The following is a 50012-nucleotide window of genomic DNA, read 5'->3' as shown; positions in this document are numbered from 1 at the left end:
ACCTTCATCACCTCCAACACAAGCGCAATCAACAGCGACAATTTCGACGTTCTCCAGCAACTTACTTAGCTACTCTGGAGCAGAAATTTCTCCAGCTATCTTTGCCACTCTAGAAAAAAAGATCGCTCTCAATTTAGGGAGAGCGATCGCAGACAAAATATTAACTCTGAAGAATCAGTCTGAAGTTTGCTTAAGCGTGATCCCACATTTGGCGAATTTTGCCAGGCAAGAACTCGGCGATCTCTTTGATCCGATCTTCCGAAAGCTCATCTTTGGCTGCGGAAAAGACTGCTTTAAGAACGGTGTCTACATCAGTTTCCTGCGGGATGCCTGCTTCTTGGCGAATCCGGAACAGGAAGGTATCTTCTTTGATGATCAGGGGAGGACGAACTCGGCTGAGGAAGCGCACCAAAGGATTTGTGTCGATCCACAAGTCAGCTACTTCATTTTGCAGTGCTTTCTCGTCTGTTGGCTCCATCGGTTCATGCAGTTCTTCAGCCACGCGATCGACCGCTTCATTGGTCATCATGTCGCGCATGGTGCGGAACACGACTTCAGTAATGTCTCTGGCGTCGTATAGGTCAGTCAAATTGGCCTTGACCATGACCCGCTCTAGGAAAGGCGAGTCTTTGTCAGCGATCGGAACTGCCGGACCACTCTCCAGTGCTTTCGGTGGGTCTGCGTTCATTTCGTCCAACATTTGCCGACCTTTTTCGGTCAACTCTGCTTTCTTGAAGGAAATGAGATGAGGTAGAGGACCGTCAGCAGCCCCAAAGCTGTTAGCAATTCTGAAATCGAACTCTTTAGGAGCAACTGCATCAGGAACATCTTCCTGGTTGCCGTAGGCATTGCCTGTAAACTCAGCGTTAATGTACTGCCGTTGGTTTAAATAATCTAAGTGACCGAGCACATCTTTAGGGGTGATTTTCAAACCCGCAAAGTCCGTCTCGGAGAAATTTACCTCGTCGGGACCAGGACCGCGATCGCACTCATCAATTTTTTTCAACATGATGTAAACTACATCATCTCGGATGTCAATTGGCATAAAATTCTTCCATACTTCAATAGGGTTCAACGGCTGAAGCATTGATCTCTATTGATTTAGGCTTGTTAAACCCAGTTTTTATCAAAGCAGACTCAGAAAAAGCTCTGAACGACCCTGCCAAGAATTTCATCAGATTGAATTGCTACAGCCATCGCTATTGAAATTAGTAGGAGAAGGACAACTCTTTCATCTGCCACAGGAAACATTCACTAGGAGGAAATCTGCTAACCTGACGCAGAGCCGCTCCTAAAACAATTAATGTTAATTGATGTCTATAATTCGTTTCTTTCTCAAGAGAGAGGAAGATCCTCCAAAAAGAGGAAGCTTTGGAGTTAAAGGTTATGTAGGACTATCGTTTAAGTCATGAATAGCTTATTGCAGGGGTTGCAGTTAAGATTCGGTTCAGGTTAGTCCTTTGTGATTTTGACTTGTGCAACATGTTACTGAAGGGCAGCCTAAGCTCTAAATTATCGGGTCACTCTTTGAGCCTAGGGAAATTATTCTAACGATATTATTGCGATCGCTACCCATAAGCCGTAGTAGTCTACGCTACTTTTGTAGGCTAGCACTATCTTTATTGGGTCTTTAAGAAGGTATGAAAGACAGCCAATCGCTCTAAGTAACTACACAGAACTTAATAAAGCTGGACCTTGTTTAACTTTGATTAATTCCGACCTAAATCGTAGTTATGGATACATACCCCTATGGATATCTTTGCTGCAAGTGTAATTCTTTAAACAATTGATTAAGTATTAGTGTTTGTACGGATGGCTAATTCCTTTGTAAGAGTAAAAATCGACCCAGGATATGAGTAATAGCGGTGGTAAGTTACTACGGCTGACAAAGCTTAAATTCCATCATCTCTAGGCAACTAGCTAAGTCCACCAGAGATAAAAAGAGGGCTAAAACTCTCAAACAACATCATTAGGTTTGAATCTAATGTTGTTGTTTTGTAGGTTGCAAAATTATCCAATATCTACTCAAGGTTTACTGAGGAATTAATGATCACACTAGACGATTTTCAGCCTTGGCTCGATATTGATAGCCTGAATCACGTAATGGCAGAGGCTTGTAGAGAAGCAACAGCAAGTCCTAAAGCTCTCTACCTGTTTATGCAAAGATATGTCCGTTATGGCAGAAATTTTAGTTTTGCTGTTCCTATCCTTTCGGGAATCATTGGTTCCAGCCATCTTTTTCAAGATCCCACTCATCCTATCCCAGCTCATGCTGAGCGATCGATGGATCTAGGTGCCAAAATCTTTACTGCTGCTGTTGAAGAGTTCATTGACCCGAGAACCAATGTATCTCATCGCACATTATCCTATGGTTTGCTGGACAAGCTAGCTGAGTATGCCAATCTGCCTAATGCAGAAATTCAAGAGATTTCTCAGTCAGGCGCTTGGTTAAGCAGCCTCCTAAAGCAAGTTCAAATCGCTTATCAGGGACAACCCGATGATTTAGAGAGCTTGGTACGAGCGATCGGTTTTCATGTCGCCACAGAAACAGTGGGAGACAACGAATTTAGCATTATTAATTCTGTGATCTTCTCGCAACAGCGCGATCGCAGCTTTGGGCAGTTTATTCGCAACAGCAAGCTCAATTTCCCCCAAGGCACGGTCAGCCCTTGGTATTGGATTGTAGTTCATGGCACCTTGGATACTAAAGGTGTGGAACAAAGACATTCAGCAGATGCTTTTTCAGCGCTGAATGATGTTGTCCAATATTCTTCTGCTTCGGAAACGCAAGTCATTGAGTGGGCAGGGCAAGGATTTGCTGAATTTGCCCACATTCAAACTACATTTTTTGAACAAGTGCAGAGAGAAGTTCGCAACTCCATGACTGCTTTGGCAGCTTGAACTTTCTCGGGTGAAAACTCCACCAAAATCAGTCTCTCAGCCCTACCTAACCGTAGAAGGGTTGATCTGGCTACATGCAAGCAGTTTATCTGCCAATGTTCTGACAAGCCTTGCCCCGGCTGTCTTTCAGCACTTGCCTTTCAACAGTTATCTTTCATTGTCGGTCATGCTGTCTTCCTACATCACAGCCAAGGATACAGCACCGAAGCGACAAGGAATTTGTGTCTGCTATCTTTCATTATTTCTCATCTCTATTCCTAACTCCTTGAAACTTTAATTTCAGGGATGTAGATGAGACTGCCGACAAGAATTTGAGACAACCCAGCTCCCAGGAACTCATCAGGAATGAGCCGATTGCTCCTGGCTGGGTATCAGGATTAGACCGAGACTCCTAAAAATTAAGCTATCCGACTAAGGAAAAGGAGAGAAGGAAATCATGCAGGAAATCCAGACTAGGCCAGAGATTAACTTCTTTGATCAACGAGCTACTTTTGTGGTTAAGTTAGCAATTTTCGCTATCTTGACAACCAGCTTGGGAATTTCGATCGCGGCTCTACACCCACCGTTCAAGCTTCTACCCCAGCTCCTTTTGGGCATGATGTTTGCTCATGCTGTGGAGCTACAACACGAACTCACCCATCACATCATCTTTGCGAATGAGCGGCTAAATCGGCTGGTAGGCATTGTGTTAGGATTACCGATGCTGGTCTCCTTTTCTCTCTATAAAGCACTCCACGGTCATCATCACCGGGCTCTGGGCACACCTGAGGATCAAGAATCCTTCAGCTACAGTTACGAGAAGCTGACCTCACTAACAGGATTTATCTCACACCTGTCGATGTTTAGTCATTATGTTGCTGCTCTAGCAAACATTCGATCAGCAATCCTCAATCAACTCAGAAAAGATGTCCCTCCAAAAGTAGCTTGCCGAGTTCGGAATGAGTTTCGCTTCCTAGGTGGCTTGATCCTACTACTGCTCATCAGCTCAGCTTTAGGGCATACATTAGTGGTTTGGGATATTTGGCTGGTGCCTTTAATTCTGAGCGCGGGGCCTGTTCATGCACTAATCGAATTGCCAGAACATCTAGGTTGTGACCAACAAACCACAGACTCTTTCCGTAACACTCGCAGTATTCGCGCCAGTAAGTTAGTGACTTGGTATGTCAATGGTAATAATTACCATGTTGAACATCATGTGAATGCAGCACTACCGATTAATCAACTAGCTAACTTTCACACTCAACTCGCCCCCAAGATCGAGCATGTAGAGCCTTCGTACTGGGCTTTCTACAGAAAATTCTTTCAGCAGTTCTTCCGTTAGCTTGGGCGTTGGTACTGGAAAAAGTATCCAGAAACTAGGTAATTAGGCAACATTACTGTCTCATTGACTCATTTGTACATCTGAATTTTGGAGGTTAACCAATGACTACACTGCAAACACAAACCGTATCAGGTCTAGAACTGTGGCAATGGCGGCATCAAGCAAGACAAACCGCGATCGCGGCAGATGTTTCTGTTACAGAGCTAGACTGGCTACTCCAACAGATGATTGGTCTTGACGATATAACTCTGAAATTAGAATCCTTTAAAGACCGAGGTGAGATTTCTTTACCGTTGCCGCTGGCTAATTTGTCTGAGCTTTGGCAAAGGCGGCTGAACGATCGCGTACCTGTGCAATATTTGGCGGGTGTCGCACAATGGCGCAACTTCTCCCTCCAAGTGTCTCCAGATGTGCTAATTCCTCGCCTCGAGACGGAAGGTTTAATTGATATGGCGATCGCGGCTGTAGCTCAGAGTTCACTGCCTCTAGATCAAGGGCATTGGGCTGATTTAGGGACAGGAAGTGGGGCGATCGCGATCGCGCTGGCTGATGCTTTCCCTAATATCTCAATTCATGCAGTTGATTATGATGCAGCGGCTCTAGCAGTAGCTCAAGTTAACGCGGAACGATATGGCATGAGCGATCGGATTCACTTCTATCTAGGCTCTTGGTTTGAACCTTTAGCTCATCTCAAAGGGCAATTTAGTGGCATGATCGCCAATCCGCCTTATGTGCCTAGTACCCGACTCACTGAAATGGATCCTGAAGTAGCTCATGAACCCCAACATGCCGTCTATGGCAATGGTCAAGATGGGTTAGATCATGTGCGTCACTTGATCAAGCTTGCGCCTGACTACCTCATGCCTGGAGGAACTTGGCTCATGGAGATGATGGTGGGGCAGTCGGAAGCAGTCAATCACTTATTCCAAACTCAAGGTCAGTATCGCGATATTCAGATTCATCCCGATTATGCAGACCGTAATCGCTTAGCGCTTACCTATCGGGCGTAGAGTCGATTAGATCTGTGAGGGTTGTGTTGGGGCAGGCAAACCTACTCAACACAACCCTCACCAGCGAAATTAATGTCGTGCAGTTGCATGGTAGGTAGTGCGATTGTCGTCAAGATGCAAGAGTACCCTGAGGGGTACTGCGGTGCCTTAACTAACTTTCCAGAATAGGAGGTAGTTCAGTCAATATTCTCGTACGTGAAGCAGGAATTTACTATGACTAGAAGAGTTGCAGGCGTTGTTGTGATTGACGGCACTGATGATGAGAGCTGGCCATTCAGTGATGAACGTGGACATCTAGAGCAGGGGGTTGATGTCATTTTGGATGAGGGCCAGCCAGCAGGAATCGTTCAGGTGCCTCACTTACGCTGGGGTGGTGAGTGCCGAGTTGAAGTCGAGCTACGGGCTCAGGTCGTTCAAAAAAATGCGGTTCAAGTCACGGGAACCGCCAAATTATTTGAAGGAACTTCCGAGAATACAGATGACTTGGAAGACCAGCAGCAAGTGAATTTCACTGTTCCTAAGGGTGGCACTCCCACACGTCGCCAGATTAACTTGAGGAGTAGTGGGATTGGAGGCGGCGATCACGCAGAGATCTACCTAACTCTCACTAACTCAATTTATGAAACTCCCGACTAAAAACGAAGAAAAAGGACAAATTTTCGAAGAGTCTGCACTTTTAGAATACCTGCGTGAAAGTGCCAATTGAGACCTTCAGTAGCTGAGCATCATTTAATCCGAACGAATCGTGACGTAAAGTTTGAGAAACGATCGCTCTTCTGAATTAGCGGAGGAGCGATCGTTTTTATTTGGATCGCTTTTATTTGAACGGAGGTTAAATCCTATGAGCAAGTGAGCTACTTTGCCTGTTGCAATTTCGCAGCACGAGTTTAAGCTATGACCGCTGTTTCTAAAGGAGTAGGAGCAGCCGTAGGCAGATTTCTTAAGCCAACCCAAACCTTGTATTCACTTCTCATGCAGGTAATACAAACTTGAGCACCGTGTTCCGACAAACCTAATGCTAAGCCAAAAGCTTTTTGCCTATCTTCAGCCTTATAGGTCGTGCAGAGACGGTACAGCTCGTTGCCAGAGAACATCCCCTCACGAATCTCATTGTGATGCCAAAACTTAAAGGGATGTACTAGCTCATGGGACAAGACTAAAGGCAACATGAAACCCTAACCAAGCTTCAAACTATCATCTTCTTTGATAGAGCAAGACTGGTGAGTATACATCTATACAAAGAGGGAGTTACTGAGAAGCCCTCGTATGCTCTTGTCTAAAATAGCACTAGCCACAGGGAATACTCGGTACTACCTTAGCGGCGATCGCAGCCTAGGGAATTGGAGCGACAGAATACGAAATCTGCTGATTCTGGCTTGTTTTAGTAGGAGGTAAAGTTGGCTAGATAGAGCTTGCAGTAGTTTGCCTTCCCCTTAACTAAATCCGTGTGCTTGACTCATGATCTTTTTCAACTTAGTTCTTTGGATACCAGCGATCGCACTGTTAGGGCTGAGTTTAGTAACTGCTTGGTGGTACAAATTTTGGCTACTTGAGATTTTAGGGACGGGGTACTTGTGGTTTGCTGGGGCCACTCTGTTGCTATGGATCAGTCTGCTGCTGATCAAACCCTTACGACCCAAGCGGGGGCTACAAATTGTGCTAGCGATCGCGCTGATCTTTTATGCTCAATTTACACTAAGCTGGTATATTCCTAGACTCCGGGACATGAAGTCAGGCGGGGCACCTGTGACTGTCATGACTTATAACGTTAACTATCAGTTATGGAATACCACAGCTACCGAAAAATTGATCAGAGCTTATCCTGCGGATATTTTTAGCTTAGTTGAGCCGACTAAAGAGCAAGCGACCGAGCTATGGAGTGAAGTTAAAGATCTATATCCTCACTACTACCGCGCCACAGGTGGCAACCTTAGCTTGTTTAGCCGCTATCCCATTCAGGCTGCAAAGACAGACAACCTCCAATCAGCTCATCAAAGTCTTTTTGCTACTCTAGAAATTTCGGGTAAAACCATTCAAGTCGTTGCAGTTCGACCACCTGCGCCTCAAAATAAAAACTATTTTAATCGTCGTAACCAAGTTCTACGGAGCTTAGCAGCTTATACGCGACAACAGAAAACACCATTGATTGTGATGGGAGATTTCAACACAACGGCGTGGTCATTTTATTTGCATGAGTTTAGCCAGCGATCGGGACTGCGTAATGCTTCTGTGGGGCATGGTCTGCATCCCACCTGGTATTATGCCACCTCTGGAAAGGCGACTCCCTCAACCCACAAGTTTTTCCAATTCATCAAGATTCCCCTCGATCATATCTTTGTCAGTCCTAGCATACGAGTTGATCAGGTGATGACAGCACCTCCCGGCGTTTCGGATCACCGTCCCCTGATTGCTAAACTCAGGGTTTGATGTGCAATGGCTGGGAGGGCTGTCAGGAATAGAAGGTATGCTACTTTCCAGGCCACCAGTGATATCGCACGGGTGATTGCCCGATTAAAGGTTCGCAGCCAATCTGATTGTTGTTTGGATCAAGTCCATAGGGATCAGGCGACAGTACCCGGAAATTGCGATGCGGTATGTCATTACAAGTCAAGCTTGATAATTTTAGTGAAAGACAGATATCAGGATATGCAGGACTGCAATCAGCTTGTGATTGGCTCTGAGCACACAATTGAGTCAGATTAACAATCTGCCCCGCTTCTGTCTGGGCGTAGCAAGTTAAAGAAGCCAAGTTTGCAGGTTCTAGAGGATATTCGGTATTCTCAAAGAGAGAGCGACCAGAGGCAGCTTCAGGGCAGGCTAGGAGCGCGATCGCAGATAAGCTAGTAGCTAAGTTTAAACATTTCAGCATTGTATCTACCTAGTTTTAAGGCAGTGTCACATAGTTTTTCAAGAAGTTACGAGCTGATTCTGTATCAAGTCGGTAGGTAACATTCGTGGCTCGGCAGACGGAGTCTCCAGAGACGGTTATCGCAGCGACAACATTTGTAGTACCTAAGAAATTAGGTCCACCGGAGTCGCCAAAACAAGCACCACCATCCCCTGTAGCGGGATTTTGTGACATGCGGAGTACCGTAGGGTTAATGGCACTAAAGCTGGAAGTGGAAACCATGCGCAAATTGCTGCCACCAAAGCTTGGTTGCCCACCACCTACTTGCCGTTCTAAAGATCCATAGCCTACTGCCGTAAATTTTTTGTCCTTTAAACCATTTTTAGCAGCCTCTTGGTCAAAGAAACCTGCTGTCGGTAATTGAGCAGGGGTGATTCCAGTGACTGGTTGATCTAGCTCAATGACGGCGATATCCCCTGTATCCGATTGGCTTTTGTTGTAACCCGGATTCATACGCATTTTTCCTGGAAAGCGAGTGGCACCTTCCGTCAGATCGGAGTCAAAGGAGACAAATGCTTGAGTGATGCCACGAGACTCAGCTGCTTCAATACAGTGCGCTGCGGTTAAAAAAATCTTGGGAGAAATGAGCGTTCCTGAGCAAATTGCACGGAGTCCCTTTCCTGCATCTACCACCATGGCACCTACATTCGGATGTCCGTTGCCATCTGGTTCACCGTAGGTGATTGCTTGGGCTGGGGCGATCGCAAACAATAGAATTCCTAAAGTCTTGGCACAGGCAAGCATGTTTTTCTGCACAGGATTTCCTCAAAATCTATTAATTGAAAAATGCTCTTTGGCTTTGTAGCCATAGGATGCTGGGCTTGTTGATGGCATCCGTCTCATTGCGTTTATTATCAAGGTGCTAGTTGAGCGATCGCCTCCTCCAACTGCATGAGGGATTTTTCATCCTGTAAGGTTAATTACTTCTGGGTTACATGACGCTTTAGAGTAATAGAGGGAAACAGGCTAATTTCTCTTTCCTCAGGAGGCAGTAGCTTTAGCACCAGATATGGCGGTTTTGCATAGACTCTCGGATTTTATTGACAACAATGTTGTGATCGGTGATGTCATTCCCAGCTATTGGTATGAGGGGCGTTGCCCTCAAAGTGCTACTTGGTTGAGATTACCTCGTACCTCCTTGACAGAGGCGATCGCTCGTCGTCTGATGCAACAGCTAGCCAAGAATACGGTTTACTCGCATGAGGGCAAAATGTATGGGGTGCTATTGGTAGAACTGCCATCTAGAGAACAGCGAGTTCTGAAAGCTTTTTCTGGGTTGTTGAACGGTCAAGCTCAAGTTGAAGGATGGGTGCCTCCGATTTCTGGGCGTGATCAAGTAGCAATGGTAAAAGTTCAGACAGTGAAGGAGCTAGATATCCTGAAACAGGAGATCATCACTCTGCAAGAATTGCCAGAACGGAGACAGTACCAACAGTTATGTCAGGAGTGGCAACGACGCTTCGAGAGGATGAGCGATCGCCATCAAAAACGCAAACAACAACGGAAGGAGAAACGCCAAATTCTCTCGGAGACGCTGATTGGCAAAGATCTCGCGATCGCGCTGCAACAACTCGATGAAGCCAGCCGCCAAGATGGGATAGAGCGACGACAACTTAAACGGGAAAGAGATGTGGCGTTGCGATCGCTGCAACAGGTAGTGTCAACAGCAGACAGCAAAATAGAAGAACTGAAACAACAGCGTAAAGCTCTATCTCGTCAACTGCAAACCCAAATGCAGCAGGCTTATTATTTGACCAATTTTGCTGGGCAATCTCTCTCGTTAGAACAGTTGGTGTTGGGGTCTGCTCCGATGGGAACCGGAGACTGCTGTGCGCCTAAGTTACTGCATTATGCAGCCACTCACAATCTCAAGCCTCTAGCGATGGCGGAGTTTTGGTGGGGGCCGGCGTCGGTTGGCGGAGATAAAGTTCAGGGAGAGTTCTATGGTGCTTGTGCAGAGCGATGTCAGCCATTAATGGGATTTCTTCTTGCCGGATCTACTATAAGCCCGCCCGCCCCCCCAATAGTAGAGGGAACAAAACAGCTAATTTTCTCCAGTGTGGAAAGGTCAGGGGAACCGAATGCAGAGAGTTTAACTATTCTCTACGAAGATCAGTGGCTAATTGTTGTTGATAAACCTGCGGGACTGCTCTCCGTACCCGGACGCTATCGCGATCGCCAGGATAGTGTGCTCAGTCGCTTACGGTATCTCCTGCCAGATGGTGCGGCCCTTTTGCCTGTGCATCGGTTGGATCAAGACACTTCAGGCATTTTGGTGTTGGCTCGCGATCCAGAAACGCATCGACAACTAAGCCAACAGTTTCAAGCGCAGCAAGTGCAGAAGGTTTATGAGGCAGTCTTGGCGGGTCTCGTTGCCAGGGAGCAGGGTGTGATTGAGCTGCCGTTGTGGGGAGATCCTAGCGATCGCCCTTATCAAAAAGTAGATTGGCAGCAGGGTAAACTGAGCATCACCCGCTTTCGCGTTATAGCGAGAGAAGGAGATCATACTCGTCTAGAGTTTTTTCCAGTGACAGGACGAACCCATCAGCTGAGAGTCCATGCGGCTGATTTGCAAGGATTGGGGATACCAATATTGGGCGATCGCCTGTATGGATGTAACGCAGATTCTATTCGGTTACATCTCCACGCCAGAAAGCTCCGCTTCCAGCATCCCCAATCTGGTAAAACGCTACATCTAAAATCTGAAACTCCTTTTTAGAGGGTTTGCCGTTGTTCGCAGAGTCGCTGATGAGCCGCAGTGAAATCGTCGGTTGTGATTTGAATGCGAGTGGGGTCAGTAAGACCTTGCTTGCGATAGCGACGGATGGCTTCTAAAGCGGCTTGGTTGCTCAATAAAGTTAGATCAGCACCGTTCCAGCCTTCGGTTTGAGCTGCCCAGTGGACTAGATCGACTGCGGCTAGAGGGCGATCGCTATTGTGAACTTGCAAGATAGCGAGACGGCTGGCTTGATCGGGTAAATCAACTTTCAGTTGCAAGTCTAGGCGGCCCGATCGTAATAAAGCAGGGTCTAGAGCTTCTGGACGATTCGTGGCTCCGATCAGCAGAACATTGGGGCATTCGTGCAGACCGTCTAATTCTGTGAGGAGTTGACCAACGACGCGATCGCTGACGCCTGAATCTCCAGAACTGCCTCTGGCTGGGGCTAATGTGTCAATCTCATCAATAAAGACCACACAGGGAGCGGCTTGGCGAGCTTTAGTGAATAGTTCCCGCACTGCTTGCTCGGAAGCACCCACCCACTTGCTCAGTAGTTCTGGGCCGTTAACTGCAATAAAATTGGCACGGGCTTGAGAGGCCACTGCTTTAGCCAGCATGGTCTTGCCCGTGCCTGGAGGACCCCAGAGCAGGATACCGCGTGGCGCTTTGGCTTTGGTGCGTTGATAGAGTTCAGGATAGAGCAGCGCTCCTTCAACCGATTCTTGTAGAGTTTGCTTCAGGCTCTCCAACCCACCGATCGCATCCCAGGAGACGTTGGGTGCTTCTACCTCCACCGATCGCAAGACTGCTGGCTTGATCTCCTTAATCGCATGGAGAAAATCTGCTTGGGATACCGTCAAGTTATTAGAAATAGGACCATCCAAAGCAGGCGCATGTCGCCGCAGAGCCGTATAAGCAGCTTTTTGGCATAACGCTTTCAGGTCTGCGCCCACCATGCCTACAGAGAGATCCGCGATCGCCACCAAATCTACGGAACGCTCTAGCGGCATAGTCTGACTCAAAATCTTGAGAATCTCTAACCGTCCCACTCGGTTGGGCACACGGAATTGCACTTCTCGGTCAAAGCGTCCCGGACGGCGTAGGGCAGGATCAAGATGATCGGGGCGATTGGTAGCAGCGAGAACAATCACGCCCTTACTCTTGGCAAAACCATCCATCAAGCTCAGCAGTTGGGCAACTACCCGCTTTTCCACCTCTCCTTCTACCTTGGCGCGATCGGGAGCGAGGGTGTCAATCTCGTCAATGAAGACAATGCAGGGAGCCGATCGAGCGGCTTTCAAGAAAATGCTTCGCAGGCGCGCCTCGGCTTCCCCGTAGTACTTGCCCATCACTTCCGGGCCGACGATCGCAATGTAGTTCACCTCTAGCTCTTGGGCCAGGGCACGGGCTGTCAGCGTTTTGCCTGTACCGGGAGGTCCAGCTAGCAGCACTCCCTTAGGTGGCTCCAATCCCAACGAAGTCAGCAAATCTGGACGTTTCAGCGGTAGCTCAACTAACTCTCGCAGTTCTCTAATCACCTCAGACAAACCGCCCACACCTGCCAAAGAGACAGGGGCAACGCTACCAGCTGGGGGAGGTGTAATAATGACTTCGTCCGTCGTCGAGGATGGCGTAGGTGAAGTAGGTCTGGACTGGACTCGACTCGCAGAAGTAGAGTTTTGACGCTCAGCCGGGGCTTCTCTGCTACTTTCGGAGGTGGAGCTTTTGGTAGAGCTACGCCGCACCTCTGCCTGGAACTCTTCCGGCTCAGCTCTGCCTTCCAGCGTTCTGACAATCTCTAATAGACCCTCAAATCCTTGATCTAAGAGGTCTTCAAATTCTTTGAGTAGGTCATCCATAAATTTTTGTCCGCATCGCGGGCGGGGGCTGGCTGGAAAGTGGCTGGAGAAAGTGGGCAATTGCTTCCCACGGGCTCGGTGTTCTCAGGGGTGCTTCCAGTATAGACATCCCAGTTCGGAGCAGATTGGTGAGTGTGTAGGGGTCGTTACACTCAAGCGTGGTGCCCTAAACTCAGCGACCTGAACACTTGATAAAGCAGGGTGAGAACAATGGGAATGAGGATGGGGATGGCGACCAGCAACCCTTGTTTGCCAAAGCGGATTTCTTGCCCATCGGCTTTGAGCACAGCCACAACAGCCACAATGCCCATGATTACCCAGACAAAACCAAACACAATAAAGAAGGTGAATGGAATATCCTGCATACTCTGCTCCTATGTTTTTTGGCTCACTTCTCTAGCGATTTACTTCTAGGCTAGCTTTGAGACCAAGGTTTGCCCTCCTCCCGTCGATACGCTAGCTTCGCTCATAGATTTTCTGGCCTAGAGGGGCGATCGCCTGAGCTCAAATTTGAGAAAGAACTAGTAGAAAATCCGTCGAATGGTGATTCAGGATTAATCTAAATCAGCAGAAAATTTTCAAAGGCATCATTCAACAAAAGCTGCCTGAAGCAATAGTCAAGGAGTTCTATTGGCGCGCTCACCAGACTTTCGAGAACCCTCATTGCCGCACCCGCTCCAGCGAGTCTTGGGCAGTTTAAGTGCTTACCGCTGGACTGCGATCGGTGCTTTGTTCAGCACCCTACTCCTGACCGCTGCCTATACGGTGACGCCTCAACTATTTCGTTGGGGCATTGATGCGGGGATTGCTCAAAAAGATTTGCGGGTAGTTCTCTACAGTGCGGGCTGGATGGTGGGGGCCGCGATCGCCAGAGGTTTATTTAACTTTGGTCAAAGCTTTTGGGCAGAGGCAGCATCTCAAGGAGTGGCCTATGATTTGCGGAATAAAATTTTTAGTAAGATTCAAAACCTCAGTTTTAGCTACCACGACCAATCGCAAACTTCGCAACTATTGACTCGCGTCACCAGCGATATCGAGCAAATTCGCACGTTTTTAAGCACCAGCTTGATGCAGGTCATTAGTGCGATCGTGACATTGGTGAGCGTCGCTGTAATTTTGCTGCTGATGAATTGGCGACTAGCACTGATTACGCTGACTGTGGTGCCGATGGCGGGATGGCTGATGGCCCAATTCCTCAGCAAAACGAGTAGCTTATTTGGGCAAGTGCAACAGCAACTCGGTGATTTGAACGCAGTATTGCAGGAGAACTTGTTTGGCGTGCGAGTGGTGAAAGCGTTTGTGCGCGAGTCTACCGAAACAGCACGCTACACAACGCTGAATGACGCTTTGGTCAAGACCAACATGAAGACCATTCGCGCCATTCACGACACGTTTCCTTTTATCTTTTTGCTGAGTAATTTAGTCACCGTAGTTGTTGTGGGCTACGGCGGTGCAGCGGTGATTGGTGGGCGCTTCTCGATTGGGGAACTAGTCGCGTTCAACTCCTACTTGCTCCTAATTCTGCAACCGATTCTGTTGATTGGTTTTGCCGCTCCTGCGATCGCTCAGGCTGCTGCCTCGGCAGAACGAGTATATGAGGTGGTGGATGCCAAAATTGAGATTCGCGATCGCCCCCATGCCATTCTATTTGACAGTTGCGTGGGCAGAATCACCTTTGAGCATGTTTTCTTCCGTTATCCCGGAGCTACAACCGAGGCCTTAAAAGGCGTTTCCTTTGAAACCAAACCCAAAGAACTGATTGCAATTTTGGGTATGACGGGTTCTGGCAAAAGCACCATCATGAACCTGTTACCGCGCTTCTATGATGTTACCTCTGGCTCAATCCGGATTGATGGTCGAGATGTGCGAGACTTCACCCTGGAGAGTTTGCGATCGCACATTGGCATTGTCTTCCAAGAAACCACACTATTCTCTGGCACTCTCTACAAAAACATTGCCTACGCCAAACCAGATGCAACTCTAGAAGAAGTGATTGAGGTAGCAAAGACCGCCCAAATGCACGACTTTATCACCAGCCTGCCGGATGGTTACGAAACCATTGTGGGAGAACGTGGCGTAGGCTTATCGGGAGGCCAAAAACAACGGATTGCGATCGCCCGAACTCTCCTGACTGACTACAAAATCCTCATCCTAGATGACAGCACCTCTGCCGTCGATGCCAAAACTGCCGCCCAGATCCAAACGGAACTCGACAACTTGATGCGCCAAAAAGCTTGCACAACTTTTGTGATCGCCCAACGCATTAGTACGGTTCAGAATGCCGATCGAATTTTGCTCATGGATAAAGGCAGATTAGTCGCCCAAGGAACTCATGAGGAGCTGATGTTCAATAGTCCACTCTATGGAGCAATTTTAGAGTCTCAGGTTAAACAAAAGGAGAGAGTATGACAAGTGCAGGGCCAATTGTCGCAGCAGAGCAAAAGGCGAGCCGTCAGCTCTCAACCTTGCAGCGCTTTCTGCAATATCTTCGACCTTATAAAAAAGAGGTTCCGATCGCTCTCCTTTTAGTGGCGATCGGCGCTGCAACTCAGTCTATTGGCCCGTTCCTCATTGGTTGGTCGATCGACAACCTCATCATCCAAGGAGATCTATCAGGATTGCTGTTGATGCTAGCATTGCTAGCGTTAATTTATATCCTGGGCATCACAGCGATCCGAGGCCAGATCTTACGGGTGGGCTGGATTATGCAGCGATTGCTGGGTCAACTGCGGCAAGATATTTTCACCAAAATCCAAAGTCTCCCGATTAGCTTTTTCGATCGCAGTGAAGCGGGCGATTTGATGAGCCGTCTGCTGAATGATGTGAACACCGTGAATCAAGCCTTTGGCCAGACGATCGCGCAAATGCTGGGCAACACATTCAGCTTGTTCGGCATCATTATTGCCATGTTCTCGATCAACTTCAAGCTAGGGTTATTGAGTAATTTGGCAGTGCCCCTGATGATCTTTACCACTAGCTTTTTTGCGCGCTGGGCCAGAGCTAGATTCCGCGTCACCCGTCAGACCATTGGCGATCTCTCTGCCAAGTTAGAAGAAGGCATCACCAGTGTCCGAGAAGCCCAAGCGTTTAACCGTGTAGAGCTGAATATTGCAGAGTTTGATTTGGTAAATGCGGCTAACCGGGATGCCAATGTCCAGGCGGTCGCGATTACTGCGGCGTTTCTCCCCTCCATCGATTTTCTCAATACATTGGCGACGGCTGCGGTATTGGCCTATGGCGGTTACTTAGCAGTAACGGGAGCTGCCACCGTGGGAGTCGTTACAGCTTTCTTGCTGTATGTGCAACAGTTCTTTCGCCCTATTCAAATTCTCAGCCAGTTTTATACCCAAGCACAATCAGCCCTAGCAGGTTTGGAGCGGATCTTTTTGCTACTCGATGAACCCTCCCAACTCCAGGACGCTCCTGACGCTACAGAAATGCCACCGATTCAGGGAGAAGTGGCTTTTGAAAATGTCACTTTTGGCTATAGCCCCAATCAATTAGTGCTAAAGGAAGTCAATCTCTGTGCCAAACCAGGCCAAATGATTGCTTTGGTGGGGCCAACGGGAGCCGGGAAGAGTACAATTATTAACTTGATTCTGCGCTTCTATGATGTGACGGGTGGGGCAGTCAAAATTGATGGAATAGATATCCGCAGTGTTACCCAAGACAGCCTGCGCCGCCAGATTGGCATCGTTTTGCAAGACAATATTCTCTTCAGCGGCACTGTGGCAGAGAACATTGCTTTTGGTTCTCCTCATGCGACTCAAGCAGATATTGAAGCTGCTGCTCAACTCGCGAATGTGCATGAGTTTGTCATCTCCCTACCCCAGGGATACTCAACCCAATTAGGAGAGCGAGGAGCACCGCTCAGCCAAGGACAACGGCAACTAGTCAGTATTGCTCGCGCTGTCTTGATCAACCCTCGAATTTTGATTCTTGATGAAGCCACCAGCAGCATCGACACTCGCACCGAAGCTTTAGTCCAAGACGCGATCGCCCGTCTCCTAAAGGGTCGTACCAGTTTCGTGATCGCCCATCGCCTCAGCACTGTCACCCAAGCTGATCAAGTGTTAGTAATTCAGCAGGGACAAATTGTAGAATCTGGCACTCATGCCGAACTAATCGCTCAACAAGGTATCTACGCTAACCTCTACGCCCTCCAACTTGGTGCACCCGCAGCAGCCTGATTAATGCTGATCAATGTATTGAGCTAAGCTGCATAATTTAAGTAGCGATCAGGAACGGTGCTGCCATGACGATTGATCTCAACCGCATTGATGCCATTCAAGACTACGACGAGGCGATCGCTGTCTTAGAAGCATTTGTTGCAGAGCTGACCAGAGAATTTGCTAGGTCTAGGGTGTGGTAACAAACCAATCAATCAGCTTACGAGCAATGCTTGGCTTGGACGGAACTGGAGGCAAGTTGCGTTTATGAAACCACGCAGCATCGGTTAACTCTTCTGGTTGCACGACGATCTCGCCACTGACGTAGATAGCCGTGAAGCCAATCATCAAGGAGTTGGGGAAGGGCCAAGGCTGCGATCCAAAATAACGGATATCCTTGATCTCAATGCCCACTTCTTCTCGTACTTCACGCGCTACAGTCTCTTCCAATGACTCTCCTGGTTCTACAAATCCAGCTAGCACACTGTACATGTTGGATGGAAAGCGAGGAGCCCGCGCAAGGAGTACTTTATCGCCACGCGAGATCAGGACAATCACGGCGGGAGAGAGACGCGGGTAATTCGTTAAACTGCATTTAGGGCAACGCTTTACTCGTTCGGTAGGTAGTTGAGTCGTGGGAGTACCACAGCAACCACAATACTGATGGGTCCGATCCCACTCCATGATCTGGATTGCCCGACTGCTCACGCCATATAGCTCTTCGCCTAAAGCACCATATAGCTCGCGGAGCCCTCGCACAGCCATATTCTCTGGAATTGCTGTCTCTTCGGGAAGTTCTGCGGAGTAGCAAGGTTGACCGTCTAGCGTGCCGAGAAACTGAGTTCGCACAGGCACTAAGCCGATCGCTGCCAAGTTGATCAGGTGGGGGATTAAGGTGTGAGTACCATTGATCTGAACCAGTAATTTGTTACCCAGAAACGCAAACCACCAAGCAGGGCTAGATTGAACTTCGGGGGCAGCAGTGCCAGGAATAAACGTTCGATGCATAACAGGAGCACATCACGGCCTCTATCCTATCACTGCGATCGCGATGACCTCGCACTCTGAACTAACACGCTACTATGAACTACTATGAATTGGATGAATTAGGCTGTCGTTGCACCACCGCAGTCACAATGCCAATCCCGAACGCTGCGAGGAGAGCAAAACCTAAAAGTAATTGGCTATCCTCAAAGATGCCTGCGCCCGCTGCCACCCAAAGCGGTTTAGCGACGAGAATGCTGACGAATAAAGCCAGCAAATAGCTGTGCCAGCGCACTTGAGTCAGGCCAACGCCATAGGCAGCAAAATCAAATAAGCCAGTCATAAGAAAACCCGTCATCAGGAAAAAGTTGCGCTCTAAATGGCGTTGAGCCAGACGATCGACTTTCTCCATAAATTGCTGCCCGACAAATCGCTCCACCAAGCTGCGTCCATAACGACGGGCAATGTAGAAATTGAAGGTACAAGAAGCCAAATCTGCTAAGGCTACAATCAGCAGCCCTTCAGCAAAGCCAAACAGGCCGCCTGCCAAAATGGCGTAGGCCGTTCCCGGTAGCACTGGCAGGATGATGCTAGTAAAGCGCAGTGCAAATACGATCGCAGGTGCCCAAACTCCAAATTGATCCACCTGCTGACGAATTCGCTCAATTCCCACTTGGTTGAGTAGGCCGATCGCTAAAACAATCAGAACTCCAATTAGCACCCAGCGCAGTAGGTTGATCCATTTGTTCTTCATACAGCGTTCCCTTCTCAGACTTTACATAGTGGCATAAAAGCACCCTAGATCGGACTGAAAGCGCGATCGCCAAGATGGGCCGCTCGGAGGATTTATGAGAAGGGGTAAGCCGCCTATGTTGATTTGTGACATCTGCAACAGAAAGTTGATGCGACATCGGAAATCATGTTAATTATAAAGAAAATCTTAAGGGGTGGAGGATGAAATGATGACTCCTAAAATGATGCGTCAGCTCTGGAGCTTAGTGGACACGACACAAGTCAGCACTCTGCTGCAATTTGATGATTCTGCCTTGGCGCAGTTACTCCTCAAGCAGCTCACCGCAGAGCAGCCCATTGATGCTCAAACAGCCCGCAGCCTCAATACTTACATCCAAGCGAAGTTGCCTTTAATTCGTGATACCGCTGAAAGCCGCCTCTGTGCTCGGTAAAGTCATTCATTGGCGTTTGCGACAACAGCATTGACTATCCAGCCTTTTTGCGGACTTCATTTAAATAAATATATTTATGCATTCCTGGTTCGGCGTCGCTTTGGTAGCGTATTTGATCGGAGCCGCGATCGAAGGAATTACTACTGCCAACCAGCTCTCCCATTTGGTTCCAGAACTCTTAAAAGGCACACAAGAGAAGCCCGCAGAGTGTCCTGAAACACCTGTAGAAGTTTTACAAGTTTTTTTAGTCATTACCGCTGTCAGTGTGGGTGGAGCCTTTTTCTGGCCCTGTCGCTTGTTGCATCGCTCTATCAAAGAACAACATCACAGCTAGGCCCGCCCATACTGGGTTGGAGTAGAAACATGCTGGGATAGAAACAGTAAGGCTCAACTCATGATTTACCCAAAACATAGGGCAGAAAAGCCCGCCGAACTTCCGAAGCTCCCCGTAAACTTGGCTCGATCGTGGCGGTGAACCATGAGGGGTCACCCGTCAAAAAGTGAGCATGGATGTCTACTAACTGCCCATAGCGCGTCGCAATTTCTTGGATAGCTGTGTTAATGCGTCGAAGATTTGTGCGGGCGATCGCCGGATCAACTCCTGAAAAGTTGCGCTGATCATCTCCTAGAGTGGGGTCGTACACATTACCTAACAAAATCGGACGAATCGGCAACTGTTGCACAAAGGTGTCAAGGTCATTAGCAAATGTGGTGATCCCTGGACCTGAATCACGAATTAGTCCTCCTAACAAATCATTGCCACCAATGGTAATCAACGCGATCGCTTCACCTTCAGCCTGTAATCCCTGCACCTGAGATGGTAGCCATCTGACGGTTGCCCCATCCTGCGCCCGATGCTCTAGGCGAGCTGTTCCTTGTGACTGCAAATCCTGACCTTGGAATTCGGGAAACAGGCGATCGTCATTACGCACCAGCAGCTGCCCCGGATGCACTCCGTACTCGTTGTACCGCCCACAATCTAAAATCGAATCGCCAAAGGTGTAGAGAGTTACCATTGCTTGCTCACGCTGAACACAACCAAGAAGAGCCAGAACTCCTGCCTCTCCAGCGATCGCTTGGATAAACTGTCGTCGCGTCGAGCGAAATGGAGCCATCATACTCTCCTCCAGATTGACCGTAACATGGGAGGTAAAAGAGGAGATTGATCAGAAGATAGATTTATCCGCGTCACGCCCAGTTATCACTACACCGGATGCTTAGAGAAGCAAGCATCTATTTACGAAGATCACACTATTGCAATCACAACGGCGATCGCAGACTATGGCAAGTTTTTGTTAGAACAGAGTAGCAGGCTCATTTTTAGGTTCCATGACTGCCACAGGCATCAACCCTTATCTAGCTGGCAACTTTGCCCCAATCCGTAGCGAAATTACTGTCGAAGACCTCCCAGTGCTAGGAGAACTTCCCGCTGACCTCAACGGCATGTTTGTCCGTAATGGTCCCAACCCGCAATTTCCGCCCCTCGGTTGCTACCATTGGTTCGATGGAGATGGGATGTTGCATGGGGTACAGATTCAAAATGGTAAAGCTAGTTACCGCAACCGCTACATCCGCACAATGGGATACAACGCCGAGCAAGAATCGGGTCGAGCCTTGTGGGGCGGCATGTTGGAACCCACACCTCCGAATAATCCCTACGGACCTGTCAAAAACGTTGCGAATACTGCCTTGGTTTGGCATCGCGATCGCCTACTCGCCACTTGGGAAGGGGGCGCACCCCACGCCGTTACGGTACCTGAGCTAGACACCATTGGCCCCCATACCTACCAGGGTAAGCTTACTTCTGCCTTCACCGCTCACCCCAAAGTAGACCCCGTAACGGGTGAGATGTTGTTCTTTGGCTACTCTCTATTCCAACCGCCCTACTTGAAATACAGCGTTGTTTCTCCTGAAGGAGAACTGGTTCGGACCGTTCCGATTGACTTGCCTGTAGGCGTGATGATGCATGACTTTGCCATCACTGAGCACTACACGATTTTTCTTGATCTACCAATGGAGTTCCGTGCGGAACGGATGCAAGAGGGACAACCTCCCTTGGTATTTCGACGCGATCGCCCTAGTCGCTTTGGCATTTTGCCGCGTCATGGAGACAACGGTTCCATTCGTTGGTTTGAAGCTCCCAGCTGCTATATCTTCCACACGCTCAACGCTTATGAATCCGGCGATGAAGTGATTTTACTGGCCTGTCGGATGAGCGAGGTAGATGTCCTCGGTGCTGCTGATTCACCTATGCATGACGAGAGCGACCTTTCTCAAGATGATTCTGGTGCTCCTTTTCTGTATCGTTGGCGCTTCAACCTGAAAACAGGTGACGTTCATGAGGAGAAAGTGAGCGAGCTCCCTGGCGAATTTCCTCGGATTAACGAGCAGTATACAGGCCGTCCAAACCGCTATGGTTACTTAGCGAAAAGCGCTCAGGGTTCTATGCCCCGGTTCGATGGTTTCATTAAATATGACTTCACGACTGGAGCGACCCGAGTTCATGAATTTGGCAGAGGACGTTATGGCGGTGAAGGTGTCTTTGTACCCCGACCTAACGCTACGGCTGAGGATGACGGCTGGCTGATGACCTATGTGCATGACCAGACCACGGATACCTCTGAATTAGTGATGATCAACGCTCAGGATTTCGCTGGAGAACCTGTTGCCCGTATCCCTCTACCGCAGCGAGTCCCCTACGGGTTTCATGGCATTTGGGTTCCATAAACTTGTCAGATCTGGCTTTATTCAGGCTGCGATCGCCATGAGGATGACATTGACTGAAAGTTAGACCTAAAATGAGGTATCACTTCAATCAAAGTTGATTTAACAGGATTTAATGCAAAAAGTATCATCTCCGCCCTCCACTTTAATCGCTGCTGGTTTTCATGCCCTTTCCGATCCGCTGCGTCTCCAGGTTTTGGATTTGCTCAGAAGTCAAGAGCTTTGCGTTTGCGATCTCTGTGAGGCTTTGGCAGTCAGCCAATCCAAGCTATCTTTTCATTTGAAAACGTTGAAGGAGGCGCAGCTTGTCCAAGCACGGCAGGAGGGACGCTGGATTTATTACAGTCTCAACTTGCCTCAGTTCGTAGTTTTAGAACAATACCTATCCGAGTTTCGTCGTTTCAGCCCGATCTTACCTGCTCGCAGTTGTCGAGATAACGCTTAACTCCTATCGAACTTACTTTGAGCCATATCGTTGCAAGTCTATCAGTAACAAAACCTGCTTGACATATCAATTTTTATTGAAATAATGGATGTAGTCTCGGTATTAAGTTGGGCATGCGGGCAGCAAAGACTTTGTCAAAGCCAAGGCAAGGGAAAACGAAGCACTTGACGTTTCTGGCCTGTCGGCGGGAAGCGATCGCGGAAGCGGTGGGGACATTTATCCTGGTGTTTGCGGGCACCGGAGCTGTTATGGTGAACCAGATCAGTGATGGTGCTGTGACTCACCTGGGTATTAGCTTTGTCTTTGGTGCGGTTGTCGCTGCCTTGATCTATACGCTGGGACACATTAGTGGAGCGCACTTTAACCCCGCCGTCACCCTAGCATTCTGGGCCAGTGGCTTCTTCCCCCGCAAGCATGTCATAGCTTATATCTTGGCTCAGTCTTTCGGTGCCGTAGTTGCTTCTACCACGCTACTAGCTTCCTTGGGACCAGCGGCTAACTTAGGGGCAACACTCCCCTTAAACGACAATTGGCTGCAATCGTTGGTGCTGGAAACGATTTTGACCTTTATTCTCATGTTCGTGATTCTGGGGTCTGGTCTCGATCGCCGCGCTCCTATTGGTTTTGCGGGAGTAGCTATTGGACTAACGGTGGGACTAGAAGCCGCCTTTATGGGGCCAATTACGGGAGCTAGCATGAACCCAGTGCGATCGCTTGGCCCCGCTTTGGTCGCAGGTCTATGGCAACATCATTGGTTGTATTGGGTGGCTCCTATTTTGGGCGCACAATTGGCTGTCTTGATTTACCGCCAGTTGTCTAACAACTTTCAAGACATCATTCGAGACATTACCTAGTGCTTCACTCCATTAGATTTGTGGTGTTGGGCGGGCGAAGCCCGCCCAACACCAACCAGCAAAATTAATGTGGTGACTTCCGAAAAACACTATTGAATTGGAGCAACTTGCGATGAAACGTGTGATGTTTGTGTGCAAAAAGAACTCTGCCCGTTCCCAAATGGCTGAAGGCTTTGCCAAAAATTTAGGTCAGGGAGTCTTAGAAGTGACGAGTTCAGGGTTAGAGGCCAGCCAAGTACGGCCAGAGGCGATCGCGACCATGAAAGAGATTGGGATTGATATTAGCAAGCAAACTTCTGATGCTTTAAGTGACTTCAATCCAAATAATTTTGATGTCGTGATCTCCCTCTGTGGCTGTGGGGTGAACTTGCCGCCTGACTGGGTGACACGGGAAGTCTTCGAAGATTGGCAATTGGATGACCCGGCAGAACAGCCCGAAATCTTTCCGAGAGTCCGAGATGAAATTAAAGTACGGGTGACTCAGCTAGTCGCATCCCTGAAGGAAGCAACTGCACCTCTTGGATAGTGATTTACATAACTATTTCGTCTTTATTTAGAACAGCCACATCTCTATGACATCCTTCGATCATCCCCCTAGAATCTTGTTCTTGTATGGTTCCTTGCGCGATCGCTCCTATAGCCGCTTGTTAGCAGAAGAGGCGGCTCGGATTATTCAAGAATTTGGGGCTGAGGTTAAGTTCTTCGATCCGCGAGAACTCCCGATTTACGGCAGCGTGCCGGATACTCACCCCAAAGTGCAGGAATTGCGAGCATTGAGCCAGTGGTCAGAAGGCCAAGTCTGGTCTAGCCCAGAGATGCATGGTCAGATTACGGGCATTCTGAAAAACCAAATTGACTGGATTCCCCTCAGCATTGGAGCGGTTCGACCCACCCAAGGGAGAACTTTGGCGGTGATGCAGGTGAGTGGGGGTTCTCAGTCTTTCAACGCCGTCAACACGATGCGGCTGCTCGGTCGCTGGATGCGAATGTTTACCATTCCCAATCAGTCTTCGGTTGCCAAAGCCTACCAAGAATTCAATGAAGATGGCACGATGAAAGATTCGCCCTACCGCGATCGCGTGGTGGATGTGATGGAAGAACTTTATAAGTTCACTCTACTACTACGACATCAAGTAGATTACCTCACCGATCGCTACAGTGAGCGCAAGGAAAAAGCTGCTAAGCAAGTCGCTGAAGTGGCGAACCAAGCCTTAGAAGCGACTCGTTAGGATAAGTTGCGTCGGTATAGCCACCGCGATCTCTCAGCAAATTTCTAGTTGCATCAAACTCTATAAATCTCGTAAAGCCTTCTGCTATCTTGCTTGGGCAGACTTAGGCGGTCTCGAGGCTCTCGTTAAATTTCTGAGAGCCTCATTTTGTTGTGTAACAACTTAGATTCTTCATTAATAAATGTTGCAGCTCTTTGATCCCATTGCTAGCTTGTGAAAGTTCTGTTTCTCACCGAGGTTCCTCTCGTATTTCAAGACTTGCCGAGAAGATAACTTTAGGGAGTTATTTGGTTCGGTATCAGCTCACAACAAGACCTCAATTTTGGAGGCTTTGGTTATGGATATTCAAGGAAAAACAGCCCTTGTGACTGGGGCTTCTCGCGGGATTGGCCGTGCGATCGCTTTGGAACTCGCTCAGCAAGGGATCAAACGATTGCTCTTAGTGGCCCGCGATCAACAACGGTTAGCAGCGATCGCCACAGAGATTGCAGCGCTGGATGTGGAAGTTGTGACTTTGGCTTTAGATCTGTCTCAGCCTGTGGCAGTCAGTATTGCGATCGCTCAAGCTTGGCGAGATCATGGCCCGATTCATCTATTGGTCAACTGTGCTGGCATTGCCCATCAAGTGCCTTTTTTGCAGTCGAAGCTAGCAAATGTCCAGGACGAGATCGCTGTCAATCTAGTGGGGATGTATACCATTACTCGTCTGATTGCCCGACGCATGGCCGCCCAGCGACAAGGACAAATTGTGAATGTTTCTAGCTTGATGGGCAAGGTCGCAGCCCCCACAATGGCCACCTATTCCGCCACTAAGTTTGCAATTTTAGGATTCACTCAAGCCTTAAGAGGTGAGTTAATGGCTTATAACGTTCAGGTTGCAGCCTTGTTACCTTCTCTGACCGACACAGATATGGTCCGAGATCTCCACTGGTTCCGCTGGGCCGTCCCCATGACTCCCCAGCAAGTAGCCCAGTCATTGGTGACTGGGCTGCGCAAGGAATCTGCTGAGATTTTAGTCGGATGGCAAGGTCATTTAGCCGCCTGGTGCCAACGGATTGCGCCTGGGTTATTAGAGAGGATTCTCCTGATCTCGGCTCCCATGCCGCGCCAGAGATATCCCATGCAACATATCCCTGCTACGGATAGTTCAGCAGAACTTTAATCTCCAAGCTAGCCCCAAGTGCTAGGAAATGTATCCTAATGCTTGGGGCTAGCCATGTTCTAGACAGAAGCTTCGTACAAGGCAAAGGTCTTGGCTGGAATCTCGGCTGACTCATGGGCTGCTAGCTTTTCTGGCAGAGTCGAACTAGATCCTAACCATTTTGGTTCAGAGCTATCAAGAATTTTTTGCCAGTTTTGGCTATGTGGATCTGCCTCAAAGGTAGTGGCGCGATCGCCAAAGTTGATTACATAAAAAACTTGGCTCCTCTCTGCATAGCGACGCATCAGGATCAACTTATCGGTTTCGCGGCTAGAAACTTCTAAGCAATGTTTATCAAGCTGCTTCAGCGCAGGATGGCTACGGCGTAAGGTGATTAGATGCTGATGGAACTCCCACAGCACCTGATGTTTTCCGCCATATTGCTGTTCCCAGTTCAGCTTGCTTTTTTGAAAGGGTTCTGGAGACTGAGGGTCGTAAGGATCTCCAGTCATTCCTACTTTCTCAAACTCTTCTTCCTTCGATCGCTGCACCATTTCAATCAGTTCTGGATCAGAGTGACTAATGAAATAGAAGAAGGGTGCCTCCTCGCCATATTCTTCGCCCATAAATAACATTGGCAGATAGGGAGAGAGCAAAATTGTCCCTGCCGCTAACTTCAAACCCTCGAAGGAAGTGAGTTTTGGCAGCCTTTCAGCCAATATGCGATTGCCTACCTGATCGTGACTTTGGATATAGACAATAAACTTCTCAGCAGGTTCAGCCGCAGATGAGTTGCCGTGGCGACGCTTGCGATGGGGTGCGTACTGCCCAGAATAGACAAAGCCTTCCCGTAAAGATTTCTCTAAATCCTGGCATTGCCCAAAATCTTGGTAATAGTGCTGCTGCTCCCCCGTTAACAGGGTATGTAGGGAATGGTGAAAGTCATCACACCACTGAGCATCGATCGCGTAACCGCCTTGTGATTTAGGACGAATAGTCCGTACATCATTCAGATCACTCTCGGCAATCAAAAAGAGGTTTCTTCCCTGCTGTTGAGAGAGAACTTCCACGCGATCGCTCAACTCATCCAGGAAGTGTTTAGCACCGAGATCAAAAATGCCTTGAACAGCATCTAAGCGCAAGCCATCAATGTGAAATGTCTCCAACCAATACAAAGCATTGTCGAGGAAGTAATCAGTAACTCCATCACTGTAAGCACCATCAAAATTAAGAGCTTCACCCCAGTCTCCACCGTATTTTTTCGTGAAGTAAGGGCCGAAGTCGCCCAAGTAGTTCCCCTCTGGCCCCACATGGTTGTAGACAACATCCAAGATTACGGCTAATCCTGCTTGATGGCAGGCATCCACCAAGCGCTTAAAGCCCTCTGGACCCCCATAAGAATTTTGCACTGCGTAAGGATATACCCCGTCATAGCCCCAATTCCGCTCACCGGGGAATTGCGCCACAGGCATGATCTCGATCGCGGTAATTCCTAGTTCCTTTAACCGAGGGAGAGACGCGATCGCGGCTTTAAAAGTACCTTCAGGCGTGAAGCTGCCGATATGTAGCTCATAGATGATCAAGTCTTCCTGAGCGATATCTGTCCAAGCTCCATCCGTCCAATCAAAGCCAGACTGATCAACCACTGCTGAAGGACCATGCACTCCTTCGGGTTGGAAATGAGAAGCTGGATCAGGGCGATCGCTCTCACCATCCAATTGATAGACATAGCGTGTTCCTGGTGTGACTCCTTCAGCCACTACCTGCCAGTAACCGTATTCCAGCGGCTGCATGGGTAGCACTTGCTCGTTAGGAGACCAAATCTTTACAGCAACTTTTTCGCGCAACGGTGCCCAAACGGTAAACTGACACCGAGCGTCATTTAGGTAATGAGCGCCTACTTTCACAATGTATGACTTCCTGTATTGATGTTTCTGCTTATGATTCGCGTCCAGAGGACCAAGTATCGCGCCACTTCACGGTGCCTTCGCTGGCAATGACCCAACGGCGTGAGACAATGTTTTCCCGGATGGGGGATTGACCTTCGCGTAGCAAAACATATTTGTAATTAATCAGCTTGCCAGCACTTTCATCAAACGGAATTTCTCCAAACCAAGTGTTGGTGTTGATGTAATCCAAGGGATAGGCTTTCGCAATATCCCAGTTACCCAGTTCTGGGCAGTCACCAATTACGGCAATTCTTTCACCCAGCTTGGTTTGTACCCCGTTGAGTTGCGCCCGTACGATGGTCTGGCCCTTCACTCGTTCGCCCACATGACTCAATACGATGACATCACGAGGTTCTAGTTCTAAGTTGATCAGTTTGCCATCTACCACTTCAAACTTGCGTCGGGTCAGAATGCAGGTATGTTCACCATCGGGTAAATCAGTGATGACCTCGGGCACTTGGCTGGCTTCGCCGCGATTCATCGCCACGAAACAAACAGAGTCACGGTAACGCCGGATATAACAATAAACATTAGGTGTGAGATATCTTTGCCACTGGCCCCCCATTGACACCGCAGGGTTAAGGCGACGCAAACCAGACAGCAAACGGATATCCCGATATAGCGGTGTATCGGTATCCCACTGGCTCATCATAGGACGGTTGTAAGGGTCATCACCACCATTGGTATCATCATGTAGATACTGCTCAGTGCCGTAGTAGATGCAAGGAATTCCCCGACAAGTCATGATTAAGGCGATCGCCAGCCTCACCAGATCTGGATCTGAATTCAGGCTTTGAAAGCGTGGCATGTCGTGATTATCAATAAAGGTAATCAGTTCATTTGCACCCTTATAGCGATGATCAAGGTCAAAAATAGTTTGAATCTCTTGAAACCCTAGATCTGATCCCTGTGCCAAGGTGGAGCGAATGGCTAGACAGAGGCCAAAGTCCAGCATGGTCATGCCAGATTCGTTGGCAAACTCAACCGAGCGATCGCTGAATGGACTGCTAAAAATCCACTCGCCAAAGATAAACACATCCGGTTTGTGGCTCAGAATATCGGCGTTGAATTCCTGCCAAAACCAAATGGGCATGTGCTTAACTGTGTCTACCCGTAAAGCATCCACACCTCGATCGAGCCACTGCTTAATCGCTGATTTGATGTAGTTACGGTATTGGATATTGTTTTCATTAAAGGTAGCCAAACCAGATAACTCACAGTTTTGCACCTGCCATTCATCTTCCCAATTGGTCACCTCGCCATAGTGGTGATACCAATTGTCTTTATCATCATTGAAGTCGGCAATCTTGACTCCGTCGTCATACAGTTCTCCTTTCTTGCCGCTGAAGTCAGGATTGCTGTGGTTACAGACAATATCGAGCACTAACTTCATTCGGCGCTTGTGCATCTCCTCAATCAAGCGATCGAAGGTAGTATTTCTCGTCTCCTGCGTGTTGTTTAGGGAAGGGTCTTCGCCCTCCGCAATAAAACGAGGGTTGATGCGCTTAAAGTCTTTAGTCCAGTAACCGTGAATTGCTGCTTGTGCTACAAACAGTTCTTCTACCTGCTCAAATAACGGTGTGAGCCAAATTGCCGTCACACCTAGATTTTTCAGATAATCGAGTTTATCAATTACACCCTGAAGATCTCCGCCCCAGTACTTGCCCCAATCTTGCCTTTCTGGATCGTATAGTTCGGCATTGGGACCCTCGCTGTTGTCAGGATCGCCATCATGAAAGCGATCGACCACGATGAAGTAAATCGTTTCTTGGCGGAACTCAATATCCCTGGTGTAAAGAAACTCTAAATCAATTTCACTATCGGGTTTAGGAGCCGCTACTACCAGCGATTCAACTTTCTCCTGAGCATCTGTAACCTCATACTGTTCGGTAGAGAGTTGAGAGGGAGGCGTTGTGACCATAAGATTTTTTATACTTTTATAGATTTTTAATGGATTTTAGCGTCACTAGTCTGTAGAGAATGTAACGAATCAAGTCTCTATTTGTATATCTACCTATGGGTAGGCGATAGACAGAGCTTCTATTAGTAGCTATCGCCGCTAAGCAATTTTTGGCTCCTTTATTCTTAGTAGCTCTTAAGGTGGACGTTCACCTAAATCAGAGACAGCTATCCTTCTGAGCATGGCTTGACAAGATCTCTTTTTTGAATGACCAAGGACAGTTATGGTTACGGTAAATCCCATTCAACTACAAAAGCATCTGAAAGGAGTTGACTATTCTGTTACTAAGGAAGACCTATTAGGCGATCTTGAGTAGGCAACCTCGCATGAACGATATTCAGCGAGTTGGTGACTTGGAGATTGTCCAAGACTTGGAGTTTCAGCGCCGCGCTTGGGCGATACAACGTCTTAGCTGGATTGGGTGGGGGCTAATTGCGGTAGGAGCACTAGCGGGCTTATTCGGCTCAGGTCCCCTTAGTCGAGGTAATGTTAGCAGTCCAAGCGATTCGCTACAGTTGGAGTACGACCGTTTCGGACGCTTCCACGCCCCAGCCAAGCTGAAAATCATCTTGGGAGCAGGCAGTGAGCAGAACGGTAAGGTGAAGGTCTGGTTGAGCCGCTCTTACCTGGAGTCAGCCGAAGTGCAACAGGTGACTCCGCAGCCAGAGTGGGTGGAAGCAAGCCCCGATCGCCTGACTTATGTTTTTCGCACGACTGCTCTCGATCGCCCTACAGCCGTGACATTTTACTTACAGCCAGATCAAGTAGGTCGGCAAACTGGTCAGGTTGGAGTCACTACAGGACCAACCCTTAGATTTAATCAATTAATATATCCCTAAATAATGAACTCGGTGCTACGGGCTGTTGTGCTCTACGTTATTTTGATGCTGCTCTTTCGCCTCAGTGGGAAGCGTTCTCTGGCCCAGATTACAACTTTTGATTTTGTGCTGGTATTAATTGTAGGAGAGGCCACGCAGCAAGCACTCTTGGGTGAAGATTTCTCTCTCACCAACGCCTTTTTAGTAATCTTGACTTTGGTTGGTCTGGATACCGTTATGTCTTTCTGGAAGCAGCGATCGCCTCAAGTTGAGAAGTGGATTGATGGGGTTCCTGTCATCATCGTTGCGGAAGGAAAGCTATTACAGGACCGGATGAAGCAGGCACGAGTAGATACCGATGACATCCTAGCAGCCGCGCGAGAATTGCATGGATTAGAGCGCATGGATCAAATTAAATATGCCGTTTTAGAACGGAGTGGGGGAATTTCAATTATTCCTAAACCCTAATTTTATAGACTCGGAGATGCTACCGAACTTGAGGCAGAGAGAGGTTTGGGGGTCATGCCTAGACGCTGCAACATCTGCTCATCATGGTTATGGTCTGGGTTGGGGGTTGTCAGCAAAACTGGTCCCGTAAAGATGGAGTTGGCACCCGCAAAGAAGCAAAGTGCTTGCAACTCATCGCTCATTTGTAAGCGACCCGCAGATAGACGTACCATTGCTTGAGGAAACAGAATCCGAGTCGTGGCGATCGTTCTAACTAACTCGATTGAATCTATAGGTGCGGTGTCTTCAAGCGGAGTCCCAGACACCGGAACTAAACAGTTAATCGGGATAGATTCTGGAGTGGGTTCTAGGCCACAAAGCGCCTCTAATAATTCCATGCGATCGCTCACAGATTCGCCCATACCCAGGATGCCGCCGCAGCACACAGAAATCCCCGCTTCACTCACCGCCCGAATCGTCTCTAATCGGTCCTGATAAGTACGGGTGGTAATTACTTGCGAATAATAGGAAGGGGAAGTATCCAAATTGTGATTGTACGCAGTCAAGCCTGCTGCCTTAAGTTGTTGCGCTTGGTGTAGCTTCAGCATGCCTAAAGTGCAACAAACTTCCATATCCAAGTCAGCAACTTGCCGCACCATCTCTAATACGCGATCGAATAAGGGGCCATCTTTCACTTCTCGCCAAGCAGCCCCCATGCAAAATCGAGTAGCACCATTTGCCTTAGCTACGCGAGCTTCGGCTAATACTTCCTCAACATTCATCAGGGCTTGAGGTTTGAGATCAGTTTGGTTGTGGACGCTCTGGGAGCAGTAAGCACAATCTTCTGGGCACAAACCAGTTTTGATATTGCTGAGCGTGCATAGCTGAACTGCATGCGGATCGTGATGCTCTCGGTGGACCCGTTGGGCCTCAAAGAGGAGATCTGGTAACGGCTGTTGGTAAATCTGGGTAATCCGAGCAAGAGTTGCAGACATGGCACACGTCGTAGCGAGATAGTTTCAGAGAGTTGAAGTAATTCACACCCCTAGTAGAGATTATCAGTCTCGATCCAATTTGAGCTACTGAGTGTTGGAGCAGGTTAAATCAGTTCGCCGTAGGAGTAGCCACTCAAAATTAAATTTAGTTAAAAATATTAGTCTCGATCTGCATGATATTACGCAGAAGAAAGGTAGTCAGCTAAAATACAGTCACGTTATTTTTGTGTGGACACAGAAAATATACTGAGGCGCAACCGCTCACTAGGGAAAGATGGGAGAAATCACAAACTGACGTTGACCTCGATTCAACTGCTATTGGCAAGCAGTGCTTAAAAACCACAGATCAACCCTCAATTCAGGTTGACAGGATACTTTTTACTGTGAACAAACCCAATAAATTGAGATTAAGGATTGGAACTTAGCTAGAAATTTTACTCTGACAGAGCAGTATGGGGTTTAGCCAGAGGCATGAGTTAACTTTCAGGTTTTCAATAACTTGATTTAAGTAGGTCGCCGTGAAAACTAAGGTTTTGACAGTTTTAAGCGCAACAGTAGCATCAATCAAATCAGGTCCAGGCTGGAACTTAGTTGATTGCCCAGAGCCTAGCTCCAACCCTCACTCGCCAGCAAATCTAGCTGCTAGCAGTTCTACAGGTTCAACGCTACTCGTGCGATCGCATAAAACAGCACAGCCTACTTGCTATGAACTTGAGAAACAATGGTTGTTAGTCCAGAAATATAACGTCTGGCAACCGCGCTGCGTCAGTGGGACCTTTCCTAATCAGCAAGAGTTAGGGATGCATCTGGCGGCTGAACAGAACTTACGAGTGGAGACAACTAGCCCTCTAACTTACCATCCCGCCTTTGACTGGCAGCTAACAGCATGGCCGACCGATAGCCATACCAGCTTGTCGGATACAGATAGCCTAACGCCTTGTTTAGTTTTAGATCAGGCTGGACAGTACAAAATTCGGTTTGTCGTTGCCGCTCCTGATAACCATCCCCAGCCCGCCCCTACTACTGAAAGAGCCGATCCAGTCATTGTGGGTGATTTCACGATCACAGCTTGCGACGAAGGGATTACCGCAAGTGCGATCGCGCTTGCCAACTTTACAGTCAATGGCACTCCTACACAAACGGCTCAGGAACCATATTTATTTCTGGTAGCCGTCTATGCGGGGTTAGCTTGTTTATGAGTGATAGGTGGCGTTACCGCTCTTGGCCGAGCTTGGGGGCTTCGTTCTGAGCATCTAGAGGAGTATTGCTGCGAGCAAGCCGCCACTTGGAACCATAGTGCTTGGAATAAACCTGGGTAAACTCCGCCCCAAACAACAGAATTTGGGCTGAGTAATAAACCCAAACTAAAACCACTACGAAAGAACCTGCTGCCCCGTAGGGAGAGGCAACACCACTATTGCCTAGATAAAGGCCGAGCAGCCACTTACCTACAGTAAACAGTAAAGAAGTGACAATGGCACCATGCCACACATCACCCCAAGGTACTCTGACATCTGGTAGCACTCGGTAAATCAAGCCAAAGAGGAGAGTGATAACCCCGAAGGAAATCACAAAGTTGACGAGCTGCCAGAGGATGGCGAGGCCAGGGATTAAATGGCCGAAGAAGTTGCCAATTCCCGCCAGCGCCGCACTCGCCACCAAAGAAACTAATAGTAAAAAGCCAATTACTAGCACCATAGCAAAAGAAGTGGCACGGGCTTTCACCATACCTTTAACACCTTCCTTAGAAGGTGGAATTTCCCAAATTGTATTCAGCGCATCTTGTAGCTGGGCAAAAACGCCGGAAGCCCCCAAAAGCAGTGTCACTACACTGATTACCGTGGCAACGATGCCAGAGGAAGGGTGGGAGGCACTCTGGATCATGGTTTGAATGGCCTCAGCACCTTGTCGGCCAACTAGACCTTGAATTTGTTCGTCTAGTTGGTTACGAGCCGCCTCAGGGCCGAAAACGAACCCTGCGATCGCAATCACAATGACGAGTAGGGGCGCGAGAGAAAACACCGTGTAATAGGCCAACGCTGCTGCTAGCAAGGGCACTTTATCTGCTTGCCATTCAGTTACCGTATCTTTTAGCAGCGTCCAAACTGCCTTGAGGTTCATCGATGTAACTCCTAAAATTTATTCGCTTTGGTTTCTACTTAGATTTCTTAGATTTCTAAATATTTAACTGCGATCGCAGTTAATAATAGTTATTGGTAAGCAATTAAATAAGGCAAGGGCGCAACGTTGCGCCCCTGGGAAAGTTATCTGATGCTTAGTCAGGCTTGCGATGCCAATTGCCGTCATCACCCTTCTCGTAGTCTCGCTTCACAGCTGCCCAAGCCACCCGGAAAGCCCGTTCTTCCTCGCCTTCGTATTCGTCAAAAGCGTGGTTAAACGCTGCTAGAAAGATTTCCTGGGCATGGTGAGGTAGGTGATGCTTAACTGCATCGGGTAACTCCTTCACTTCGGTGTAGGGCATAAAATCCCTCCTACATTTCACAAAGTAGATTAAAGTGAGCGCCTCATGTCCCTACGAAAGGAACCCTACCGCCAAATCCGTTCGCCGTTTTCGTCTACCCGCGCTTGGCGAATCACATCAGAAATTTCTTCAGCATCCTTCACATGATGCAGGGGCTTTTGCGTCCCATCGGGTTCATCCACCACAAAGTAGGTAGGAACGACAATGTGATCCCCAGTGATGTCTGGCGCATCCACTGCAACTTGCTGCGCTTTTTCTTGCAGACTCTTAGAATCATCAATGCGATCGCCAGGGTTAGCCGTTAGATTACCCTTACCTACGCGATCCATTTCCTCTTTCTGCTCTCGCTTTTGCTGCGGATCGACTTCCTCAGGAGTCATCGGTTGATTGATACCTGAAGGATCGGGATAAGATGCAGAATCTTTATTCATATTAAAAATTCCAAAATTTCAAAACTGCAATTAAATGCCTATCCGTAGATTAAAAAAATAGCAGCGCGATCGCCTCCAACCAACGGGATAGCTTATCTGAGTAACAGGGAAGAGATTAGAGAAAGCAGGAGGGATGAAGGAGCAGGAGGGATGAAGGAGCAGGAATGAGGAGGTAGAAGCCAGAGAATAAAAGAGAACGTAGGCCATAGACGAGTCGAAGATATCGAAACACTGACAACAAAACTCGTTTGGGGGGGGCTGGGGGACGCAACCGTCCCTCAGCGGGGGTTTGGGGGCGAGTGCCCCCAAGTCTCGGATTTAGTTAAACCAAAGCATCATCCAAACATCTCAACTACAAATCCCGCCCTAAGCTTGTCGCAAAATCCCAAACACAGACGTATAACCGTGTAGAAACGTGCTGCCACCAATCGGCCCAATTTCCCCATTACAAAAGAAACCACTCAAAGGTATATTGCCAAAATAGCGGCTGAATAAATGCGAGTCGAAATTGGCTTCTCCATAAAGCCCCTCACCTCGACCCAAACAAGAAAACATTAAAGCCGCCTCAGAAGTTGGGCTGTCGGAATTTTGTTGGCAATAACGCTCCAGCAAATTGCGGAGATCGTCCGCCGAAGCTTCAGCATCGCGTAAATGAAACCGAACCCGTTGACCTGGCCGAACCCGATCGCCGATCGCGATCGCTCCTACCCTTGGATCAACCCCTAGCACCTGCCGGATCAAAAAATCCCCCTGCTCCAGCGTTTGCTTAAAGGCATTGCGAGCCACCCCCACAAACAACGAATGCTGTGCCAGCGATCGGTCCTCTTCGCTCATCTCTTGGATCAGCTCCTGCAGCACCGTTAGAGGAGTACGACCTTGACCATTGCTTGCTCCTAAGTCCTCCTCGGTTTGAACTTCCAGCCCTAGTAAGATATTGCGCTCCCCTTCCGTCACCCGGTAGGTAGGGCCGATGGGCCGACAGCCTTGAGCTACAATCGTTTCCACCACAATTTTGCCGCTGAGAGCGACCCCCACAATGCCCTCTCGTAGGAGTTCGTAATTGCAAAACAGACCATTGTTACCGCCCATCGCGTTGGCACTGGCAAGACCGCCAACCTTGATCGAGCCAGGGTAAGCAAAATCTAGCCCCTGCAACAAATCATTGAGCTTAGAAGACATCGGGTCAACCAACAGAATGAAATGAGGCTGATCCTCTGGCGAGACCCCAATCACTTTTACCCAAGCATCCGGCGAACTATCTAGATCCGGCAATTCCTCCGCCGTCACATGAAAAGCCTGGATTTTCACCTCTGGCAGATAAGCCAGACTCAAGCTCAGAGCAGGCTCCATCTCCACCTCTTGAGCCTCGCCACTGGAATCAACCCCAATAATGCCACCCCCACTACAGCCGATGAGGGTAGGCACCGACAAACGTTCCTTCAGAAGAGGCATCAGGCGGGAATACTCACTGGCAAAGGCGGCTGAGATGAACAAAATGCCAAAATTCGCTGCAACGCCTAACCTCTCCTGCGCCCGTTCCACCACTTCCTCAATTGCCGCCTCCAAAGAAGAACGAGTTGACAAGGCATTTGCCCATTTCATCCGATCGGCTGTGGGTGCTTCTACCATGACAATTTCCCCTTCTCCAGTGCAGCATCCTTTCCAAAGTTTAGACCGCCACGATTAGAGGCGATCGCACCCATTTAGCAGGTGTTGGCATCAGGACTTCACCTAATCCCTGTCAACTAGGATACAGGTCTAAGAACGACGAATATTCAGACAACACCAATCCTGCCGCCGCCACAACGTTGCCACAATCCAATCATTTTGCTCCAGCGTATCGGCGATCGGCTTCACTTGATCCAGCAAAATACCGCTGAGAATCCCCCAAGTAGTCGCTTTAGCCAAAGCCGCCATATCAGGGATCATATCCAAGATAACCTCAGCCAAAATATTACACGTAAAGCCATCCACAGGCCCCTGAGTCATTTGAATCAGGCGATCGAGACTGCCCGTTTCCACCAACAGTCGGTCCGGATCAACCTGATTTAGCTCCACATTTTCGTGAACCGAGCGAACCGCTAGCGGATCAATGTCAACCGCGTAAGCTTTCCGCGCTCCCAACAACACTGCCCCGACCGAAAGAATGCCAGAGCCACAACCAATATCCGCCACAACCACATCTGTCGCCCCTGGCCCCATCCGCATCTCTAATGCTTCCAGGCAAAGCTGAGTCGTTGGGTGCGCCCCTGTTCCAAAGGCCACTCCAGGATCTAAACGTAGAAGCAAACGATCCTCTAGAGTTGCCTCATCCGGTAGTGGCAGCCAGGCTGGATAGATTAAGAAGCGATCGCCAATCTTCTGTGGTTGCCAGTGCTGCTTCCAGCTACTAGACCAATCCTCCTCATCAATAATTTCCCATTGCACCGCTGGAACAGGCATCCCCACAGCCAGCGCATCTTGACGCAGCAACAAAGCCAACGCTGCCAAATCCAATAGATGCGCCTGTTCCTGGGGCAAATACGCCTTCACCAAACAAGCATGGCCTCTAATTTCACTAGACGTACCTTTACAGCCAAAATCCTCTAGCCGCCAAAAAGCTAAATCGTCCAGCGCCGGATCGCAAAGAACCTGAATTTCCCACCAGCTATTTGCCAAGATTGCCGCCCCAGATCAAAGTTATGCTCAATCAACCCATCCACTCGAAAGTATTGTACGCGCCAAAGCAACTGTAACAATCTCCGTCAACTATCTTCTCAAAAGATCGAGATTGACGCAGAAAGAATCTCTACAGCCACAAATTTCTCAGAGCCATATTTCAGATCTATAACTGATATCATCCACACCACCGACTTCAAATTCCACTATCTCGAAACACCTACAACCAGACTCATCTGGAGGGGGTCTAGGGGACGCAGCCGTCCCTCAGCGGGAGTTTGAGAGCAGGTGCCCTCAAGGCTCGGATTCTAATCAGGTTCAAACATAAAGAAGGCAGTGAGAACCAAAATTGATCCCCACTGCCCCATCTAAATCACCAAGCGTCTAAGCGATCGCCTTACAGCGTAACGAAACCTACAACGTCACCGTATAAGCATCCCGAATCCCCGGCACTTTCAGGATCTCAGCCAAAATCCCATCCGGTAGCGGATCATCAATACTCAGCACCATCACCGCATCACCGCGCACAATCTTGCGACCTACCTGCATACTCGCGATGTTGACATTGAAGCTGCCCAAGAGAGAGCCAATCTTGCCAATAATCCCTGGCATATCGCGGTGCAACGTAAACAGCATGTAACGGTTGGGTGGCACGTTGACTGGAAACTCGTCTACGTTCGTAATCCGAATTTCATCACCACCTAACAATGCACCTGTTACTGAATGCTCACCGAGCGATCCCTTAGCAGAGACCACCAAAGAGCCTGTATAGTCCTTCACCGACGCATCACGAGTTTCCACCACCCGAATGCCGCGTTCCTTGGCCTCAATGCTGGCGTTCACATAGTTAACCCGCTCTTGCAACGCATGGGAGAGTAAACCCTTCAGCGCCGCAATCACAATGGGTTGCGTATCACTGCTAGCAACCTCGCCTTGTAAACGGATATTCAGGCTTTCCACCCGACCGCCAGCCAACTGAGCCACCAAATTGCCTAGGGTTTCAGCTAGTTGCAAATAAGGACGCAGTTTTTCCAACACTTCGGGGCGCAAACCAGGGATGTTGACCGCAGAACGAGCGGGCAGACCTAAAAGCACATCGCGGATTTGCTCAGCCACATCGATCGCCACGTTGACCTGAGCTTCTTCAGTCGAAGCGCCCAAGTGAGGCGTCAAGATCAGATCCTTACCTGCCGATCGCAGAGAGGATTCTCCCAAAGGCTCAGCTTCGAATACGTCTATGGCTGCACCCGCAATTTTGCCAGTTTTAACGGCCTCCACTAAAGCGTCTTCATCAATGATGCCGCCACGGGCACAGTTGACGATTCGCGCCGTGGGCTTCATTTTTGCCAACGACTCTGCATTGATCAAGTGAGTCGTTTCTGGGGTTTTAGGTAAATGCAGCGTAATGTAGTCGGCCTCGCGTAGTAGCAAATCGAGTTCTACCAGGCGGCAACCTAGCTGTTCCGCCCGTTCTGTCGAAACGAAAGGATCGTAAGCGAGCAGTTTCATGCCCATCGCTCTGGCAACAGTGGCAACATGCGCCCCAATTTTGCCTAAGCCCACAATCCCCAAGGTTTTCTTGTAGACTTCTACGCCTACATAGGTCTTACGGTCCCATTGACCGCTTTTGATCGATTGATTAGCGTCAGGAATATAGCGAGACAGAGACAGCATCATTGCTAGCGTGTGCTCTGCCGCTGCGATCGTGTTGCCTTCGGGCGAGTTTACCACCAAAATCCCGCGACGGGTGGCAGCAGGCACATCCACGTTGTCTACACCAACGCCAGCTCGACCAATAATCTTGAGTTGCGTGCCAGCCTCAATAATTTCTTGAGTTACCCGCGTACCAGAGCGGATCATTAAGGCATCGTACTCCGGGATAATCCGGATTAGTTCTTCGGGGGGTAAGCCAGTTTTGACATCAACTTGGGCCACCTGGGAGAGAATATCAATTCCAACTTGGTCGATGGGATCGGAGACGAGAACCTTTGACATGGTAGGCAGATTTAACGCGAAAGGGAGAACTTGCCCCACTGAACAAGTCAGCAGCAATTGAGCGGCAGCGTTGTAACGGCTTACTATAAAGACGATTTGCCACAATAGGCCATTGTAGAACTAAAGCGTCTCACCGCTGCTGATCCCCCAAAAGTTTTTTGATCTTGATCAATACTCCCGGGAGAGATTTTCCCAGAACTAGGGTGATAGAACTCTTCGGGCTTCCGACTTCCGGCTCCTGACTTCTCTACGTTCTGCTATTACTAGATCCGGTGATGAAATTCTCAACCAAGTTATGAACTACCTTGTTGCTGTACTGAGCGATCGCATTCAAGCTGAAGCAGCTTACTCAGCTTTAGAAAAAGAAGGACTCAAGCCTAATCAAGTGGCGATTTTGGGCAAAGGGTATCAGAGTGCCGACGAGTACGGCTTGTTAGACCCCAACGCAGACGCTCGCAAGCAAGCCATGCTAATGATTCTGTGGTTGGCTCCCTTTGGGTTTGCAGCAGGTTATGTCTTTAACTTCATTACAGGCATCGAATTATTTAGTTGGGCTGGGAGCTTGGGTAACCATCTGATCGGTGGCGTCCTCGGTGCTATTTCTGGGGCAATGGGCGGGGCGGTGATCGGAGGCGGAGGAGGTTTGCTGATCGGGGGTGGCGATACCTTGCCTTACCGCGATCGCCTCGATGCTGGAAAGTATTTAGTGGTCGTGCGCGGCTCTAGCGCTTTACTCAACCGGGCCACTCGCACTCTCCGCAACTTCCCCACTGAGAATCTGCAAGCTTATACAGAGCCAGGCGTGGAATGAGGAGCATCGAATCCAGCTTTTTATAGATTGCTTCCGTCCTATGAGCGCGTTAGCCTACCACTAGACTGCTGAGATTGATTTGCAAGCTGAAAGCTGGATCAGCTTGTTGTCAAAGCTTGTCGTCAAAAAGAAGCTGGTAAAAGCGAGGCTAAAAGTACATGAGCTTTGACTATGACTTGTTGATCATGGGCGGTGGGTCAGCGGGACTTGCAGCCTCAAAACGAGCCGCAGCTTATGGAGCGCGGGTGGCGATCGCAGAGCAAAGCGCAATGGGAGGAACCTGCGTCAATCGGGGTTGCGTGCCCAAAAAGCTAATGGTCTACGCGGCTGATTTTCCACAGTTGTTCCAGGATGCGGTCGGGTACGGCTGGCAAGCAGTCCAACCCCAGTTTGATTGGTCGAAGCTGATGCAAGCGATCCGGCAAGAACTGCAACACATCCAGCAGTCACACCAACAAGCGCTAGCCAAGGCAGGAGTAGAGGTACTTACAGGTCGCGCCACCTTTGTAGACCCCCACACGTTGGCAGTTGGCGATCGCCAAGTTACGGCAGACAAAATTTTGATTGCGGTGGGGGGCAGACCTACCAAGCCCAACTTTCCGGGAGCCGAGCACGCCCTCAGTTCTGACGAGATGTTTCAACTGTCCCAGTTGCCTCAGCAGATTGCCATTATTGGGGGTGGCTACATTGGCGTAGAGTTTGCCAGCATGCTGCGAAATTTCGGCTCAGAAGTCACCTTAGTCGATAATGCTGAGCAAGTCTTGTCTGGGTTTGACTCAGATCTGCGTAACGAAGTGCAAGCAGGATTGATTCATCGTGGCATTAAGTTTTGCGGCAATAGCACCGCCAAAGAAATTACATCGGAAGCCGCAGGGTTGTGTCTGCAACTTGCAGGCGATTGTTCGGAGTCGCTGACGGTAGATACAGTGCTGTGTGCTGTAGGACGCACGCCAAACACGAAAGACTTAGGTTTAGAACAAGTAGGAATTACCACTGACCCTAAGGGCGCGATCGCGGTGGATGAATATAGCCGCACGCATCAACCTAATATTTTTGCCGTGGGGGATTGCACTAATCGCCTAGCTCTCACGCCTGTTGCCAAGATGGAAGCGATCGCCTTTGTGGAGACTGAATTTGGCGGGCAACCCCAACCAGTTAACTATGATTGTGTGCCGACAGCCGTATTTGCACGTCCAGAGGCAGCATCGGTGGGATTAACTGAAACGAAAGCCCGTGAGCAGTTTGGGGATGCGGTGCGCTGTGAGTCCAGCCGATTTCCACCCTTATATGTCAGCTTGACGGGGCGACCGGAAAAAAGCTTGGTGAAACTAGTTCTAGATAGTCGCTCCGATCGCGTCTTAGGAGCGCATATGGTTGGTGAGGCGGCTGCCGAAATTATTCAAACTTTGGCGATCGCGATCAGAATGGGAGCAACCAAACAAGATTTCGACCAGGCGATCGGTATCCATCCGTCCAGCGCGGAAGAATTTCTCACCCTTTGATTTTTCCCTTTAATTTTTGAACTGGTCAAAAAAAGTCCCCAGATTAGAAACTAGGGACTCATAGGAGTACGGAGCACTGAGTTACACTTGCCCTCGGACATCAAGCCCTTAAGACTTCAAGCCAGGAGGGAACTGTTGTTACTTAACTTAACGTTGCCATCTTGTTTCCCCCTCTATCAAGGGAAAGGGTCTGCTGTTAAAGCGTTATGTGGGTAAGAACACAAGTTGCTAGACCTAGCTAAAGGAGAGATGCTAGGCCATCAGACGATTCAACCGTAGAGGGAGTGCAGATCGAGTTGTGACTTGCATTATCCAATGTAAGTCATCAATAGGAGGCGACCATGACAGGAATAGAATACGGTCTGGTCATCGTACTGCTACTAGCCGTATTTCCGTTTTCAATGGCTCAGATGGGCGTTGCTTTAGACCAGGAAGATATTGAGAGCTTCTTTGCCTGGACTTGCATTGCATCCTCGATCGCGGGCTTACCTGCTGTAGCAATGTTATTGGCTTGAAGGAGGCAGCGATGCTGACTTGCCTCTATTTACTAAGTTGGTTTCTCTTTTTGGGCGTTGCTTCTTGGTGGAGCCAACAATCTCGCGCGAACGGTTCCAACCGCTAGGCACAAGAGTTGCGACCTATCGTTTGCTGTACAGCGATCGCTCTGGATCGTTCTGCCATTTTGCCAAGGTCGAGATTGTTTTGCTCGTCAATCAGATTCTCACGCTGCAACAGCTCAAAGATAATGTGCGAGAGCATCGTCTCCACTTGTGCGGCTTGCGCGCTCAGCCAGTCATGGGTTGAGGCGTCCTGAGGCGAGGTCTGAATGCACTCGTGCGTGTAGCGATGAAATTCTTTCACTTCTTTTAATAAATGAACTAAGTAGCTGGGGCATTGGCAAGCAATGACATCGGCTGCTTCACAAATAGCGAGTAACTGCTCATCAGAAAACTGCTGTGACACTTGGATGGTTTGGCTAGGCTGAGTCATGGTGGCAAGTAACAGGGATGGTGTTTCAGGAACGAGCCGAATTGTGGCGAAATCTATCGATGAGGAATCATCGGGCTTGCCAAAGCTGAATGAGACGTGAAGCTGAGACAAAAAGCTTGGCTGTGGAGCTACGGCAGCTAGTAAGTCTAATTAAAAGACTGAAAAAATTAAATAGGCCAGTCTTAAATAATTGATGAAATTGGCGCGTTGTTCAGATGTATAGCGCTCAAATGGTTCTTTCACATATCAATTGAATTTGATATTAGAAACCAACAGAAGCTAAATATGCAGTTGGTAAATTTTAAGATTTAAATAAAGGAAAATTAAATGTAGGCTAGTAGCTCAAATATACCCAAATACCCAAAGAGCTAGAGGATTTATTAATGAGCTTGCATCAATACTTGCTACTAGATTTAAGTTTTGCTAAAGATTTCACTCAGGTCAAAACCTAACCTAATATATCAGTTTTCAAGCTTGATTTACACGAGCTGCACCATCAACTTTCTAGTAATTTAAGCTACTAGGGAAGCTAGCGATTCTAGCTTTTACCTTACTTCTACCCTTAGGTAGACTTTCATGTAACGTAACTATGTAGCTATCTATACAAGCATGTATTTAAGCCATATTTTGCAGGGGTTTTGGCGTTTTCTGCGCTTTAGCGATGTCCTAAATTTAAAGTTTTTTGTAACTTATGCGACATAAAATTCCTCTTAGCTTACGGTAAAGCCCAAATATTTAAAGATTTTGCAAAACAACTTATTGCTACACCGTAAACTTTTGAATAATTCATCTTCTATTCTTAAGGTAACTAACGTAGATTTAAGTACTTTTGCAGTAGCTTTTGCCTGCAGTTGCACTTCTTTATAATTTAGCCCTAGTCCTGACTCAATTCGCCTTCATGACAGCCCAACCGCCCTCTCTCGGTAAAAACTTTGACGTCAATAACGCGACGTTAGAAAAGTTGCTGCGCCACATGACCGGAATGAACGGGCGGCTGAGTCGTCTTTATGAAGCCGCTAATGTCTCTCCTGCCATCCCCATAGAGCTAGTGCCTACTGCTTTCAAGGAGGTAGGCATGGCTTCAGAGGAATTACAAGTTGCCATTGAAGAGTTGCAGCGGCAAAACAGTGAGTTGGTAGGCCTACAACAGCAGCTCGTTCAAGAGCGCGATCGCTACCGAGAACTGTTTGAGCTAGCTCCCGATGCTTACTTAATCACCACAGCAGACGGCGTCATTCGCGAAGCCAATCGGGCAGCAGCTTCCTTACTCAACGTGGCCCAACGTTTTCTCGTTAGCAAACCATTTCTGAGTTTTGTTCCCCTAGAACATCGGCTTCTGTGGCAGCGAAAAATTTTGCAATTGCAGTCAATGGAGCGATCGCAGGACTGGGAATTACCCCTCCAGCCCCGCGAGGATAGCTGTGTCACAGTCAAAGCCACTGTTTCTGTTGTGCCCAATACTGGACCCAGCCCAGAGGCCGAACCTTATTGCCTGCAATGGCTAATTCGTAGCCTACCGGCAGAACGCAATCCCGTTAAATCTCTCTTGGCAGGGCAAAGCCGTGGCTCCGTCGGGGATGGCTCCGTGTATAAGTACGTCAAAGGGGAAATTATTCCTTGTAAGGCAGATGCCATTTGGCAAGTTCAAGAAGGATTGGTGAAGTTAAGCACCTTCTCAGAAAATGGTGAAGAAGTGCTACTTGGCATAGCAGGCCCTTCAATGGCTTTTGGCTCTGGCTTAACCTCGCTTCATGTTTACCAAGTAACAGCGCTTACAGATGAAGTGCAGTTAGGAGCAATTACTTGGCAGGAGATTGCCACCAAGCCAGAACTCGCCCAATCTTTGGTCTCTGACATCAGCCAACGCCTACAACAAAGCGAAGCGTTTTTAGCCGTAGCAGGACGGCGGCGAGTCCAAGATCGCTTGCATAGTTTTCTGTTTTTGTTGAAACAAGAAGTGGGTCAGCCTGTGTCTAATGGGGTGCGGATTCCAGTTCGGTTAACCCATGAAGACTTAGCCAATGCTTGCTGCACCACCCGAGTTACGGTAACGCGATTGCTAGGAAAACTGCAACAACAAGGCAAAGTCACTCTAGATCCAAAGCACTACATTATTTTGCACGACTAAAACTTCTAAGCTTCATTAGCTGACTTGATATACAGCTCATGTTTGGTGGCTGTTTCAGGCGGTTTTGAGGTAGGTTGCCTAGCGATGTAAATTTTGTCACTCCAGTAAATTATCTCTGTAGATATAAACCCCCAAGGGTTTAATCAGACCTCTTGGAGGAACACACCGAGTATCAGTTGCGGCTACAAACAAAGTATGCTCCTTTTCGTTACAGGATGTCAGGAGCAAATTGCCCAGGTTGGCGCTCAGTGGTTCTCTTCTACATAGCTAATTTGCAAGGAGAAGTTTATGCCAGGTCAAATATGTTGGTTGTCCCTCACAGGTGGAGATGGGGAGAAAGTACTGCATTTACGCACCCATCCCAGCCAACCTTGGAAGCCTTATACCGCTTGTCCAGGTCTTGCAGTTAGTGACTACAACATTCCTGGTGGCTCTAAGGGCTGGGCGACTTACCAAAAACTGTTACGGGCAGGCTGGACTTTAGTCCCAACGGCACAAGCAACGCAACAACTAGTACCAGCTCAGTAAGATTTCAGCTTCAGACTAAGTTTTAGCTCATGCCTGATGTGCTGAAGATAACTTAGACAAATTGATCGAGCTATATGCGATCGCCCTATATTCACCCTATCACTCACACTCCTATCATCCACACTCAATAGTGATTGTGGCTGCTGAATAATACGAACCTCAACCATAAAAAAACGGAGACGTTTATGACTGGCCGTCACTCCTCAATTTCGGGACGAGCGGAAGAGTCCGCAGGGGATTCTAGCCAAAAGCCAGTAGGGGCTTATACGAAGGAGCAGTACTTACGGAATTGCTCAGTGTTTGATCGCACTTGGGAGCAGGCGATCGCTAATTCGGTTGGTTTGCCTGATGCAGGAGTCGGCTCAGCAGTCACGCAACCTCAATTTCACCTTAGTCAGCAAGTCTACTTTGTGGGTGGGCAAGGAACGGTGAAATATTGCCAACCTTATGCCCAGACTTGGGCCTACTTAGTAGAGATGGAACTTGGCCCCGAACCAGAGATGGGTCGGATTGGCAGCGAAGCGACGATTTTGCTGAATGAGGCAGAAATTTATGCTTCGGTGGATCTGTGTCTGGTCGTAAGTTAGATTATGCCTCCTTTTGTCTCTCTGTCGTGGTGTAGATACATGCACCGGAGACAATGGCCTAGAGTGAGGGCGAACAGTTGGAATTTTTTAAAGCAGCACTTAATATGCCAGATCTCGGAGAACAAGCCATCAGCAAGGTGGCAGAAGTAGGAATTTCTAGCCAGCTTGATGAAGTAGAAGAGATTAATGTTGATATCCGCACTGACCCCCTTAAGATGATGCAGGGGCAGGTGGATTCAGTGGCGATCGACGGCAAAGGGATGGTAATGCAGGAAGATCTGCGCATGGAAGAAATGCAGATCACCACTGGTAGCATTTCTATCAATCCTTTGAGTGCTGCTTTTGGCAAAATTGAATTACAGCGACCGACGGAAGCAGATGTTCATGTCGTTCTCACCGCAGAAGACATGAACCGCGCTTTTAACTCAGACTTTATTCGAGAGAAGCTGCAAAACTTGCCAGTGACCATTGATGGTCAGCAAACGACCGTAAATGCTGAGCAAGTAGGATTTTGCATGCCGAGTGCTGGTAAATTTGCCATCAGTGCCAACGTGAAAGTAGCAAGCTCTGGTGAGAGCAAGCAAGTTGCTTTTACGGCCACTCCTAAGGTTGCGGATGGAGGCCAACGAATTGCTCTAGAAGATGTGGAGTACTCGGAAGGGGAAGGTTTATCTCCAGAACTCACCACTGCCTTGTTAGAGCAAGCAACCTCTTTATTAGATTTACGCAATTTTGCGTTAGAAGGCATGTCCCTGCGGTTAAAGCAGTTGAATGTGCAAGAGGGACGCTTAACACTAGAAGCTAATGCTCTTGTAGAGCAGTTTCCCTCCGGAGAGAGTTAAATAACTGAACTTGGCTAAACATCGCATCGTCTTCACTTTGGAGTCATGGGATGTTTAGCTGTTTTTACTGGTTGGATCATGTCCAAATTAGTAAAAACAGTAAGATTTGAGTTATTACGTAGTTGAAACCTAAGGAGACCAATTATGGTACAGACCCCCAATATTCCACCTATTATTGAAAGCGAAGAAAGCGACTATCGTGATAATGGCATCGTCAGTACTGTGGCGATCGCGGGCCATCCTTTGCATCCATTAATCGTAACTTTTCCGATCGCAGTTTTGGTTTTAGCCGCAGGTACAGATTTCGCCTACTGGCTGACCCAGGATGCTTTTTGGGCTAGAGCTTCTTTTTGGTTATTAGCCGTTGGGTTAATCTCAGGTGTGGTAGCTGCAATCACCGGGATGATGGACTTCCTGAAGATCGAGCGCGTTCGCAAGCGTACAGCAGGTTGGGCGCATATGTCTTTGAATGTGGCAGTGCTGTTACTCTCGATCGCTAACTTTGCATTGCGCTGGGGCAATACCACAGGTGCAATTTTACCAACAGGGATCATTATTTCAACAATTGTTGCAGCGCTCTTAGGTCTTTCTGGTTGGTATGGAGCTGAACTCGTTTACCGCCATAAAATTGCTGTCATTGGTTATACTGATAGACAAAGCAGCACTTAGGATTGATTGGAGCTTTTTAAGAACCTTAAAATTTTCGTGGTAGGTAATATCGTAAGACGAGGGATAGGTTTTTACCTGTCCCTTTTTTGTGTTTTCTAATCATGTTTTACGTGGCTTTTCAGGTTATCTTTAAATGTTTTGCAAAGGAAATTTGAGATAATCGCTTCTATTTCCAACGATTTGAAAGTCTCTGCTTTAAGACTGAAAATCAAATTTCGGGATCTTATTATGATTGGGTGTATTAAATAATTTAGAAGCTAGTTGGCGTTTTGCTTGATTAATCCTTGTGGCTTCAGTAAACTACATGGCACTTGGATTAAGTATTCTTCTTTACTGGCCACTAGTTCTTTAAACTCAACTCTCTTTAAACAAACCCATTTTTTACCAAGGATCACATGAATGCCAAGTGCAACGAGAGCATGTTGGCTCAGCGACTTGAAGTAGTAACCCAACACGCTGAGAAACTAGTTGATAAGGCTCAGAACCTACTCGAGCAGCATCCAGAGATCCTGATCGAGTGTTTAACAGAACTCCAACTGGCTCTAGAAGAACTGCGCGTGGCCGAGGAGGAGTTGTGCCAGCAAAATGAAGAACTTCAGATAGCTCGGGCAGTCATAGAAATTGAGCGGCAGCGCTATCTAGACCTGTTTGAGTCTGCGCCCGATGGCTACTTGGTGACTGATCTCTATGGAGTTGTGCAAGAAGCCAATCAAGCCGCAGCTCGCTTACTCAATATTGACCCGATGTATCTGGTTGGTAAGCCGATTGCAACTTTTGTGCCAGAAGAGGCCCGGCGTGGGTTTCGCTCTGTGGTTAATCAGCTACCCCAAATTAGCCGGGTGCAGGAGTGGGAAGTACAGTTGCAGGGCTGGAGGAGCGATCGCTTTGATGCAGCCTTGACCGTGGAAGCAGCTCGTTGCCCCTCTGATGGCAAAGCGATCGCCCTACGGTGGCTGGTGCGGGACATTACCAGCCGCAAGCAAGCTGAATCAAAAATTCAGCAGTTACAAATGCAAAATCTCCACCTCGTCGAGGCCGATCGCCTAAAATCGCAGTTTATGGCGACGATGTCTCACGAACTCCGCACTCCGATGAATGCGATTCTGGGGTTTTCCGATTTGCTCTTGCGTCAGTTTGACCCAGGGCAACAGCGACAGCAACGAGCCATGCTGGAGTGCATTTTTAGAAATGGCAAACATCTGTTGGACATGATTGAGGAAATCTTGGACTTCTCCAAGCTCGAAGAAAACCATTTAACACTCAAGCTAGAAGTCCTAGATTTAGCTCAACTCGTACAGGCTATCGCAGCAGAAATGTCTGCCCTGGCGGAGGAAAAGCATCTGAAGTTCAAAGTGCATGTGGCCCAACCCAATATTGCGATCGTCAACGACTCAGGCCGACTGCGGCAGATTTTGATCAATTTGGTTTCAAACGCAATTAAGTTTACTGACAGCGGCAGCGTCTATTTAGAAGTGCACGAGTTGTCGAGAGAGCAAATCGTGATTACCGTCAGTGATACGGGCATGGGTATTGATCCCGTCAACCAGGCGCATATTTTTGAAGCTTTTCGCCAATTAGATCAGTCGATCGCTCGACGACATAACGGCACAGGTTTGGGCCTCTCGATCACCAATGCTCTAGTGCAACTAATGCAAGGCCAAATTACAGTCGAGAGTCAGATCGGACGAGGCTCAACCTTTCGCGTAGAACTGCCGCGCCGCCTCAGCCTAGGCTAAAGCTGCCTGTAGGGGGACGAGCTTCTAGATATATTTTGATACTTTCGAAGTACCCCCTCATTTCAACTTACTTTGACTCAGGCTGCTAACCACAATGCTGATAGTAATAAAGATCTAGATGTACCGTTTGCGATTGTGATCGGTGCCTCGGCGGGCGGGGTGGAAGCGCTTGTGCGACTGGTCAAAAAACTACCTGCAAATCTCTCAGCGGCAGTTTTTATAGTGGTGCACTTCCCGCCTTACGGTAAGAGTGTTTTACCTCAAATTCTCAACCGTTCTGGATCTTTGCTGGCTAAACATGCCGAAGATGGAGATGGCATTTTGCCAGGGCACATTTACGTTGCGCCCCCAGGCTACCATTTGCTACTCAGGCAAAATTCTATGTTTCTGAGTCATGGCCCCCGCGAAAACGGCCACCGACCTGCCATTGATCTGTTATTTCGTTCAGCCGCTAGAGCTTACCAATCGCGTGCCATTGGCGTAGTGCTATCTGGAGCTTTGGACGATGGCACCGTAGGTTTGGAGCTGATTAAATCCAAAGGTGGCATTGCGATCGCTCAAGACCCAAATGAAGCAGTATTCGATAGCATGCCTCGTAGTGCGATCGCGAATGTAGAGATAGATTATGTGTTGCCTGCTACCGACATCGCCTCCATTTTAACTAAGTTAGTGTCTAGCCCTCTGACGGAGAAACCTATGCCCCCCGATGAAACTCAGATCGAACAAGAAGCGGAGGTGGTTGCCGCAGATAAAGCTGCTTCAGAGCAGGGGGAGAATGCTAACAGAGCTTCCGCAGTTACTTGCCCGGAGTGTGGAGGTGTGCTTTGGGAAATCCGCAACGATAATTTGGTGCGCTTCCGCTGCCACGTGGGGCATGCTTACTCCCTGGATAGCTTAATCTCCGAGCAAGCCGATATGGTAGAGCAAGCTCTCTGGGCCGCAGTTCGAGCCTTAGAAGAAAAAGCAGCCTTGGCGCGGCGGATGTCCTCTCATGCTCGCCAACAAAATTATGCTCACACCGAAAATCAGTTTCAGG

The 50012-nt window shown here is 48.4% G+C and carries 48 protein-coding genes (1 of these 48 only partly in view); 29 read left to right on the top strand and 19 right to left on the bottom strand.

Translation table 11 applies throughout. The features are described from left to right. Nucleotides 1-190 precede the first annotated feature (190 nt). Nucleotides 191-1045: a DUF2267 domain-containing protein gene (locus H6F68_RS05690; RefSeq protein ID WP_190441733.1), complete on the bottom strand. Its 855-nt coding sequence runs from the start codon at nucleotides 1043-1045 to the stop codon at nucleotides 191-193. A 1001-nt stretch (nucleotides 1046-2046) separates the two neighbouring features. Here H6F68_RS05690 and H6F68_RS05685 point away from each other — a divergent pair. The 4 genes from H6F68_RS05685 to H6F68_RS05670 all read left to right on the top strand — a co-directional run bounded on the left by H6F68_RS05685 (nucleotide 2047) and on the right by H6F68_RS05670 (nucleotide 5868). Then, complete coding sequence (locus H6F68_RS05685) at nucleotides 2047-2901, top strand: hypothetical protein (protein WP_190557173.1); 855 nt, start codon at nucleotides 2047-2049, stop codon at nucleotides 2899-2901. Between the two features lie 436 nt (nucleotides 2902-3337). Further along, nucleotides 3338-4222 (top strand): fatty acid desaturase, encoded by an 885-nt coding sequence (locus H6F68_RS05680; RefSeq protein WP_190557170.1) that lies wholly within the window; start codon nucleotides 3338-3340, stop codon nucleotides 4220-4222. Between the two features lie 101 nt (nucleotides 4223-4323). After that, on the top strand, nucleotides 4324-5232 hold the full coding sequence (gene prmC, locus H6F68_RS05675) for a peptide chain release factor N(5)-glutamine methyltransferase (RefSeq protein WP_190557168.1): 909 nt from the start codon (nucleotides 4324-4326) through the stop codon (nucleotides 5230-5232). Between the two features lie 213 nt (nucleotides 5233-5445). Continuing rightward, on the top strand, nucleotides 5446-5868 hold the full coding sequence (locus H6F68_RS05670; RefSeq protein ID WP_190441734.1) for a hypothetical protein: 423 nt from the start codon (nucleotides 5446-5448) through the stop codon (nucleotides 5866-5868). 251 nt (nucleotides 5869-6119) lie between these two features. Here H6F68_RS05670 and H6F68_RS05665 read toward each other — a convergent pair whose 3' ends face one another. Then, a complete protein-coding gene (locus H6F68_RS05665) occupies nucleotides 6120-6401 on the bottom strand; it encodes a hypothetical protein (RefSeq protein WP_190557166.1) in 282 nt (93 codons plus the stop codon). A gap of 289 nt (nucleotides 6402-6690) precedes the next feature. On the opposite strand from H6F68_RS05665, the gene H6F68_RS05660 reads away from it, so the two are divergent. Then, nucleotides 6691-7659: an endonuclease/exonuclease/phosphatase family protein gene (locus H6F68_RS05660; RefSeq protein WP_190557164.1), complete on the top strand. Its 969-nt coding sequence runs from the start codon at nucleotides 6691-6693 to the stop codon at nucleotides 7657-7659. A gap of 40 nt (nucleotides 7660-7699) precedes the next feature. Here the strand turns inward: H6F68_RS05660 and H6F68_RS05655 are convergent, their stop codons facing one another. Together H6F68_RS05655 and H6F68_RS05650 are read right to left on the bottom strand one after the other, a co-directional pair. After that, on the bottom strand, nucleotides 7700-8101 hold the full coding sequence (locus H6F68_RS05655) for a hypothetical protein (RefSeq protein ID WP_190557163.1): 402 nt from the start codon (nucleotides 8099-8101) through the stop codon (nucleotides 7700-7702). A gap of 15 nt (nucleotides 8102-8116) precedes the next feature. After that, a complete protein-coding gene (locus H6F68_RS05650) occupies nucleotides 8117-8896 on the bottom strand; it encodes a trypsin-like serine protease (protein ID WP_199299924.1) in 780 nt (259 codons plus the stop codon). A 253-nt stretch (nucleotides 8897-9149) separates the two neighbouring features. Between H6F68_RS05650 and H6F68_RS05645 the strand changes: the two genes are divergently transcribed. Beyond that, a complete protein-coding gene (locus H6F68_RS05645; protein WP_190557160.1) occupies nucleotides 9150-10859 on the top strand; it encodes a pseudouridine synthase in 1710 nt (569 codons plus the stop codon). Here H6F68_RS05645 and H6F68_RS05640 read toward each other — a convergent pair. Then, the gene (locus H6F68_RS05640) at nucleotides 10856-12718 is read right to left on the bottom strand and encodes an AAA family ATPase (protein ID WP_190557158.1); all 1863 of its coding nucleotides are present in this window, start codon (nucleotides 12716-12718) and stop codon (nucleotides 10856-10858) included. The genes H6F68_RS05645 and H6F68_RS05640 overlap by 4 nt on opposite strands. A gap of 152 nt (nucleotides 12719-12870) precedes the next feature. After that, entirely contained in the window at nucleotides 12871-13083 is a 213-nt protein-coding gene (locus H6F68_RS05635) for a hypothetical protein (RefSeq protein ID WP_190553979.1), read from the bottom strand. Nucleotides 13084-13348: 265 nt separating this feature from the next. Here H6F68_RS05635 and H6F68_RS05630 point away from each other — a divergent pair, with 265 nt between their 5' ends. Together H6F68_RS05630 and H6F68_RS05625 are read left to right on the top strand one after the other, a co-directional pair. Further along, entirely contained in the window at nucleotides 13349-15127 is a 1779-nt protein-coding gene (locus H6F68_RS05630) for an ABC transporter ATP-binding protein (protein WP_190557156.1), read from the top strand. Then, entirely contained in the window at nucleotides 15124-16908 is a 1785-nt protein-coding gene (locus H6F68_RS05625) for an ABC transporter ATP-binding protein (RefSeq protein WP_190557154.1), read from the top strand. Before H6F68_RS05630 ends, H6F68_RS05625 begins: the two co-directional genes overlap by 4 nt. A 168-nt stretch (nucleotides 16909-17076) precedes the next feature. On the opposite strand, the gene nudC is transcribed toward H6F68_RS05625, so the two are convergent. Together nudC and H6F68_RS05615 are read right to left on the bottom strand one after the other, a co-directional pair. Further along, complete coding sequence (gene nudC, locus H6F68_RS05620; protein WP_190557152.1) at nucleotides 17077-17895, bottom strand: NAD(+) diphosphatase; 819 nt, start codon at nucleotides 17893-17895, stop codon at nucleotides 17077-17079. 82 nt (nucleotides 17896-17977) lie between these two features. After that, nucleotides 17978-18625, bottom strand: coding sequence for a TVP38/TMEM64 family protein (locus H6F68_RS05615; protein WP_190557150.1), 648 nt, complete (start codon nucleotides 18623-18625; stop codon nucleotides 17978-17980). 205 nt (nucleotides 18626-18830) lie between these two features. On the opposite strand from H6F68_RS05615, the gene H6F68_RS05610 reads away from it, so the two are divergent. Both H6F68_RS05610 and H6F68_RS05605 read left to right on the top strand, forming a co-directional pair. Further along, on the top strand, nucleotides 18831-19055 hold the full coding sequence (locus H6F68_RS05610) for a hypothetical protein (RefSeq protein ID WP_190441759.1): 225 nt from the start codon (nucleotides 18831-18833) through the stop codon (nucleotides 19053-19055). Nucleotides 19056-19131: 76 nt separating this feature from the next. Continuing rightward, nucleotides 19132-19389, top strand: coding sequence for a hypothetical protein (locus H6F68_RS05605; protein WP_190441761.1), 258 nt, complete (start codon nucleotides 19132-19134; stop codon nucleotides 19387-19389). Between the two features lie 58 nt (nucleotides 19390-19447). Here the strand turns inward: H6F68_RS05605 and H6F68_RS05600 are convergent, their stop codons facing one another. Further along, nucleotides 19448-20173, bottom strand: coding sequence for an SGNH/GDSL hydrolase family protein (locus tag H6F68_RS05600; RefSeq protein ID WP_199299923.1), 726 nt, complete (start codon nucleotides 20171-20173; stop codon nucleotides 19448-19450). Nucleotides 20174-20384: 211 nt separating this feature from the next. Between H6F68_RS05600 and H6F68_RS05595 the strand changes: the two genes are divergently transcribed. The 6 genes from H6F68_RS05595 to H6F68_RS05570 all read left to right on the top strand — a co-directional run bounded on the left by H6F68_RS05595 (nucleotide 20385) and on the right by H6F68_RS05570 (nucleotide 25469). Continuing rightward, on the top strand, nucleotides 20385-21782 hold the full coding sequence (locus H6F68_RS05595; protein WP_190557148.1) for a carotenoid oxygenase family protein: 1398 nt from the start codon (nucleotides 20385-20387) through the stop codon (nucleotides 21780-21782). A gap of 112 nt (nucleotides 21783-21894) precedes the next feature. Continuing rightward, nucleotides 21895-22224: a helix-turn-helix transcriptional regulator gene (locus H6F68_RS05590; protein ID WP_190557145.1), complete on the top strand. Its 330-nt coding sequence runs from the start codon at nucleotides 21895-21897 to the stop codon at nucleotides 22222-22224. A 164-nt stretch (nucleotides 22225-22388) separates the two neighbouring features. Further along, the gene (locus tag H6F68_RS05585) at nucleotides 22389-23078 is read left to right on the top strand and encodes an MIP/aquaporin family protein (RefSeq protein ID WP_242065366.1); all 690 of its coding nucleotides are present in this window, start codon (nucleotides 22389-22391) and stop codon (nucleotides 23076-23078) included. Between the two features lie 112 nt (nucleotides 23079-23190). Then, a complete protein-coding gene (gene arsC / locus H6F68_RS05580) occupies nucleotides 23191-23604 on the top strand; it encodes an arsenate reductase, glutathione/glutaredoxin type (protein ID WP_190557140.1) in 414 nt (137 codons plus the stop codon). Nucleotides 23605-23650: 46 nt separating this feature from the next. Then, a complete protein-coding gene (gene arsH / locus H6F68_RS05575; protein WP_190557138.1) occupies nucleotides 23651-24307 on the top strand; it encodes an arsenical resistance protein ArsH in 657 nt (218 codons plus the stop codon). A gap of 337 nt (nucleotides 24308-24644) precedes the next feature. Further along, nucleotides 24645-25469: an SDR family oxidoreductase gene (locus H6F68_RS05570; RefSeq protein WP_190557136.1), complete on the top strand. Its 825-nt coding sequence runs from the start codon at nucleotides 24645-24647 to the stop codon at nucleotides 25467-25469. A gap of 59 nt (nucleotides 25470-25528) precedes the next feature. Here H6F68_RS05570 and treZ read toward each other — a convergent pair whose 3' ends face one another. Beyond that, nucleotides 25529-27355 (bottom strand): malto-oligosyltrehalose trehalohydrolase, encoded by a 1827-nt coding sequence (gene treZ, locus H6F68_RS05565; protein WP_190557133.1) that lies wholly within the window; start codon nucleotides 27353-27355, stop codon nucleotides 25529-25531. A 31-nt stretch (nucleotides 27356-27386) separates the two neighbouring features. After that, complete coding sequence (locus H6F68_RS05560; protein ID WP_190557131.1) at nucleotides 27387-29318, bottom strand: alpha-amylase family glycosyl hydrolase; 1932 nt, start codon at nucleotides 29316-29318, stop codon at nucleotides 27387-27389. Between the two features lie 365 nt (nucleotides 29319-29683). Between H6F68_RS05560 and H6F68_RS05555 the strand changes: the two genes are divergently transcribed. Both H6F68_RS05555 and H6F68_RS05550 read left to right on the top strand, forming a co-directional pair. Next, nucleotides 29684-30196 carry a hypothetical protein gene (locus H6F68_RS05555; RefSeq protein ID WP_190557129.1) on the top strand — a complete coding sequence of 171 codons (513 nt, stop codon included), beginning with the start codon at nucleotides 29684-29686 and terminating at the stop codon, nucleotides 30194-30196. Between the two features lie 3 nt (nucleotides 30197-30199). Then, nucleotides 30200-30643: a DUF421 domain-containing protein gene (locus H6F68_RS05550; RefSeq protein WP_190557127.1), complete on the top strand. Its 444-nt coding sequence runs from the start codon at nucleotides 30200-30202 to the stop codon at nucleotides 30641-30643. A gap of 2 nt (nucleotides 30644-30645) precedes the next feature. Here H6F68_RS05550 and bioB read toward each other — a convergent pair whose 3' ends face one another. Further along, the gene (bioB, locus tag H6F68_RS05545) at nucleotides 30646-31617 is read right to left on the bottom strand and encodes a biotin synthase BioB (protein WP_190557124.1); all 972 of its coding nucleotides are present in this window, start codon (nucleotides 31615-31617) and stop codon (nucleotides 30646-30648) included. A 518-nt stretch (nucleotides 31618-32135) separates the two neighbouring features. On the opposite strand from bioB, the gene H6F68_RS05540 reads away from it, so the two are divergent. Next, nucleotides 32136-32816, top strand: coding sequence for a hypothetical protein (locus H6F68_RS05540; RefSeq protein WP_190557122.1), 681 nt, complete (start codon nucleotides 32136-32138; stop codon nucleotides 32814-32816). 13 nt (nucleotides 32817-32829) lie between these two features. Here the strand turns inward: H6F68_RS05540 and H6F68_RS05535 are convergent, their stop codons facing one another. From H6F68_RS05535 to serA, 6 genes are all read right to left on the bottom strand, one after another. Then, nucleotides 32830-33738, bottom strand: coding sequence for a YihY/virulence factor BrkB family protein (locus tag H6F68_RS05535; RefSeq protein ID WP_190441787.1), 909 nt, complete (start codon nucleotides 33736-33738; stop codon nucleotides 32830-32832). A gap of 154 nt (nucleotides 33739-33892) precedes the next feature. After that, a complete protein-coding gene (locus H6F68_RS05530) occupies nucleotides 33893-34099 on the bottom strand; it encodes a ChaB family protein (RefSeq protein ID WP_190441789.1) in 207 nt (68 codons plus the stop codon). A gap of 65 nt (nucleotides 34100-34164) precedes the next feature. Next, complete coding sequence (locus tag H6F68_RS05525) at nucleotides 34165-34530, bottom strand: hypothetical protein (protein ID WP_190441792.1); 366 nt, start codon at nucleotides 34528-34530, stop codon at nucleotides 34165-34167. 366 nt (nucleotides 34531-34896) lie between these two features. Beyond that, nucleotides 34897-36159, bottom strand: a complete 1263-nt coding sequence (locus H6F68_RS05520; RefSeq protein ID WP_399312965.1) for an FIST N-terminal domain-containing protein — start codon at nucleotides 36157-36159, stop codon at nucleotides 34897-34899. Nucleotides 36160-36288: 129 nt separating this feature from the next. Further along, nucleotides 36289-37188 (bottom strand): 50S ribosomal protein L11 methyltransferase, encoded by a 900-nt coding sequence (gene prmA, locus H6F68_RS05515; RefSeq protein WP_190441794.1) that lies wholly within the window; start codon nucleotides 37186-37188, stop codon nucleotides 36289-36291. 414 nt (nucleotides 37189-37602) lie between these two features. Continuing rightward, complete coding sequence (gene serA, locus H6F68_RS05510) at nucleotides 37603-39183, bottom strand: phosphoglycerate dehydrogenase (RefSeq protein WP_190553957.1); 1581 nt, start codon at nucleotides 39181-39183, stop codon at nucleotides 37603-37605. Between the two features lie 295 nt (nucleotides 39184-39478). Here serA and H6F68_RS05505 point away from each other — a divergent pair, with 295 nt between their 5' ends. The 3 genes from H6F68_RS05505 (at nucleotide 39479) to H6F68_RS05495 (ending at nucleotide 42011) form a co-directional block, all read left to right on the top strand. Next, nucleotides 39479-39994 (top strand): hypothetical protein, encoded by a 516-nt coding sequence (locus H6F68_RS05505; protein ID WP_190441798.1) that lies wholly within the window; start codon nucleotides 39479-39481, stop codon nucleotides 39992-39994. Nucleotides 39995-40152: 158 nt separating this feature from the next. Then, nucleotides 40153-41496 carry a glutathione-disulfide reductase gene (gene gorA / locus H6F68_RS05500; protein WP_190557121.1) on the top strand — a complete coding sequence of 448 codons (1344 nt, stop codon included), beginning with the start codon at nucleotides 40153-40155 and terminating at the stop codon, nucleotides 41494-41496. Between the two features lie 341 nt (nucleotides 41497-41837). Further along, nucleotides 41838-42011: a hypothetical protein gene (locus H6F68_RS05495; protein ID WP_190441802.1), complete on the top strand. Its 174-nt coding sequence runs from the start codon at nucleotides 41838-41840 to the stop codon at nucleotides 42009-42011. A gap of 103 nt (nucleotides 42012-42114) precedes the next feature. Here the strand turns inward: H6F68_RS05495 and H6F68_RS05490 are convergent, their stop codons facing one another. Then, nucleotides 42115-42597 carry a hypothetical protein gene (locus H6F68_RS05490; protein ID WP_190557118.1) on the bottom strand — a complete coding sequence of 161 codons (483 nt, stop codon included), beginning with the start codon at nucleotides 42595-42597 and terminating at the stop codon, nucleotides 42115-42117. Between the two features lie 787 nt (nucleotides 42598-43384). On the opposite strand from H6F68_RS05490, the gene H6F68_RS05485 reads away from it, so the two are divergent. The 7 genes from H6F68_RS05485 to H6F68_RS05455 form a co-directional block, all read left to right on the top strand. Further along, nucleotides 43385-44614: a helix-turn-helix domain-containing protein gene (locus H6F68_RS05485; protein WP_190557116.1), complete on the top strand. Its 1230-nt coding sequence runs from the start codon at nucleotides 43385-43387 to the stop codon at nucleotides 44612-44614. A 288-nt stretch (nucleotides 44615-44902) separates the two neighbouring features. Beyond that, nucleotides 44903-45142, top strand: coding sequence for a hypothetical protein (locus tag H6F68_RS05480; RefSeq protein ID WP_190553953.1), 240 nt, complete (start codon nucleotides 44903-44905; stop codon nucleotides 45140-45142). A 185-nt stretch (nucleotides 45143-45327) separates the two neighbouring features. Further along, nucleotides 45328-45729: a hypothetical protein gene (locus H6F68_RS28910; protein WP_242065365.1), complete on the top strand. Its 402-nt coding sequence runs from the start codon at nucleotides 45328-45330 to the stop codon at nucleotides 45727-45729. 104 nt (nucleotides 45730-45833) lie between these two features. Next, on the top strand, nucleotides 45834-46571 hold the full coding sequence (locus H6F68_RS05470) for a DUF2993 domain-containing protein (protein ID WP_190441809.1): 738 nt from the start codon (nucleotides 45834-45836) through the stop codon (nucleotides 46569-46571). A 144-nt stretch (nucleotides 46572-46715) separates the two neighbouring features. After that, entirely contained in the window at nucleotides 46716-47240 is a 525-nt protein-coding gene (locus H6F68_RS05465) for a DUF2231 domain-containing protein (RefSeq protein ID WP_190557115.1), read from the top strand. A gap of 395 nt (nucleotides 47241-47635) precedes the next feature. Beyond that, nucleotides 47636-48976 (top strand): ATP-binding protein, encoded by a 1341-nt coding sequence (locus H6F68_RS05460; protein ID WP_190557113.1) that lies wholly within the window; start codon nucleotides 47636-47638, stop codon nucleotides 48974-48976. A 72-nt stretch (nucleotides 48977-49048) separates the two neighbouring features. Further along, nucleotides 49049-50012, top strand: the 5' portion of a protein-coding gene (locus tag H6F68_RS05455; RefSeq protein ID WP_199299922.1) for a chemotaxis protein CheB. The gene runs 92 nt beyond the window's last position; the window shows 964 of its 1056 coding nt (coding positions 1-964); its start codon is at nucleotides 49049-49051; the stop codon falls past the right edge of the window.

The sequence above is a fragment of the Trichocoleus sp. FACHB-262 genome (assembly GCF_014696035.1).
Classification (GTDB): domain Bacteria; phylum Cyanobacteriota; class Cyanobacteriia; order FACHB-46; family FACHB-46; genus Trichocoleus.
This window is presented reverse-complemented; position numbering and strand designations above follow the sequence as displayed.

What these genes read in the sequence shown, in the direction of transcription:
- gorA (WP_190557121.1), top strand. Translation starts at nt 40,153, where the DNA reads ATGAGCTTTGACTATGACTTGTTGATCATGGGCGGTGGGTCAGCGGGA.
- H6F68_RS28910 (WP_242065365.1), top strand. Translation starts at nt 45,328, where the DNA reads ATGACTGGCCGTCACTCCTCAATTTCGGGACGAGCGGAAGAGTCCGCA.
- bioB (WP_190557124.1), bottom strand. Translation starts at nt 31,617, where the DNA reads ATGTCTGCAACTCTTGCTCGGATTACCCAGATTTACCAACAGCCGTTA.
- H6F68_RS05480 (WP_190553953.1), top strand. Translation starts at nt 44,903, where the DNA reads ATGCCAGGTCAAATATGTTGGTTGTCCCTCACAGGTGGAGATGGGGAG.
- H6F68_RS05595 (WP_190557148.1), top strand. Translation starts at nt 20,385, where the DNA reads ATGACTGCCACAGGCATCAACCCTTATCTAGCTGGCAACTTTGCCCCA.
- H6F68_RS05550 (WP_190557127.1), top strand. Translation starts at nt 30,200, where the DNA reads ATGAACTCGGTGCTACGGGCTGTTGTGCTCTACGTTATTTTGATGCTG.
- H6F68_RS05470 (WP_190441809.1), top strand. Translation starts at nt 45,834, where the DNA reads ATGCCAGATCTCGGAGAACAAGCCATCAGCAAGGTGGCAGAAGTAGGA.
- H6F68_RS05590 (WP_190557145.1), top strand. Translation starts at nt 21,895, where the DNA reads ATGCAAAAAGTATCATCTCCGCCCTCCACTTTAATCGCTGCTGGTTTT.
- H6F68_RS05680 (WP_190557170.1), top strand. Translation starts at nt 3,338, where the DNA reads ATGCAGGAAATCCAGACTAGGCCAGAGATTAACTTCTTTGATCAACGA.
- H6F68_RS05660 (WP_190557164.1), top strand. Translation starts at nt 6,691, where the DNA reads ATGATCTTTTTCAACTTAGTTCTTTGGATACCAGCGATCGCACTGTTA.
- H6F68_RS05605 (WP_190441761.1), top strand. Translation starts at nt 19,132, where the DNA reads ATGCATTCCTGGTTCGGCGTCGCTTTGGTAGCGTATTTGATCGGAGCC.
- serA (WP_190553957.1), bottom strand. Translation starts at nt 39,183, where the DNA reads ATGTCAAAGGTTCTCGTCTCCGATCCCATCGACCAAGTTGGAATTGAT.
- H6F68_RS05640 (WP_190557158.1), bottom strand. Translation starts at nt 12,718, where the DNA reads ATGGATGACCTACTCAAAGAATTTGAAGACCTCTTAGATCAAGGATTT.
- arsC (WP_190557140.1), top strand. Translation starts at nt 23,191, where the DNA reads ATGAAACGTGTGATGTTTGTGTGCAAAAAGAACTCTGCCCGTTCCCAA.
- H6F68_RS05505 (WP_190441798.1), top strand. Translation starts at nt 39,479, where the DNA reads ATGAACTACCTTGTTGCTGTACTGAGCGATCGCATTCAAGCTGAAGCA.
- H6F68_RS05520 (WP_399312965.1), bottom strand. Translation starts at nt 36,159, where the DNA reads ATGGTAGAAGCACCCACAGCCGATCGGATGAAATGGGCAAATGCCTTG.
- H6F68_RS05610 (WP_190441759.1), top strand. Translation starts at nt 18,831, where the DNA reads ATGATGACTCCTAAAATGATGCGTCAGCTCTGGAGCTTAGTGGACACG.
- H6F68_RS05655 (WP_190557163.1), bottom strand. Translation starts at nt 8,101, where the DNA reads ATGCTGAAATGTTTAAACTTAGCTACTAGCTTATCTGCGATCGCGCTC.
- H6F68_RS05560 (WP_190557131.1), bottom strand. Translation starts at nt 29,318, where the DNA reads ATGGTCACAACGCCTCCCTCTCAACTCTCTACCGAACAGTATGAGGTT.
- H6F68_RS05670 (WP_190441734.1), top strand. Translation starts at nt 5,446, where the DNA reads ATGACTAGAAGAGTTGCAGGCGTTGTTGTGATTGACGGCACTGATGAT.
- nudC (WP_190557152.1), bottom strand. Translation starts at nt 17,895, where the DNA reads ATGCATCGAACGTTTATTCCTGGCACTGCTGCCCCCGAAGTTCAATCT.
- H6F68_RS05625 (WP_190557154.1), top strand. Translation starts at nt 15,124, where the DNA reads ATGACAAGTGCAGGGCCAATTGTCGCAGCAGAGCAAAAGGCGAGCCGT.
- H6F68_RS05530 (WP_190441789.1), bottom strand. Translation starts at nt 34,099, where the DNA reads ATGCCCTACACCGAAGTGAAGGAGTTACCCGATGCAGTTAAGCATCAC.
- H6F68_RS05535 (WP_190441787.1), bottom strand. Translation starts at nt 33,738, where the DNA reads ATGAACCTCAAGGCAGTTTGGACGCTGCTAAAAGATACGGTAACTGAA.
- H6F68_RS05645 (WP_190557160.1), top strand. Translation starts at nt 9,150, where the DNA reads ATGGCGGTTTTGCATAGACTCTCGGATTTTATTGACAACAATGTTGTG.
- H6F68_RS05555 (WP_190557129.1), top strand. Translation starts at nt 29,684, where the DNA reads ATGAACGATATTCAGCGAGTTGGTGACTTGGAGATTGTCCAAGACTTG.
- H6F68_RS05570 (WP_190557136.1), top strand. Translation starts at nt 24,645, where the DNA reads ATGGATATTCAAGGAAAAACAGCCCTTGTGACTGGGGCTTCTCGCGGG.
- H6F68_RS05460 (WP_190557113.1), top strand. Translation starts at nt 47,636, where the DNA reads ATGAATGCCAAGTGCAACGAGAGCATGTTGGCTCAGCGACTTGAAGTA.
- H6F68_RS05465 (WP_190557115.1), top strand. Translation starts at nt 46,716, where the DNA reads ATGGTACAGACCCCCAATATTCCACCTATTATTGAAAGCGAAGAAAGC.
- H6F68_RS05665 (WP_190557166.1), bottom strand. Translation starts at nt 6,401, where the DNA reads ATGTTGCCTTTAGTCTTGTCCCATGAGCTAGTACATCCCTTTAAGTTT.
- H6F68_RS05600 (WP_199299923.1), bottom strand. Translation starts at nt 20,173, where the DNA reads ATGATGGCTCCATTTCGCTCGACGCGACGACAGTTTATCCAAGCGATC.
- arsH (WP_190557138.1), top strand. Translation starts at nt 23,651, where the DNA reads ATGACATCCTTCGATCATCCCCCTAGAATCTTGTTCTTGTATGGTTCC.
- prmC (WP_190557168.1), top strand. Translation starts at nt 4,324, where the DNA reads ATGACTACACTGCAAACACAAACCGTATCAGGTCTAGAACTGTGGCAA.
- H6F68_RS05485 (WP_190557116.1), top strand. Translation starts at nt 43,385, where the DNA reads ATGACAGCCCAACCGCCCTCTCTCGGTAAAAACTTTGACGTCAATAAC.
- H6F68_RS05525 (WP_190441792.1), bottom strand. Translation starts at nt 34,530, where the DNA reads ATGAATAAAGATTCTGCATCTTATCCCGATCCTTCAGGTATCAATCAA.
- H6F68_RS05685 (WP_190557173.1), top strand. Translation starts at nt 2,047, where the DNA reads ATGATCACACTAGACGATTTTCAGCCTTGGCTCGATATTGATAGCCTG.
- H6F68_RS05615 (WP_190557150.1), bottom strand. Translation starts at nt 18,625, where the DNA reads ATGAAGAACAAATGGATCAACCTACTGCGCTGGGTGCTAATTGGAGTT.
- H6F68_RS05635 (WP_190553979.1), bottom strand. Translation starts at nt 13,083, where the DNA reads ATGCAGGATATTCCATTCACCTTCTTTATTGTGTTTGGTTTTGTCTGG.
- H6F68_RS05495 (WP_190441802.1), top strand. Translation starts at nt 41,838, where the DNA reads ATGACAGGAATAGAATACGGTCTGGTCATCGTACTGCTACTAGCCGTA.
- H6F68_RS05690 (WP_190441733.1), bottom strand. Translation starts at nt 1,045, where the DNA reads ATGCCAATTGACATCCGAGATGATGTAGTTTACATCATGTTGAAAAAA.